We start from the raw sequence: 56,724 nt of genomic DNA, 5'->3' as shown, positions 1-56,724 counted from the left end.
CGCGGCATCGCGCAGGCGTGGTGAAGCGCTTGATCGGGGAGTCGAGTCAATGAAACTGGCCACATTGAGTATCCAGGGCGGGGCGCCCGAGATCGGTGTCGTCGTCGGTGAGGGGCGTCTCGTGCCGCTGCGCAGCGCGCGCCCCGAACTGCCTGCGACGATGATCGAGCTGATAGCCGCCTGGGATGTCATGCAGGATGCCGTGCGCCATGCGGCTTCGCAGTCCGCGCAGGCGATTCCCGTGGACGAAGGCGTGCGCTTTCTCGCGCCCATCGCGCGGCCGGGCAAGATCATGGCGATGGGCCTGAACTACGCGGACCACGTTGCCGAGGCCGGTATCGAGACGCCGAAACATCAGGTGTGGTTCTGCAAGCAGGCCAACACGGTCAATCCTCCGTACGCGCCGATCCAGATCCCGAAAGCTTCGGCGTCGATCGACTACGAAGTCGAGCTGGTATTCGTCATCGGCAAGCGGGGGCGCCATATCTCCGCGAGCGAAGCGCCGGGGCACGTGTTTGGCTACTGCGTCGGCAACGACGTGACGGCCCGCGACTGGCAGATGCGCACGCCGCAATGGGTGCTCGGCAAGTCTTTCGACACGCACGGACCGTTTGGCCCGTGGATCACCACGGCGGATGAAGTCGGCAATCCGCATCGTCTCGGGATCCGCTCGATCGTCAACGACGAGGTGCGCCAGGCATCGAACACGCGTGAGCTGATCTTCGACGTGTTCGACCAGATCGCCTACCTGTCCGAGGCGATGACGCTCGAACCCGGCGACGTCGTGTTCAGCGGCACGCCCGGCGGAATCGGCGCGGCGATGAAACCGCCGGTCTTCCTGAAGGCGGGCGATCGCGTGCGATGCGAAATCGACGAGCTCGGCGCGCTCGAGGCCGTTTTCGAGGCGGAAGCCTGAGCGCTGGAGCCGCTCTCGCTCTCATTTGTTTGATCAGGAGTCCATTGCTCATGAAGCCGTCAACGCGGCCACGCCGCAGCGCGATCTACGTTCCAGCAGACAACGCGCGAGTCGTGGACAAGGTGCGCACGCTCGCGTGCGACGCCGTGATACTCGATCTGGAGGACATGGTCGCGCCGGATGCGAAGGCCGACGCGCGGGCGGCGGCGGTCAACGCCGTGCGTGAAGGCAATTTCGGACACCGCGAAGTCGTGGTTCGCGTCAACGGTCTCGACTCTCGCTGGGGCATTGAGGACCTGGATGCCGTGGCGCTGGCGCGGCCCGATGCGGTGCTCGTCCCGAAGGTTTCCGTGCCCGCGGATCTGAAAAAGGCTCGCAAGCGTCTCGGCGACGGTGTTCCGCTCTGGGCGATGATCGAGACCGCTGCGGCGATCCTCCGGCTCGACGCCATCGGTGCCGCCAGCGCGGTGAACGGCGTTCAGGCGTGGGTCATCGGCTCGAACGATCTCGCGAACGATATGCGCTGCGGGCTCACCGTGGAGCGCCCCGGGCTGCTGACCGCACTTTCGTTCAGCGTGATAGCGGCAAAGGCCTACGGATTGTCGATTCTCGACGGCGTGTTCAACGATCTCGCGAATCCGGATGGCCTCGAAAGCCAGTGCGCTCAAGGGGCCGCGCTCGGATTCGACGGCAAGACGGTGATGCACCCGAACCAGCTGGAAATCACGAACCGCGCGTTCTCTCCGAACGAGGCGGCGCTCGCCCGCGCGCGGGCCATCGTCGCCGCCTTCGATGCGCCCGCGAACGCGGGGCAGAGCGTGCTGCGCGTGGACGGCCACTGGGTGGAGCGCCTGCATTGCGACGAAGCGGTGCGTCTGCTGCACGTCGCGGACACGATTCGGATCATCGAGCAGCGGACGCGTTGAATGCACGAGCCGATTTCCGAAACAGCGTCTATTTGAAGAGAGCCAATTCACATCATGGATACCTCCAGAAATCGCCTTCAATCAAAAGTCGCACTCGTGACCGGCGGCACGAAGGGCATCGGCAAAGCCATCGTCATGAGATTCCTGCAGGAAGGCGCCACGGTCGTCTTCACGGGCTCGACCGCCGAGGCCGGGCAGGAACTCGAACAGGCGCTGGCAAACCAGGGGCATGAAGCCGCGTTCATGCAATGCGATGGCCGCGACGAACAACAGATAGCCGGCGTGATCGAGTGCATCGTGGCAACGTACGGGCGCTTCGACATTGCGGTGAACAACGTCGGCAATACGGCTCCGTCGGACTCGGCGCTCGGCAAGGTGCACGAGACGCCGCTCGAGGCGTTCGAAGACACGCTGCATCGCAATCTTACGAGCACCTTTTTGAGCATGAAGCACGAGATCGCCGCGATGCTGCCGCTCGGCGGCGGCGCGATCTGCAATACGGCGTCGATGGCGGGCGTGCGCGTGTCGAGCGCCGGCTCGCCGGCCTATCACGCGGCCAAGGCGGCCGTCATCCATCTGACGCGCAAGGCCGCGATCCAGTATGCGCGGGACAACATCCGCGTCAACGTGGTCGCGCCCGGCGCGACGGCGACCGAGCGGGTCCTGAGTCGATGGACGCGCGAAGAGCTCGACCAGCTCGCCACGGTGCATCCGATGGGCCGGGCCGTGACGCCCGAGGAATGCGCGGACGCGTTCCTGTTTCTCTGCTCGGACGAGGCGGCGTCGATCACGGGCCACATGGTGCCAATCGATGGCGGCTGGACGGCGAACTGAGCATTTCATTGACGACGATGCGCCGCGCCGGATCGTGCGCGGCACCAGGCAAGGAGCACTCAAGATGAGCGAAACGACAGCGGTGAATGCGGGCGAAGCCGAGGTGCAAGGATACGTTGCACCGAATTACGAAGGATTGCTTGAGGCTTTTCGCAGGAATTTTCGCGAGCTCGGCGAGATCGGCGGCAGCTTCTCGGTGATGGTCGACGGCCAGCTCGTCGCCGACCTGTGGGGCGGATGGAAGGACCGGGAGAAAACCGTGCCGTGGGAACACGACACGATTGCATGCGTCTGGTCCACCTCGAAGGGCATCGGCGCCGTGTGCTTCGCGATGCTCGTCGATCGCGGCCTGGCGTCATACGAGGACAAGGTCAGCACGTACTGGCCGGAGTTCGCAGCCGAAGACAAGGGCGACGTGACGATCGGCATGCTCGTCTCGCATCAGGCCGGCATCACGGGCTTCGCTTCGCACGCCACGCTGGATGACCTCTTTGCCGGCGAGGCGGCCGCGCAGCGCCTCGCCGCCCAGGCGCCGCTTTGGCGGCTCGGCACGGCTTCGGGCTACAGCAATGTCGTCGGCATTCTGGAGACCGCGCTGTTCAAGCGCATCGAAGGCCGCTCTATCAAGCAGTTCGTGGCGGAGGAGCTCAAGGGCGCATTCGGCCTCGATCTCTCGGTGGGTCTGGATGCGCGCGACAAGCCGCGCGTGGCCGATCTGCTCGGCGGCGATGCAATGGACGCACTCAACACGATCCCGATGAGCAATGACGCACAGCGTGCGGTTCACAATCCGCCGATGCGCGGCGACATGGCGAACCAGGCCGATTTTCAGGCGGCGGATATCGTTGCGGCGAATGGCTATACGAACGCGCGCGCACTCGCAGCCATGTACGGGATGCTGCTGCATCGCGACAGCAACGGCCGAAGGCTGGTCGGCGATGCCGCGCTTAGAGAGGCGAGCAAGCTGCGCTTCGACGGCATCGACCTCGTGCGCGGCGTGCGGCGGCCGTGGGCGGCCGGCTTCCTGCTTAACGAGGAGCACGTGTGGGGGCCCAACAAGGAAGCATTCGGCCATGGCGGCTGGGGCGGTTCGTTCGCCTTCGCGGATCCGGTTGCAGGCGTCTCGGTGGGCTATACGATGAACCTGATGAGCGATCAGATGGACTTGAATCCGCGTCGCCGTGGACTGATCGACGCCGTCTACGCGGCGCTCGAAACACGATGACCGGGTGATGCCAAATGAGACGCGAGGCCGGCTATGAGTGAGCCGCTGCTGGTTGCCCGTCACGGGAGCGTCGTGCAGATCACGATGAATCTGCCGCTAAAGCGCAATGCGCTGTCCGCGCCGCTCTATACGGCGCTGGCCGGAACGCTGGCGAGCCTGCACGACGATACGAGCGTGCGTGCGCTCGTGCTGTATGGCGGCAGTCACTTCTGCGCGGGCGGCGATCTCGGCGGGCTCGATATGTCGACGCTGGAGATGCGGCGGGCGATGAGTCATGGCCATCGGATCGTGCGCGCGCTAACCGACGCGCCGTGGCCGGTAGTGGCTGCAGTGGAGGGCAACGCGTACGGCGCGGGCCTTTCATTGGCGCTCGCCTGCGATTTCATCGTTGCCGACGAGAACACGCGTTTCTGCGCTGCGTTTGGCCGTGTCGGGCTGACGCCGGACTTCGGGCTGATGTGGACGCTGCCGCAGCGCGTCGGCATCGGCGCGGCGCGGGAAATGCTCATGCTCTGCGAGCCGGTGGGGGGCACGGAGGCAAAGCAACTGGGGCTGGTCGACAGGCTCTGCCCGCCTTCCAGCGTGCTGCCGGGCGCGCTCGAACTGGCCGGACGCCTCGCCGCCGCCTCGCCGGGGACGATTGCGACGGCCAAGGCCGCGCTCGCCCGGTTGCCGATGCCGCTCGACGCCATGCTGGCCTGGGAGGCGGACACGCAGTCCGTTCTCGTGCGCAGCGAGGACTTTGCCGAAGGCGTTAAAGCCTTCACGGAGAAGCGTGCACCGAAGTTCTTGGGCCGTTGAACGCGCACGAGCAAAAACGTCGGTTTCGACGATGATGCAAGCGCCTCGCTTCAACACAATGAACATCGGATTTCCATAGACAGGATTGCAGAATGACCGATGCCTTCATTTACGACCATGTCAGAACGCCGCGAGGACGCGGACGCGAGAGCGGCGCACTGCATGGAGTCCCTCCGGTGGAACTGGCGAGCCAGGTGCTGGCCGCTCTGAAAGACCGAACCCGGCTCGACACGCGCCAGATCGATGACGTGGGCCTCGGCATCGTGATGCCCGTGGGCGAGCAGGGCGCGGACCTTACGCGCTTCGCCTTGCTCAACGCCGGCTATGACGAGAACGTTCCCGGCTATCAGATCAACCGGTTCTGCACGTCTGCGCTTGACGCCGTCAACCAGGCCGCGAGCCTGATCCACGCGGGGCAAGTGCAGGCGGCCATCGGCGGCGGCGTCGAATCCATGTCGCGCGTGCCGATTGGATCGGACGGCGGCGCCTGCTACACCGATCCGCGCCTGGCGGGCCGGTTCCCCTATGTGCCCAACGGCGTGGCGGCGGACCTCATGGCCGCGCTCCACGGATTCACGCGCGCCGACATCGATGCCTATGCGGTAGAGAGCCAGCGCCGCGCGGCTCATGCGCGCGACGCCGGGCATTTCGATGTCTCGCTCGTCGCCGTGCGCGACGTGCTCGGCGACGCGGTGCTCGAGCGCGACGAGGCAATTCGTCCCGGGACCACGCGCGACGATCTCGCGCAACTGCGGCCCTCGTTTGCCGAACCCGGCGATGCGGGCTACGACGCGATCGTCCAGCAGCGCTACCCGCACATCGAGAGAATCGATCACATCCATACGAGCGGCAATTCGAGCGCCATCGTCGACGGCGCGAGCGCCGTGCTCATTGGCAGCCGCGCGTTCGGCGAGCGCAATGGCGTTGTGCCGCGTGCGCGGATTCGCGGGTTTGCGTCGCTCGCCTCGGAGCCGCTGCTGAGCCTCGGCGGGCCGATGCCGGTCACCACGAAGCTGCTGGCGCGGCTCGGCATGCGCATTGCCGATATCGATCTCTTCGAAATCAACGAGGCATTCGCGGTCGTGCCGCTGGCCTACATGGAGGCGCTCGGCATTTCTCACGACCGCGTCAACGTGAATGGCGGTGCCATCGCGCTTGGCCATCCGCTCGGCGCGACGGGCGCGATGCTGCTCGGCACCCTGCTCGACGAGCTGGAGCGGCGCGACCTGCGCACGGGACTGGTCACGCTGTGCGCGGCGGCGGGGCAGGCAACGGCAACAATCATCGAACGGGTGTGAGCGATCACCATGAATACCATTGACTTGAAGGTGGACGCCGAGGGCGTCGCGACTGTGGCGATCGACGTGCCTGGGCGTCCGGTCAACGTCCTGGTGCCCGAACTGCTTGCGGATCTTGCGGAAGTTGCCGAAACGATTCGCGCGCGAAGCGACATCAAGGGGGCCGTCCTGACTTCGGCCAAGCCCGGCGCGTTTGTCGCCGGGGCGGACCTGAAGGACTTCGTCACCGCTTACGAGCGGCGGCTGAGTGCTCGGGCGGCGCGCGATCTGACGCTGGAGGCCTCGCTGACCTATCGCCGTCTCGAGACCTGCGGCAAGCCCGTTGCTGCCGCCATCAACGGTCTGGCACTCGGCGGCGGCTATGAGCTGTGCCTCGCGTGCCACTACCGAGTGCTCGCGGACGACCCGCGCGCCGTGGTCGGCCTGCCCGAGGTGACGATCGGCCTCTTGCCCGGCGCGGGCGGCACCCAGCGCTTGCCGCGCATGATCGGCATCGAGCGCGCGCTGCCGCTGCTGCTCGAGGGGCGCAAAGTCGGCCCCGCGGACGCGCTGGCGCTGGGGCTCGTCGACAGCGTCGTGCCCGCGGATCTCGTCTACGCGAGCGCGCGTGCCTGGGTGCTGCAACATCCGGATGCGCTCCAGCCGTGGGACGTCAAGGGCTTCCGCATGCGCGGCGGCGCGGGCGCACTGGCGCTGCATGCGCCGCGCACGTTCGGCCTCGGCGCGGCGGCGCTGCGCAAGACGACACAGGACAACTATCCCGCGCCTGCGGCGATCCTCTCGAGCGTGTACGAAGGGACGCAATTGCCGCTGGACGTCGCATTGCGCGTGGAGGCGAGCTACTTCGGGCCGCTGCTCGCGGGGCCGGTCGCGCGCAACATGATGCGCACGCTGTTCGTCAACAAGCTGGCCGCCGGCAAGGGATCAGGCGGAGCAAAAGTCGCGAAGCTCGGCGTGCTCGGCGCGGGCATGATGGGCAGCGGCATTGCGCTCGCTGCCGCCGTCGCGGGCATCGACGTCGTACTGCTCGACACGGACTTCGACGCGGCACAGAAGGGCAAGCAGCGCTGTTTCGCCACGCTCGGAAAGGAGCGCGCTGCAGGACGCCGCGACGAGCAGGCCGTGGCCGAAGCGCTCGCCCGCATCACGCCCGCCGACGATTTTGGCGCGCTCGCGGCCTGCGATCTCGTTGTCGAAGCGGTGTTCGAGCATCGCGAGATCAAGGCCGACGTGATCCGCAGGGCCGATGCGGTGCTGCCAGCGTCCGCCGTGTTCGCGAGCAACACGTCGACGCTGCCGATCACGGGGCTCGCTGCACACAGCGCGCGCCCGGCGCAGTTCGTCGGCCTGCACTTCTTTTCGCCGGTCGAGCGGATGCCGCTTGTGGAGGTGATCGTGGGACGCGAGACGTCGGCGTCGACGCTCGCGTACGCGCTCGGGTTCGTGCGGCAGTTGCGCAAGACGCCGATCGTCGTGAACGACAGCCCGGGGTTCTACACGAGCCGCATCTTCTGCGCCTATATCGACGAAGGGATGGCGATGCTCGCTGAAGGCATCGCGCCGGCCCTCATCGAAAACGCAGCGAAACAGGCGGGCATGGCGACCGGGCCGCTGTCGGTCGCCGACGAGGTCTCGCTCGATCTCCAGAAGAAAGTGCTGGACCAGGCGCGCGCAGACGATTTGCCGAGCCGCTTTCTGCGCCTGCACGCGGCGCGCGTCATCGAGAAGATGAACGCGCTTGGCCGCCTCGGCCGCAAGACGGTGATGGGCTTCTACAGCTATCCGGCCGGTGCGCGCAAGCATCTGTGGGAGGGTCTGCAGGATGTTTACCCCGCGCTGGAGCGCCAGCCCGATGTCGAGGAGGTCAAGCGCCGGCTGCTGTGCATCCAGGCGCTCGAGGCCGCCCGCTGCGTGGAGGAAGGCGTCATCACGGCGCCGGCCGACGCGGATCTGGGCGCGGTGTTCGGTCTGGGCTTTCCGGCGTGGACGGGTGGCACGCTGTCGTTGATCGATACGGCGGGCTTGAGCGCCTTCGTGGCCGAGTGCGATGGCTTCGCGTCGCAGTTCGGCGAGCGCTACCGGCCTTCGGCATGGCTGCGCGCGCGGGCGAGTACCGACGAATCGTTCTACCCCAATCAGGCATGACGGAACGCACGAGGGCACTGGAACATGCGACGCACTCATTTCGAAGCGGAACACGTTGCGTTCCGCGATACGGTCAGCCGCTTCTTTCAGGGGGAAATCGGCCCGCATGCCGAACGGTGGCGGCAGCAGGGCTTCGTGGATCGCGAGGCATTCCTCAAGGCCGGCGAGCAAGGCTATCTGCTCATGTGGGTGCCGGAGGCGTACGGTGGACTCGGGATTACCGATTTGCGCTTCGAGCAGATTCTCTACGAAGAAAACGTTCGCCACGGCGAGGTCGGCTTTTACATGAATCTGCATTCGCGTGTCGTCGCGCCTTATCTCGGCGCGTTCGGCACGGACGAACAGAAGGCCCGCTTCCTCCCGCCCGCGATGCGCGGCGAGACCATTCTCGCAATCGCGATGACGGAGCCCGGCGCGGGTAGCGATCTCGCGGGCATGAAGACATCGGCGCGGGACATGGGCGACCACTGGCTGCTCAACGGTGCGAAGACGTACATCTCGAACGGCAGTCAGGCCGACGTTGTCATCGTTGCGGCGAGGACGGTGCCGGGCAGCCGCCATGGCATCGGCCTCTTCGTGGTGCAGGCCGACATGCCCGGCTTCAAGCGGGGCAACAAGCTGCGCAAGATCGGGCTGCACGCGCAGGACACGACCGAGCTGTTTTTCGACGACGTGAAAGTGCCGAAGAGCCATGTCCTGGGCGACCCGGCGAAGGGCTTCGTCTACATGTCGGAACTGCTCGCGCACGAGCGGCTGCAAGTTGCCATCGGCTCGATTGCCCATGCTCAGGTGGCGTTCGACATCACGCTCGACTATGTGAAGGAGCGCGCGGCGTTCGGCAAGCCGGTCGGCACGTTCCAGCACGTGCGCTTCGAGATGGCGTCGATGCGCGCGCGCATCGACGCCGTGCAGGCCCTCGTCGATCACTGCGTGATGGAGGCGAACGAGCAGCAACTGACGTCCGTACTCGGGTCGGAAGCGAAATTGCTCGCGACGGAGCTCGAAAACGACGTGATCGACGCGTGCGTGCAACTGCATGGCGGCGCGGGCTACATGGAGGAATACCGCATTGCGCGCATGTTCGCCGATGCGCGTGTATCGAAGATATTTGCCGGCACCAGCGAGATCATGAAAGAGATCATCGGTCGCGATCTGGGGCTCGACGAGAGGAAGCTCAAAGCATGAAGACGCGCGTGACAGATATTCTCGGGATTCGCTACCCGATCATTCAGGGTGGCATGATGTGGGTGGGCACCGCCGAGCTGGCTGCCGCGGTGTCGAACGCCGGTGGCCTCGGGACCTTGACTGCGCTCACCCAGCCGACGCCGGAGGCGCTGGCCGCGGAAATCGAGCGCTGCCGCGCGCTGACGTCGCGGCCCTTTGCCGTCAACCTGACGATCCTTCCTTCGGCGAGTGCGCCACCGTATGAGGCCTACCTCGATGCCGCGTTGCAAGCTGGCGTCAGGATCATCGAAACGGCCGGCAATAGCCCGAAGCAGTTCATCGACAAAATCAAGGCTGCGGGCGGCGTCATCGTGCACAAGTGCACGACCGTGAGACATGCTTTGTCGGCACAGCGAAACGGTGTCGACATCGTGAGCATCGACGGCTTCGAATGCGCGGGCCATCCGGGCGAGGACGATGTTCCGGGACTGATCCTGATTCCCCGCGCGGTGCAGGCGCTGGATATTCCGGTTGTCGCGTCGGGCGGGATCGGCGACGGGCGGGGCATGGCCGCCGCGCTGGCGCTCGGCGCGGAGGGCATCAACATGGGTACGCGTTTTTGCGCGACCGTCGAAGCCCCGATACACCCGCGCATCAAGGACGCGCTCGTCAATGCGTCCGAGCGCGACACGCAGCTGATCTTTCGCACCTTGTCCAATACCGCGCGCGTGTTCAAGAATGCGATCGCCGACGAGGTGGTGGCGATCGAGCGGCGTCCTGGCGGATGCGAGTTCAAGGACATTCATCCGCTCGTTGCGGGTGCGCGCGGCAAGGCTGCGCTCGCGCAGGGCGAGATCGACGGCGGGATCATCACGGCTGGCCAGGTCGTGGGGCTCATCGACGATATTCCGACGTGCGAAGTGCTCATCGAGCGCATCGTCGGCGAATGCCGCGCAAGACTGCAGCGAGCGCTGGCGCAGTTCGACGAAGCCGCACCGAGCGTCGACACGCAAGCGGCAAATCGCGAGAACCGCGATGCGGAGCACGTCGCTAATCCGGTGCGCCGTGCCGCCGTGCTCGGCGCCGGCATCATGGGAGGCGGAATCGCGTATCAGAGCGCATTGCACGGTACGCCGACCATCATGAAGGACATTGCGCAGGCGTCACTCGATCTGGGCATGCGCGAGGCGGCGAAGCTGCTCGACAAGCAGGTCGGCGCCGGCAAGATGCCGCCCGAGCAGGCGCGCAAGGTGAAAGAGTCGATCGTTGCGGCGCTCGACTTCGATGGCTTCGAGCACGTGGACATCGTCATCGAAGCCGTGGTCGAGCATCTCGACATCAAACGCACGGTGCTGGCCGACGTCGAGCGGCGGCTGGCCGGCGACGCAGTGCTGGCCTCCAATACGTCCTCGCTGTCGATCGCCGACTTGTCCAGCGCGTTGGCGCGGCCCGGGAACTTCGTTGGCATGCACTTCTTCAATCCGGTCCCCGCGATGCCGCTCGTGGAGATCGTGCGCGGTCCGCGAACCTCGGCGACGGCCGTGGCCACGGCTGTCGAATACGCGAGGTCGATCGGCAAGACGCCGGTCGTGGTCGCCGATTGCCCGGGCTTCCTCGTCAACCGCATCTTGACCGCCTATGTCGTGGCGTTCTTGCTGCTGGTGCGCGATGGGGTGGACTTCGTCGCAATCGACTCGGCAATGGAGGCGTTCGGCTGGCCGATGGGTCCGGCGTGGCTGATGGACGTCGTCGGCATGGATACCGCCTCGCACGTCATCGACGTCATCAGCGCCGGCTATACGCCGCGCATGAACGTCGACGGCCCGCACGCGGTTGCCTTGATGGCGGCGCAGGGACGCCTGGGGCAAAAGAGCGGGCTCGGCTTCTATCGCTACGAACCGGACGCGAAAGGTCGCCCACAGAAGCAGCCGACCGGCGACACGCATGCACTGCTCGCCGGAGTGCAGCCGGGCGGCGCGCGCGACCTGCCCGCGGACGAGATCGTGCAGCGCATGATGCTGCCGATGCTCGTCGAGGCCGCGCGCTGCCTCGACGAGCAGGTCGCCCGGTCCGCTGCCGACATCGACATGAGTCTCGTCCTCGGAATCGGCTTTCCTCGCCATCTGGGCGGCGCGCTCCGCTATGCGGACACGCTCGGGGCGAGCGAGGTCGTCGCGGCGTGCGAGCGCATGGCGCCGCTCGGGCGCCTCTATGAAGCACCCATGGGCCTGCGCGCACTCGCGAGGCGCAATGGCCGCTATTTCGACGATACGTCGGCCACGGAATTCGCCGCGATTCTGGACGAGTGAAATCCGTTCTATCCGTCTAGTCGCGAAATGCGGTGCTGCCTACGATTTATCTCACGGGCACCGCGCATGAGCGATGCCCTACCGGTACCTTTTCCAATTCGCCTTCATTAGCCAACGCCATGAAATCAAACTCTGCCAACACTCACGACGCCTTCGCTCTGCTAGGCCGCATCCTCATCGCAACCGTCTTTATTTTCAGCGGAATCGGCAAGCTCGCCGCGCCCAGCGCCACCATGGGCTATATCGCCTACGCCGGATTTCCGGCGCCTGTCACCAGCTTCGTCGCCGCGACGGCGCTCGAGCTCGGCGGCGGCCTGTTGCTGGTGATCGGCTATCAAACGCGACTGGTGGCGACGTTGCTGGCCATCTACTCGATCGCCACGGCGCTGGTCTTCCACCATGCGTTCGGCGACCAGAACCAGATGTTTCACTTCCTGAAGAACCTCGCGATTGCCGGCGGCCTGATTCAGGTTCTGGCGTTCGGTGCCAACGCATACAGTTTCGACCGCCGTCGTCAGTCGGCGCAGGTGCGTACCGCGTGAGCCGTAGCCGGGGCGTCCCGGAGTAGACTAGTGCGCAAACCGGACTTCAAGCATCCAGACCAGGAGACTGTCGATGGTGGATCTGAACGACGTTGCGCTCTTCATCAGCGTGGCGAGCGCCGGCAGCTTCGCCGAGGCGGCGCGGCGCCTCGGCTTGCCGGCCAATACCGCTAGCCGGCGCGTGCAGGAGCTCGAGCGGGAGCTGGGCGTGCGCCTGATGCAGCGCTCGACCCGCCGGCTCGTGCTGACCGACGCCGGCCAGCGCCTCTTCGCCCAGTGTGCCGGGCAGATCGAAACATTGACGAGCGCGACGCAGGAGATCGCCGAGGGCAATTCGAGCCCCAGCGGCAGGGTGCGCGTCGCGCTGCCGGCGGACTTCTTCTATATCGTCCCGGTGGACGTCATGGGCGAGTTCCTCGCCGCGAATCCGCGCGTTCGGCTGGATTTCGTGCTCAGCGATGAACGCGCCGATCTGCTCGGCGAAAACATCGACGTCGCATTTCGCATCGGCAAGGCGATCGAGCCGAATCTGATTGCACGCCAGATCGGCTGGACCGGCGCGAGCCTCGTGGCCAGTCCCGGCTATCTCGACGTGCACGGCGAGCCGGATGCACCCGCCGATCTATCCGATCACGAATGCATTGCCGCGCCCACGAACCCGACCGGCTATACGATCTGGCGGCTCGACGGGCCGCAGGAGCAGGTCGAAGTCGCGGTGCGCGGGCGCTTCCACGCGAACAGCATTCAGGCGCAGCTCGGCGCTGCGCGCAGCGGCCTCGGCATTGCGCTGCTGCCCTGCGCGATGGTAGCCGAGGACGTCACGGCCGGCCGTCTGAAAGTCGTCTTGCCGGAGTATGGATTGCATCGCGTCGGGGTCTATCTCGTCTATCTGAACCGGCGGCAACTGCCGCGCGCGGTCGGCGCGTTCATCGAATTCACGAGCGCGAAACTGCTCGAAACGAAGCTCATCGAGCCGCTCGCTTCGCTCATCTAATGTCTGCGTGCCGGGGCGTTCCTCGCGAACGCATGCTGGCGAACAACGACATCATGCAGCGCCGCAAAATCGTCGCATCGGACGATGGGCCAGGCGATCCCCGCGCGTACATTGACCGTGACACGAGCGCCGCGCCGTTCAAGTGCGGTGCTCCGGAAACCCTGCTGTTTCACGCATTCACGAGGTCAATATGGCTGAAGCTTATATCGTTGCCGCTGCGCGCACCGCGGGCGGACGGCGCAATGGTCGTCTCTCGGGCTGGCATCCGTCGGACCTTGCCGCGCAGGTGCTCGACGCGCTGATCGATCGCGCCGGGGCCGACCCCGCGACGGTGGACGACGTCATCATGGGCTGTGTGAGCCAGCTCGGTGAGCAATCGATGAATATCGCGCGCAACGCGATTCTCGCCTCGAAGCTGCCAATTTCGGTGCCCGGTACGACGATCGACCGTCAATGCGGGTCTTCGCAGCAGGCGTTGCACTTCGCCGCTCAGGTGGTCATGTCGGGCACCATGGACGTTGTCATTGCGGCCGGCGTGGAGCTCATGTCGCGCGTGCCGCTCGCCTCCGCGAACACGGTGGCGCTCAAGCACGGCATGGGTGGCTATATCAGTGCGCGCGTCGCAGCGCGCTATGACCACGTCGAGTTCAGCCAGTTTGCGGGAGCCGAGGCGATTGCCGCGAAATATGGCTTGTCGCGCGAACAACTGGACCGCTTTGCGCTCGAGAGTCACCAGCGCGCGATCGACGCCACGCGCGAGCACCTTTTCGCCGACGAGATCGTTCCGGTGCCGGCGATCGGCCCCGAAGGCGCAATCGGCGACGAACTGCACGCAACCGACGAGGGCATCCGCTTCGACGTGTCGCTCGACGGGATTCGCAGCGTGAAGACGCTGCAGGAAGGCGGCGTGATCTCGGCGGCGGCGTCGAGCCAGGTGTGCGACGGCGCATCGGGCGTGATGGTGGTCAGCGAACGCGGGCTGAAGATGCTCGGCGCAAAGCCGCTCGCGCGTGTCCATCATATGTCCGTGCTCGGGCACGACCCCGTGATCATGCTGGAAGCACCCATTCCCGCCACGCAGCGCGCATTGCAGAGAGCAGGGCTGAGCATCCAGGACATCGACCTGTACGAAGTCAACGAGGCGTTCGCGCCGATTCCGCTCGCGTGGCTGGCGGCACTCGACGCGGACCCGGCTCGCCTGAACGTCAACGGCGGGGCGATTGCTCTCGGGCATCCGCTGGGCGCGTCCGGCACCAAGCTGATGACGACGCTGATTCACGCGCTCGCACAACGGGGAAAACGCTACGGTTTGCAGACAATGTGCGAGGGCGGAGGCATGGCCAACGTGACCATCGTGGAGCGGCTTCAGTAGGCGCCGCCCCGCTCGTGTCGAGCGGTTCGGCTCGCCCGCTTGCGCTCGGTGCGTGCTGGTGGGTCGGCGCTCAGGCCATCAGGCCGAGCTTGCGTGCGATCGCCACCGCTTGCGTGCGGCTGCGCGCGTTGAGCTTGCTGTTGATGTTGCGCAGGTGCGTGCGCACCGTGCTGTCCGATACGAAGAGATTTTCGGCCATTGCGGCATTCGAGTAGCCTTCGGCCAGCAGCTTCAGGACGCGCAGCTCCTTGCGCGTCAGCGGCTCGAGGAGCATGCCCTCGCACGCCGGCGTTTTGGGCGAAGCAGCGGCGCGGGACGGCCCAAGGACCTGCAGCAACCGGTGCAGATACTCGCCGAGAATGGGGTCGTCGCGGTGCGCGCCTCCGCCCTCGGCCAGCGTGCAGCATTGTTCGAGCAGCGGCGCGACTTGCGCACCTTCATCGAGAATCAGTCGGGCGAATCCTTCTTGACAGGCGTGGTACAGCAGCGGCGCGGCCATATCGATGGCGAAGCGGGTTTCGCCTTTGCCATGCAGCGCGAGCGCGGCCAGCAGGCGCAGCTTGAGCGCGCGGGTGTTGCGCGATGCCCGCTGGGCATCGGCGAGCTCGCGTTCGAGCAGCGTCAGGGCGGCGTCGACGTCGCCGAACGCGATTTCCCAGCGCGCGCGGCCTATCACGAGATCATCGACTTCGTTGGCGGGCAGGCTCAGACGCGCGATGCGCTGCCACAGATCCGGCTCGTCGGCGTGATTCAGTTCCGCGCGAGCGAGTGCCGCGTGTCCCTGCAGCAGCAAAAGCCGGGCGCGTTCGAGACGCGCCGTGGCGACGACACGCGGCAACTGACGTTCGGTGCCCAGGTATTCGAGCTCACTCAACAGGCGTTGCGCCTGATCGACTTCGCCGCGCTGGAAGGCGATCCGCGACCCGATCCGGTAGCCCACGATGATGTGATCGGGCAGGCCGACGTCGCGCGCGAGCGGCAGGTAGACATTGAGCAGATGCTCCGCCTGCTCGACATCGTCCGTCTCGTAGACCGAACTGGCGTACAGCACACCGGCCCACGCATTGCCTTTGGTGAGGTTGTACGAATGCGCGCGCGCCGAGTCCACCGCGAGCCGGAAGCGCGCGGCGGCCTTGCGCATGCGTCCCAGTTGCAGGTCGACGAGCCCTTCGGCCGCCTCCGTGTGCATGCGAATGAAGCCGCTCGCGTTCTCCACGTGGCGTGCCGTGTCGAACAGGCGGTGCGCCTCTTCGTGCTGACCGAGCACGGACACGATATGGCCCATCGAATTGCACAGCACGCCGTCGGCAAACGCGCTCGGCGTGGGGAGATGGCTCAGGCACTGCCGGCCGAGCGCATAGCCGTCTTCGAAGCGATCCATCATCGCGAGGAGCATCGGGCGCAGCCCGTTCACATGGGCGCGCACCAGCGGATCTGCGCTGTTCGCGTAGCCTGAGTGCTCGAGCAGCGCCATGGCCTGGCGTGGCCCATGCGTGAACGCCGTTGCCCAGACCGCGATGACCTGCAGGCGGGGATTGACGGCGAGTTCCTCAGGCTGCAACGCATCGAACCAGCGCGCGAGCAGGCGCATGCGGCCTTGCTCGAGAAAGCAGTCGGCGTGCTGGGCGAGCAGCGACATTGCATACGGTGCATCGCCGCCTTCGAGCGCGTGGTCGATAGCGGATTCGGGGCGCCGGCGCTCTTCGTACCAGCCGGCCGCCGCCAGATGCAGGCGCAGCGCTTCGTCGGGCCGCTCCGCGCGCAATTGTGCGCTTAGATAATCGGCGAACATGCTGTGGTAGCGCCACGCCGGCTCCTTGCCCTCGACCGGAGTGAGAAAGAGGTGCGTGGCGACGAGCCTCTCCAGGATGCCGTTCGCGTCGAGGCCCGGATTCAACGCCTGGCACAACGATGGATCGAGCTGGCGAAGAATGCTGGTGCGAAGCAGGAACTCGCGGATATCCGCCGGCTGTTGCGCGAGCACGTCGTCGGCCAGATAGGCTGCCACGTCGCCGTGCGCGCCCGAAAAGCGCTCGATGAAGTCGCCGTGCGCGTCGCGCCGCGCGAGCGACAGCGCGGCCAGCGAGAGCGCCGCGGCCCAGCCTTCGGTTTTCCGGTACAGGCGTCTCACATGATCGGGCGAGGGCGGGTTCGGCAAGCGCAGGTTGAAGAGCGCCTGGGCCTCGGACGGCGTGAAGCGAAGGCTTTCGGCGTCGATTTCGAGCAATTCGCCCTGTACGCGCAGGCGCGCGATGCCGAGATCGGGCTGCACGCGCGTGCCGATGAGAATCTGGCCATTGCGCGGCAGATGCTCGACCGCCTCGCGGATGAGCCCGATGACGGCGGGCTCGATCAGCTTCTCGAAGTCGTCGAGCACGAGCGTGAACGCCCTGACGTCGCGCGCCAGGGTTTTCAGCATGTCGAGCGGCGTCCCGGGCGGGATTTCGTCGACGCCGCTCTCCGAAATCGCCGCGCGCAGGCCGCGGAGGAAGCGGGGAACGTCGTTGTCCGCACGATCGAGCGAGACCCAGACGGTATGCACGTTGAGGTCGCCGAGGCAGTTGCGAGCCTGTGCTATGGCGGTCGTCTTGCCGAAGCCGGCCGGCGCGTGGACCAGCACGAGCCTCGCGCGCGAGCTCGCAATGCGCTGGCACACGCCGGTGCGCTGGACTTCGCGATCGAGTGGCTGGCTCATATCGATAACCGGGTCGGCGGCCCGAATCCGGGCAGCCTGGGCGAGTGAGGTGGGCGAGGCGAGCGCGTTCATCGATAGCACCATGGGTTCGGGTTCAAGCCGCGCGTTGGCCGGCGAGGGCATGCGATCAATGTAGGCAGCCACTCGGGGCATTGACTAGCCGGCGCGGCTGGAGTGCACCCGTCCAGAAATGGACGAGTGCGCTGCGCACGACCGATTGCTGCCGATCGTGGACGAATGAAATCCGCTTCCCCCCGCTAATCGAAGAGGACGGCATCTGCCAGGATGCCTCTACACGCTGTCCATGCCATCGGGCGTCGCGTCACTCAACTCTTCAGGGCAACCCACCATGACGACCATCCTTCACATCAACAGCAGCATCCGCAATACGGGTTCGGTTTCGCGCCAGCTCTCGACCGAATTCGTGAGCAAGTGGAAGGCGGCGAACCCCGGCGACGTCGTGATCGAACGCGATCTGGGGCGCGAGCCGGTGCCGCATCTGACCGAGCAGATGATGGGCGCCTTCTTCACGCCGGCGGACCAGCATTCGCCCGAGCAGGCGCGAACCATTGCGCTGGCCGATGCCCTGGTGAATGAGCTGCTTCAAGCCGACGTCATCGTGCTCGGCGCGCCGATGTACAACTTTTCGATCAGCTCGGCGCTCAAGGCATGGATCGATCACGTGACGCGTGCCGGCGTGACGTTCAACTATTCGGAGAATGGCCCGGTCGGTCTCGTGACGCGCAAGAAGGTCTACCTGTTCACGGCGAGCGGCGGGGTATACAGCGACGGCCCGGCACAGGCGATGAATTTCCAGGAGACGTATCTGCGTGCGGTCCTCGGCTTCATCGGTCTGAGCGACGTGAGCGTGGTGCGCGCCGAAGGGCTGGCGATGGGCGAGCCGTCGGTCGACGCCGCCCTGCACGAGGGCCGCAAGGCGATCGACGCGCTCGTCGCGGCATGACGCGGCACGCGGTGCTGCAGCGCGCGCAGGCGTAACGGCCACCGCGACGGGCGGGAAAGGATCGACAACAGGGAATAACCAGGGAGTAGCGATGGCTCATGTAATCGCGGCGCCATGCGTGGCCGACTATTCGTGCGTGGAGATTTGCCCGGTCGGCTGCATCGGCCCGCGTGCGGCCGATGAGGATTTCGGCGACGCAGAGCAGTTGTATATCGATCCCGACGCTTGCGTCGACTGCGGCGCCTGTGTCGAAGTCTGTCCTGTCTCGGCGATCTTTGAAGCAGGCTGCCTGCCGGAGAAGTGGCGCCATTACGCGCAGGTCAACAAGGACTACTTCCTCGCCAAGAGGGAATCGGCATGATGCCTCCGTTCAGGGTCGCGCTCGTCGGCGCTGGTCCGGCCGCGATGTATGCGCTCGGACATCTGCTCGAAACGAGCGAGCTCGCGTTCGAGGTCGACGTTTTCGAGCGTTTGCCCAATCCCTGGGGCCTCGTGCGCGCCGGTGTCGCCCCCGATCACCCGGAAAAGAAATGGGTGGTCGACCGGCTCTTCGACTTTCACTTGAACGACCCGCGCGTACGCTTTTTCGGCAACGTTGAGATCGGCGCGGACATCGCTCATGCGGAACTCGCCGCATGGTACGACGCGGTAGTCTACGCGGTCGGGGCGAGCGGCGACACGCGCATGCGCATTCCTGGCGAGACCTTGCCGGGCTGCTGGGCGGCGTGCGATTTCATCGGCTTCTACAACGGTCATCCCGACTACCGGCATCTCGGCTTCGATCTGTCCTCCGAGCGGGCAGTGGTGGTCGGCAACGGCAACGTCGCGCTGGACGTCGCTCGCATGTTGACGACGCCGGTGGCGGAGCTGGCGCGCACCGACATCGCCGATCATGCGCTCGACGCATTGCGCCGCAGCGCCGTTCGCGAGGTGGTCGTGCTCGGCCGGCGCAGCCCTATGCAGGGCGCGTTCCACAATCCCGAACTCGAGGAGCTCGAGCATCTGCAAGGCGTCGACGTCCTCGTGGAAGGCGGCTCGCCAGCCGACGACGAGCCCCTGAGCTGGGAGGCCCGGCGCAAGGCGGCGACGCTCGATCGGCTCGCCGCTCGTCCGCGCCATGCGCGCAACAAGCGCATCGTCCTGCGCTTTCTGAGCTCGCCCGTCGAATTGCGCGGCAGCGCGAAGGTCGATCAGGTCGTGGTCGCCCGCAATCGTCTGGAGCGCAACGCCCGAGGCGAACTGATCGCGCAGCCCACGGACGAACGATCGGTGTTGCGTGCGGGGCTCGTGCTGCGGGCCATCGGCTACCGCGGTGGACCATTCCCCGGCTTGCCGTTCGACGAGCGTCGCGGCGTCATCCGCAATGTCGGCGGGCGCGTGGTCGACGCGCAGGGCTGGCTCGCGGGCACTTACGTGACCGGCTGGATCAAGCGTGGCTGCCGCGGAATCATCGGCAGCAACAAGCCATGCGCGCGCGAGACGGTCGATTGCCTGATCGACGATGCGAAAAACCGTCGCTTGCCGCGCGCGCGCCTGGACAAGAACGAGGTATTCGCGCGCGTCATGCAAAAGCAGCCCGATCTCGTGCAGCGCCGCGACTGGTCGGCAATCGACCGCGCGGAAAAGGACGCGGGGCGCGAGGCCGGGCGGCCGCGCGTAAAGATGAGCGACGTCGCGCGCATGCTGGCTTGCGCGCAGGCCGCGCGCTGATACTCGCACTCGACTGGGAGCCATCGTCTTGGCGCATACGAAACACACCTTTTGCCGCATTTGCGACCCGCATTGCCCGTTGCAGGCCGAACTCGATGATAGCGGAAAAGTCATCCGCCTGAGCCCCGATCTGGGCCATCCGGGCGGCGGCGTGGCCTGCCACAAGGGGCTCTCGTTCCTTGATGTGCACGATCACAGCGATCGCGTGAACTGGCCGCAGAAACGCATGAATCCGCGTGCCGAGCCGCGTGGCGAATTCGTCGAGACGGACTGGGATTCCGCCATGGCGGACCTCGGCGGCCGGCTCAAAGCCGTTCGCGACCGGCATGGTCCGAATGCGATTGCCGTGTACATGGGCAATCCATGGTCCTTCGACACGGCGGCCTTCGTGTCGCTCGGCCAGTTTCAGGACACGATCGGCACGCGTATGCGCTTCAGTGCGAATACGCAGGATACGGCCAACAAATTCGTCGCGGCGGGCGAGATCTATGGTTCGCCCATGGCATTGATGGTGCCGGACCTCGCCCACACCGACTATCTGCTGTGTCTCGGCTCGAACCCGGGGGTCTCACGCTGGGTGCTGTTCTCAACGCCGAACGACGGCGGCGATACCCTCAAGCGGATCGTTCGGCGCGGGGGGAAGGTCCGCTTCGTCAATCCGCGCAAGACCGAGTCCTCCACCGTCGAAACCGGGCCGACGCTGCGCATCAAGCCCGGCACGGATGTCTATTTTCTTGCGGCCCTGCTGCATGAAATCGATCTGCGCCGCGGCATCGACGAAGCGGTGGTGCAGCGCTACGGCAAGCACGCCGATGCGCTCAGGGACTTTTGCCGGGCCTATCCGGCGCACAAGGTGGCGCCGGTCATCGGGCTCGATGCGAAGGCCGTGGCCGAAGTGGCCGACGAACTGCTCGCGGCGAAGTCCGCAGCCGTCTATATGGCGACCGGGCTCAATCAAAGTCAGCAGGGCATCCTGTGTTACTGGCTCGTCGAGATGCTCAACTTCGTGACAGGAAACCTCGGGCGCCGGGGCGGCACGTACAAGCCCACCGGGCTATTCAATGCGTTCGCGCCGGCTTCGCCGGTACGGCCGATGGAAACGTCCCTCGGGCGTTTCAGCGTGCCGGAGCCGATGGGGCATGCGGTCATGCCCGCGGCACTGCTGCCGTCGTTCATCGAGCGCGGCGACGTGCGCGCGCTGATCGTGCTGGGCGGCAACCCGCTGCTTACGGTAGGCGGGGGCGATCGCCTGCGCGCAGCGTGTGAAAAGCTCGAACTCATGCTGAGCGTCGATCTCTTTCGCAACGCAACAGGCGAGATGGCCGACTACGTGCTGCCCGCAACCGACTGGCTCGAGCGCAAGGACATCAACTTGCTGGCGAGCGGGATGCAGTCCGTTCCCTATGTTCAGTACACCGACGAAATGCAGGCGCCAGCAGCGGGACGACGCAGCGGATGGTGGATCCTCGCCCGTATCGCGCAGGCGATGGGCCTGCCGTCGCCGTTCGACAGCCGCCCCGATCGCAGCGATGGCGTGCAGGAGATCGAGCAGTTGCTGGCGGCGGGAGATCTGTCGATCGATGCGCTCCGGAAGATGCCCGCACACACGGCCATGCTTGCCGAAGAGGATCGCGCGGTGCTGTTGGAGCGCTGTCTTCAGCACGAAGACCGGAAGATCGATTGCTTCCCCAAGGCGTTCGTCGAAGCAGGACTCTTCGCGCGCTGCCATGCGATCTTCGCGCAACGCGCCGCGGAGCCGGGCAATACGCTGAGACTGATTTCGCTGCGCACGCGCTACATGCAGAACAGCTGGCTCGCCAATTCGGAAAGATTCCGGCGTGGCCGGCAGAGCATCAATCCGCTGAACATCTGCGCTGAAGATGCAGCGGCACGCGGCCTGCACGATGGCGATGCGGTACGCGTGTTCAACGAGCATGGAAGCCTCGAAACCCGGGTGCTGATCGACAACGGCTTGCGGCCGGGCGCAGTGGCGATGACGCATGGACACGGCAATACACACGCCTATGGGTTGTCCGTTGCTTCGCGCAAGGCGGGCGCCAATTGCAACGCGCTCATGCCGACGAGCGCGCACACCATCGAGCCGCTGAGCTACATGTCGTGGTTGTCCGGCGTGCCGGTGCAGATCGAGCGCATCGAAACGTCGTGAATGCATTCATTAACGTGAAGGAGTGGGAGTCATGCTGATAGGGGTGCCGGTCGAAACCACATCGGGCGAAACGCGCGTAGCCGCGACGCCGGAGACCGCGAGGAAGCTCAAGGAGCAGGGGCATACGGTGCGCGTGGCGTCCGGGGCCGGGCTCGCGGCCTTCATAACCGACGAAGCGTATCTCGCCGCCGGTGCACAGATCGTGGCGCAGGAGAACGCACTCGGCTGCGACCTCGTGCTGAAGGTCAGGTCTCCGCAGGAGAGCGAACTGGCGGGATTGCGCAGGGGCGCCGTGCTTGTCGGCATGCTCAATCCGTTCGACGCAGCGGGGCTCGCGCGGCTGGCCGAGGCCGGCCTGACCGCGTTCGCACTGGAAGCCGCGCCGCGCACCACGCGCGCACAGAGCCTCGACGTGCTCTCCAGTCAGGCGAATATCGCCGGCTACAAGGCCGTGATGATCGCCGCGGACCGCTATCGGCGCCTCTTTCCGATGCTGATGACCGCCGCCGGCACCGTGAAGGCGGCGCGCGTGGTGATACTCGGCGTGGGCGTGGCCGGTTTGCAGGCGATCGCGACGGCCAGGCGTCTGGGCGCCGTCATCGAGGCCAGCGACGTGCGCCCGAGCGTCAAGGAGCAGGTCGAGTCGCTGGGGGCGAAATTCATCGACGTACCCTACGAAACCGAGGAAGAGCGGGATGCGGCGCAAGGTGTGGGCGGCTATGCGCGGCCGATGCCGGCTTCATGGGTCGAACGCCAGCAGGTCGAGGTTGCGCGGCGTGTCGCGGCGGCCGATATCGTCATCACGACCGCGCTGATTCCCGGACGCACGGCGCCGGTGCTGGTGACCGAGGCGATGGTGCAGTCGATGAAACCCGGCTCCGTCATTGTCGACCTCGCCGCCGCGCAAGGCGGAAATTGCCCGTTGACCGAGCCGGATGCCACGGTGGTCAAGCATGGTGTGACCATCGTCGGCGACACCAATTTGCCCGCGCTCGTGGCGGCGGACGCCAGCAATCTGTACGCACGCAACGTGCTCGATTTCCTGAAGCTCGTGCTCCCGAAAGAGGGCGGCGTGAGCATCGATCTGGAAGACGATATCGTCGCCGCCTGCCTCGTGACGCGCAACGGGCAGGTCGTGCGCGCCCAATCCGCTGCGCCCAGCCGGCAGGCAGCGGAACCCTCCACTACCGACTGAGAGTTGCTATGGAACCCGTTAGCCACATCATCACGAATCTGATCATTTTCATGCTCGCCATTTACGTCGGCTATCACGTCGTCTGGAACGTGACGCCCGCGCTGCATACGCCATTGATGGCCGTGACCAACGCCATATCGGCGATTGTGATCGTGGGCGCGATGCTAGCGGCAGGGCTTACGACTGGTGCGCTCGGCCGGGTGGCCGGCGTGCTGGCCGTCGCGCTGGCCGCGGTCAATGTGTTCGGCGGCTTCCTCGTCACGCGCCGGATGCTCGAAATGTTCCGGAAGAAAGAACGCAAGACCAGCGCAACGGCGGGGGCGTGACCATTATGAGCATGAATGTCGCAACACTACTGTATTTGCTGGCGAGCGTGTGCTTCATCCAGGCCTTGAAAGGCCTGTCCCATCCGACCACGGCGGCGCGCGGAAATATCTTCGGCATGACGGGCATGGCCATCGCGATGCTGACGACCGCCGCGCTGATCGCGCAGCTCGCGTCGTCTCCAGCGGGGCTCGGCTTCGTGCTGATCGGGTTGCTGGCGGGTGGCTCGGCGGGCGCCCTGATGGCGCAGCGTGTGGAAATGACCCGGATGCCGGAGCTCGTCGCCTTCATGCATAGCATGATCGGCCTCGCCGCTGTCCTGATCGCCGTGGCCGCGGTCGCGGAGCCGTGGGCGCTCGGCATCACGCCGGCGCCGGACCCGGCGGTGCTGGCCAGCGCGGCGTCGGTGGACGGCGTCGCGCATTCGCCGATTCCCTATGGCAACCGGCTGGAGCTTTTCTTCGGCGCGGCCATCGGCGCGATTACTTTCAGCGGGTCGGTCATCGCATTCGGCAAGCTCAGCGGCAAATACAAGCTGCGCGTGTTCCAGGGCGCGCCGGTGCAGTTTACGGGGCAGCACGCGCTGAATCTCGCGCTGGCGCTCGCGACCCTTGCGCTGGGGATCGGCTTTGTCGCGACTGGGAGCTGGACCGCCTTTCTCTCGATGCTGGCGCTCGCGTTCGCACTGGGTGTGCTGATCATTATTCCGATCGGGGGTGCGGACATGCCCGTGGTGGTGTCGATGTTGAACAGCTATTCCGGCTGGGCGGCTTCGGGAATCGGCTTTTCGCTCGGCAATCCTATGTTGATCGTGGCCGGATCGCTGGTAGGAAGCTCGGGCGCCATCCTGTCTTACATCATGTGCAAGGCGATGAACCGATCGTTCTTCAACGTCATTCTGGGCGGGTTCGGCGGCGAGGCGAACGCGGCCGGCAGCGGCACGGTCGAGCAGCGGCCGGTCAAGAGCGGCAGCGCGGACGACGCCGCCTACATGCTGTCCAACGCGGAAACCGTGATTATCGTGCCGGGTTACGGCCTCGCCGTCGCCCGGGCGCAGCATGCGATCAACGAACTGGCGCAGAAGCTGAAGCACAAGGGCGTGACCGTGAAATATGCCATCCATCCGGTCGCCGGACGCATGCCAGGGCACATGAACGTGCTACTTGCCGAGGCGGAAGTGCCGTACGACCAGGTGTTCGAGATGGAGGACATCAACGGCGAATTTGCTCAGGCCGATGTCGCGATCGTCCTCGGTGCGAATGACGTGGTGAATCCGGTTGCATTGCAGAAAGGCAGTCCGATCTATGGCATGCCTATTCTCGATGCGTACAAGGCGCGCACGGTCATCGTCAACAAACGCTCGATGGCCGCGGGTTATGCGGGACTCGACAACGAATTGTTCTATCTCGACAAGACGATGATGGTATTCGGCGATGCGAAGAAGATTGTCGAGGACATGGTGAAGGCGGTCGAATGAGCGCGATGGGGCCGTACGCCCATGCAACGAATTGAGCTAATCATGAGAGATGGAAGGGAACCATGGGACAACTGGAAGGGAAAGTCGCGATCATCACGGGGTCCGCTCAAGGACAAGGCGCAATGGAAGCACGCCTTTTCGCCGAGCAAGGCGCTCGACTCGTGCTGACGGATATCGCGCCCGGTGGCGAGGCGTTGGCCGAGGAGATCGGCGCTCAGGCGATATTCCTCCGGCACGACGTTGCCGATGCAATGGCATGGCAGCATGTCATTGACGCAGCGATGGAGCGATACGGAAGGATCGACGTGCTGGTCAACAACGCCGGAGTGTACAAGCCCGCTTCATTGCAGGATACCGGCGCGGCGTTGCTGGACTATCACTATCGCGTCAATCAACTCGGTGTGTTCCTCGGGATGAAAGCGGTCATTGAACCTATGGCCGCCGTGGGCGGTGGCTCCATTGTCAACATTTCATCCCAAGCGGCACTCGGCGGAGTGCCAGGCGTCTTTGCCTACTCGGCGACGAAATGGGCGGTGCGGGGCATGACCAAGTCCGCAGCGCTTGATCTCGCGCGTTACGGAATTCGCGTCAACTCCGTTCATCCAGGCGGGATCGACACGCCCATGATTGCCGCGAATAGTGCCGAGGCAATGGAAGGGTTCAAGGCCATGATCCCGTTGGGGCGGCTTGGGACGCCGGAAGAAGTCGGACGAGTCGTGCTCTTCCTGGCGAGCAGCGCGTCGAGTTACGTGACCGGGGCGGAAATCGCCGTGGCCGGTGGCTTTGGAATTTAGCGGCGGTATGGAGGAAACGTAGACCCCCTTTATTGGCCCTACGAAGCTCCCGGATTTTCTGTCGCATTCAGGAGGCTGCTCCAGCATTCGATGGGGATTCTTATCCGGCAGCTAATCTCCTGACGGTCGCGGTGCAATGAGGGTTGCACATTCGCGACGTCCCCGCCGGGTTACCAAGGGAAAACGCCGGGGCATTGGATCATTGTTCTTTGCGCACCGAATCCGTTGTGTTCTGACGTTCCGTGAGGGTAGATCCCGCGGTAGCCATACATCGCACATTGATCCATCCCTTATGGGACGGGCCTGAGCGGCCGCAATGAGAACCCGGCATCGGTCAGAAGATGCCCCAATTAAGAGGTCACATGGCGTAAGTTTTGGCGTAGGCGAGACCAAGGCGAGCGTGATCGGCATGACCATTCCGGTCGCGCGCGATCTCGTGGAGTACGGCATTCGCGTGCTGTCGATCGCGCCGGGGTTGTTCGAGACGGGAATGTCGGCAGGCATGCCGGCCAAGGTGTCCGACGGCTTGATCGAGAAGATGTTGTTCCCGCGGCGCATTGGTCACGCGGGCGAGTTCGGCGCGCTCGTGCGGCATCTCGTCGAGAGCGCGTACATGAACGCGCTCACCGTCGACATCGACTGCGGCACGCGATGATCGGCCGCAAGCGGCCATATCAGTCAAGGAGAGGATTGTGAAGGTATTGGTGGGTGTGAAGAGAGTCGTCGATTCGAACGTGAAGGTCGGCGTGAAATCCGATGGGTCGGGCGTCGATATCGCCAACGTGAAAATGTCGATGAACCCGTTCGACGAAATCGCCGTGGAAGAGGCGGTGCGTCTGAAGGAAGCGGGCGTGGCGACGGAAGTGATCGCCGTGTCCGCGGGTGTCGCGCAAGCGCAGGAAACGCTGCGCACGGCGCTGGCGATCGGCGCGGATCGCGCGATCCTCATCGAGTCGAACGAAGACCTGCAGCCACTCGCAGTGGCCAAACTTTTGAAAGCCCTTGTCGACAAGGAGCAGCCACAGCTTGTGATCCTCGGTAAGCAGGCCATCGACGACGATTCGAATCAGTGCGGACAGATGCTTGCCGCGTTGGCGGGCCTGCCGCAGGCGACGTTCGCTTCAAAAGTGGTCGTGGCCGACGGCAAGGCCACGGTCGCGCGCGAAGTCGATGGCGGCGCGGAAACGCTTTCGCTGAAGTTGCCCGCCGTGGTTACGACCGACTTGCGCCTGAACGAGCCGCGCTACGTGACGCTGCCCAACATCATGAAGGCGAGGAAGAAGCCGCTGGACACGGTCAAGCCCGAGGACCTTGGCGTGGACGTCGCGCCGCGTCTGAAGACGCTGAAGGTTGCCGAGCCGCCGAAGCGCTCGGCAGGCGCGAAGGTGCCGGACGTGAAGACCCTGGTCGAGAAGCTGAAGACCGAAGCCAAGGTGCTGTAGAGGTCAGGGGAGCGATGGAAAATGACGATTCTGGTAATTGCTGAACACGACAACGCGTCCGTCAAGGCCGCAACGTTGAACACGGTGGCGGCGGCGATGAAAATCGGCGGCGACGTTCATGTGCTGATTGCGGGCCACAACGCTCGAGCGGCGGCGGATGCCGCGGCAAACATCGCCGGCGTTTCAAAGGTGCTGCTGGCCGATGCGCCGCAACTCGAAGCAGGTCTTGCCGAGAACATCGAGGCGACCGTTATTGGCATTGCGAATCATTATTCGCACATCTTTGCGGCCTCGACGGCAGCGGGCAAGAATGTTATGCCACGCATTGCCGCGAAGCTCGACGTCGCGCAAATCAGCGACATCACGGCGGTCGTGAGCCTCGATACGTTCGAACGCCCAATCTACGCGGGCAACGCGATTGCGACGGTTCAATCGTCGGATTGGATCAAGGTCATCACGGTTCGCACCACCGGTTTCGATGCCGTGGTGGCGCAAGGCGGCAGCGCGGCGCTCGAGACAATCGATGCGGCGGCGGACAGCGGTCTTTCGCAGTTCGTGAGCCGCGAGGTGACGAAGCTCGATCGTCCGGAACTCACGAGCGCGTCGATCATTGTCTCGGGTGGCCGCGGTCTGGGCAGCAGCGAGAACTACACGAAGGTGCTCGAGCCGCTGGCGAACAAGCTCAACGCGGCGCTGGGCGCCTCGCGTGCAGCCGTGGACGCAGGCTATGTCCCGAACGATTATCAGGTCGGCCAAACCGGCAAGATCGTCGCGCCGCAGCTCTACATCGCGGTGGGTATCTCGGGCGCGATTCAACATCTGGCGGGTATGAAGGATTCCAAAGTCATCGTCGCGATCAACAAGGACGAGGAAGCGCCAATTTTCGGCGTAGCCGATTATGGTCTCGTCGGCGATCTGTTTTCGCTGGTGCCCGAGCTCGTGAACGAGCCCGGCTTGCGGTCCTGATACGTGGCGGATTCTTGATGAACGGGAGCACACGATGAGCACCAGTGAAAGGTCGTTGCGGGTTCAGGTGGAAAAGTGGCTCGGCGTGGATGCGGCCAGCCGCACACAGGTGACGCGGTTCTGCCGTTCGAGCCTGAATCCATGGCGCTGTGTCCGGGTGGAGATCGCACGGGCTTCCGGCGCGTTGTCGATCGTCTTCTTTCGTCATGAAGATGGCTCATGGTGTGTATTCCCACCCACCTGCAGGCACCCTGTGATGAATGGGCATATGCCCGCCGTACAACCACTGCATGTTGCGTGAGTTATGCACGGGCCGCTCAAGGCGGCGAGGCATATCTAGTTTTTGAAAGAATGGAGAACCGGTTTCGTGAGCATCTCGACCGTCGCCGTAAATGAATATACGGCCCAGCGCGAATCGATGGAGTACGACATGATCCTGGGTGGCGGCCCGGCAGGCCTGTCCGCGGCGATCCATCTGAAGCAACTGGCAGCAGAAAGAGGCGCTGAGATCGGCGTATGCGTGTTGGAAAACGGCTCGGAGATCGGGGCGCATATCCTCTCGGGTGCGGTCATGGATCCGCGCGCCATCGGCGAGCTCATTCCCGACTGGAAGGAACAGGGCGCGCCGCTGAACGTGCACGTTACCGAAGATCAATTTCTTTTCCTTTCGGAAAATAGTGCGAAGACGGTGCCCACTTGGGCGCTGCCGGATAACTACAAGAATCACGGCAACTACGTGATCAGCCTCGCGAACGTCACGCGCTGGCTGGGCCAGCAAGCCGAGGCGCTGGGCGTGGAAATCTTCCCGGGCTTTCCGGCGCGGAAGTGCTCTACAAGGGGTGCCCTTGATTCTCGTACAGGCTTCCGGTTAGGTGCACCTATGCCTAGCGTGCGTCTGGCTTGTGGCCCTGTATAAATTTCGTTTAAAATCAAACGCCTACTGACTACTCCCTGCGTTTCCGAATTGCGTGGATGGCGGTAGCAGTCCAGCGATTTGATCCGCACGTCGTGATGAAAGACCGAAACTGCAGACGCTGTCTGCATTGTCGATCTAAGTTTTCGACTTCAGCTCAGGCTCGGCGACTGGCGGTCGAAGCTCACAGATCACTGTCGAGACTCGGAAGGATTCGGTGCGCGTACCGAGCCACTGGGAAATTGAACGTCCCGCGCTGGTTGATTCCCTCCAGGTGTGTCGGCGCGATTCGTCTCAACTGTTCAGGTGCCAGTGGCTTGCCTGTGGTAGCCTGAATTTGGGGTATTCGTACCTTTGGTGCAATTTCTGGCGCGAGCACCATGTCAGCGGCGACGAGCAGAGCAACTCCGATCAGGAGCAGGGTGCGCGGACGAATGTAGTCGGTGACAGCCCCCGCCGGGTAGGCCGCCCCCGAAAAGAAACCGATCATCACGACCATGACCATAGGCGCGTAGTCGAGCGGAAGCCCGACGCTCTGGGCGCGCAGCACCAAGAACGCGTCGCAACAAGGCATAGGTGCAACGCGAACTGTCCCACACTGGAGCGAACACGATGCAGCCCGAACCGATACCCCCCGACGAGCGCGCGGCGCTTGAGTGCCTGATCACTCATGCGCTGGGCGACACGCACCAGGCGCAACATGTCTCCGATTTCCTGCTTGCCTGGTGGATTGCCGCCTCATGTGGCGGATTCGACCTGACCGACCTTTGGTCCGTGGACGATGCCATCGCAGCCCATATGGTGACGGTATTCGGCTTTCTCGCGGGCGGCAAGCATGCCTACCCCAACGATCTGGGATACGAACAGCAATTCGTAGCCAATTCTGGACGCATGGCGCCCTGAGTGTGGCAATTGAGAAGACAGACGCGGAAAACGACGGAGGTAGCAATGGCGAGCCACCTGCTTTCTCAGTTCCCGCAGGACGAGCAAGACGATTTCGCGCTCGTATGCCAGAGGTACGGTCGCGCCGTCAGCGAATTCGAAGTGGTCGACGAGGATCAGTATCCGAGCGGCGGCCGAGCGGGGCCGATTGCCCGGCAAGTGACCGTGGCGCTGAGTGGAAAGTCGGCCGTGGCTTTGTACGATGGCGGACACGGAAGCGCCTGGATTGCGGATTTCGAGAACGATTTGAAGTCGGGATCATTCGGTTGAGCCAATAGGGGGAAAACGACCGGTGCATGGGCGCCCCCCACGGCGGCCGGTAGCCGCAGGAGGAAGGACCATGAGTGAGCGTGACAACGAGATCTCAGATCTCGCAAAGGACATTTTGGGAAACGTTATTCAGGGCATGTTGGCCAGCGGCAAGCCTCTGGTCCCGAGGGACGCTGCGAACGCAGCCGTGCTGTGCGCGACGGCGCTGGTGGACCAACTGGCTGACAGCCAAAACTGAAGCGTCGGAAAAGCCGGCGATCGGCATAGAGGCAATGGCGGACGCGGAGTCATTACTCGGCAACCGGCAATCCGTGCTAGAGGAGGCGAGCAGAATCCAGCGCCAATTCCACGATGGCAGCACCGAGTTTTGTCTATACGATCTCCTGTGTCGCAAAGATACTCAGAGCCGGAGGATTGGCTGGACGAACTGGCGAATATGAACCTGGAGGCAGAGAACGGGTGTCTCGGGATCATCGACGATCTGGACGTCCCCGCTGAGCAGTTGGTCTCCGTAACCGCGTTCACGGATGCTGGCTTATCCAATGTCCGAGGAGAGCGTCCTCGGGCGGAAGCGTCACGTCCTGCTGCGGCGAAACCTCCTTCGGTGCGGGAACAGGTGGTGACTCGCTGGGAGTTACTGATGGCGGCAGGCCCGATAATGGGCAGCGTGACCGAGAAGCGGAGTCAATCATGGCGAAAAGGACTTTCGTGCAAAGCGTCGGCGATGGACTGGCCGGTGTTGCCTCCACCTCGCGAACCGAGCGCAACTTCCGCCGCCAGACCGGTGTCGCCGCCGCGGTACCCGTGGTTCTGGCCTGGCTGCGGCCGCCGCTCGTGCTTTGCGCGCTATGCCTGGTGATGGTCACGCTGGTCATGGCGGCCGAACTGTTCAACACCGCCCTCGAGCGACTTGCCGAACACCTGCACCCCGAGCAACACCCTGCAATCGGCGCAGTCAAAGACTGCGCTGCGGCCGCTGTGATGCTCGTCTGCGCAGGCGCCGGTCTAGTCCTGGCGGGAAATCGTCCGCATTCGTTACCTGCGACCGCTCGGCTATGACATTCGCACCTACCACGTCAATCCCGACTGGCCGTCTACCGTACTGTTTTTCCTGACGCTCGCGGGCATTGGTGGCCTTGTCGGCGGTTTCTATCTGACACTGCTTTACCGGGCCGGACGCACCTAGGGCCGCTATGACGCGGACCGGTCCGTCGCGCGTCTCGCGACAAGTGCGGTATCGGTGCTGGGCGTCTGGATCGTGGTTTTTTTTGCGTACGGGCTAGTTATCTCTGTATGCGACAGTTTTAACTGAGGCGGGAAATGTGCATTAAAGCGAGCACTAAAGCGGACAAAAAGATGAAAACATTCGGCCGAGCCGGGCTTTTCGTAATCCTGAACTTGCATGGCGTGGCGCAAGCGCAGTCGACGGAACTGTTGCCAGATGCCGATGCTGGAAAGCGGCGCGCTGCCGTGTGTTTTGCTTGTCACAACGCGAATGGCGTGGCCGGAATTCCTGGTGTGCCGAACCTGGCGGGACAGCACAGCGAATATCTGGAGATCGCACTCAGGGCCTACCGCGATGGCCAGGGACGGCATAAGGTGATCATGAATGCGATGGCCAAGCCGTTGAGCGACGGCGATATCGCGAACATCGCCGCGTACTTCAGCGTCCAGCAGCGTTGACTGCCAACCGGCGGCCGCTAAGCGCCGCCATCGAGACGACGATCCGAGGGCATCTGGGGCGTAGTTGATGGACAATGCTCCACCAGGCTTGATGATTCTGGTTGCCGCAGTCTACATGCTTGCGGCTCCTTCATTGGCCTCGCATGCGGCACGTGGGAAACAGGTGAGCAATGGTGACCCTCAGTCCCCATACCGGGCTCGCAGTTAACATAAAAGAAATGATCGCATTTCACGGGATATAAATCGTAGTCCTATATAGTTTAAATGTCGAAGCAGTGCCGACTTCGGAGTTCCCGGAAGCATGAGACCCGTAGATAGTCAAAATGAAAGCCAGCACATATGCCAATGAGCCTGAGCCAGGCGTAGCAAGTCATGTAAGTCACACTAGTGTCCACTACAGGCACGGACGTCGTGGGGCCAGAAGTAACGTGGTTGTGAAGTCTCACACATGAGGTGATCCTGGGGCGTCAGGAGGAACCTACGTCATTTGGCAGTTGATGGTTTGTCCGGGAAAAACGAAAAAGGAGACATGGTCCGATTCCGAAACAGGTCGCCGCTGCGAGCCGTCATGCGCGAACTGCGGGGGGAGTCACCCGACGCCTGACGCGTCGCAGTATCGCGGGAAAACACGGGGCTGGATCGACACCCGCACGTACATTGGGGCAGGGAACATGATGAAAGAACTCGATCCATCGACGGTGGGCGGCCGCAAGGGCGCTCCCCTGGCGTCATCTCCCCTGGCGGCTCCAGACCCGCGATTGCAGCGTGCCGAAACCGAAGTCCGTCGGCTGACCCGATGTATGGAGATCAGGGACCGGCAGCTCGGCGAGCTGCGCAAGGCACTTGCGCATTCGGCGACCGTGCACTACCGGATTGAGGACCGCCTGCAGCGCGAACTGGATTGCCTGCGGATGATGATGCCGGCCGAAGCGTTCCGTATGCCGTCTGGCGAGTCAGGTAGCGGGCGGTCGGACCATGGCATCGCAGTGCGACTGCCCTATGTGACGTCAATACTGTCAGTGCTGTTCGATGCGATGTGCGTGTTCTGGGCAGACTGCGATCACGATCATCCTCCGAAGTCAGCGACCGTTGCGCACGCGATCGATGAGCGGCTGGGCCTGAGCTCACAACCGAATGGCGAGGCCTCACGCAGTTCCCAGGCCTATGCGTCGGCGATCCGGCCGGACTGGATGAAGGAGGCCGACAACCGGCATCACAGTCGGCCGGCAGTGATGCGCTGATGTGAGGATGCAGTCATCTGGATTAAACCTTGCGTGCGCCCTGCGCCATTGTCGCAAACTGGGACGGGCGCTTCGCTCGTGACGTGTGCAGGGCGCACACGCGCTGTTTCAGGCGCATCTGGAAAACCCGGGGCCCCAGCCGCGGGGAGTGGGAACTGTCCGAAACGGATGATTGAGTTCTGCAGTGTGTGAGGATCGCACTGGAGTTTCTGAAACGTAGCAGAATCCAGATCGATTGCACACGCAACGACGTCGGCACGGCCCCGGGACGCTTCTGTGCCGATATTGTGCAGCTCGAGGCCGAAGCGGCGGTACAGGCGCGCAACGGCGTGCGAGACGACGCCGATCACGCGTGTCGCGCCACATGAGAGGGCGAGCGAGATGACGAAGGGAAACAACGACATGCCTGAGGTCGAGCCGGTGCGGTGATCCGGCAGCCCGGATCCCGCAAAGCGCGACATCTCCCATATTGAGGATGATGATGGCAGGGTATCGCCCGGGCGTGCGAGTTCCGGGAAGACGTCACGGAGCAGGTAAGGTCCTGTGGTGGGCATCAATCGGGCGCATCCACAGACCTCGCCGTCTGGCGAGAATGCGACCAGATGCAGCGTAGGGGTTCCATCGAAATTATCCCACTCGCTCGTGGCGTCGTGGGCCACGCCAGGTATTTCCCAGTGCAGGCGCTGCACGAAGACTCGGTGGCGGAAGGTTCCGAGGCGACGACGAATATGGGGTGGCAGGTCGTCGAGTCTGCCCGCAACGATATCTGGCACGGTTTCCTCCTGGCATTGGGCATTGGGCGTTGCGCTTCGGGCTTTGGCCGTTGAGCGTTGACGCGAAGCTATCAGCGGGTCGGCGGTTCACAGCGGTGGCATCGATCGTCTTCGCGATGTCGTCGGCTCACGCCCAGGGCATCCCGGTCTACGACGCGCAGAACGTCGTGCAGGCCATCGCCACCGTAGGGCAACTGAAGCAGGAGGTACAGCAGGAGCTCCAGCTGTACCAGTCGCTCAGTGGGACACGTGGATTCGGCTCGCTCATGAGCAATCCGGTCCTGTCGAACTCGCTGCCAGCGAACTGGCAGTCCGTCTATACGGCAATCCAGAACGGCGGATATGCGGGTCTCTCGGGCAGTGCACAGACACTGCGCTCGGCGAGCGAAATCTACAACTGCGAGGACCAGAGTGGCATTGACCAGCAGGTCTGCCAGCGCGCCCTGAACAAGCCGTTCCAGGACAAGGCGTTTGGCACCCAGGCGTACCAGACTGAACTCCAGGAGCTCGACCAGATCCAGGGCTTGATGCAGCAGATCGATGTGACGCAGGACCAGAAGGGCATCTCGGAGCTGCAGGCGCGTATCCAGATCGAGAGCACGGCGGTCAGCAACGAGATGACGAAGCTGCAGCTCTTCAGAATGCTCGCCGATTCGGAGGACCGGCTGATCGTGGAACAGCAGCAGGAGCTCGTCCTTGAGCGCGCTGGCAATACCGCACGGCTGCAGGACCAGATGGTGCCTGCGAGCTTTGGCAACTGAGCTCGCCTGCCGGGTTCGGAAACTGAGGAGATAGACATGATCCGGGCTTTCGTGGTGATCGCAGTCATGCATTTAGTCATGCTGATTAATGGATGCTCGGACAGTCCACCCAAACCTGTCCTGCCGGATGGCTCGCACCGTGTTCCGGTGAACCGTGTTGCACCCGTGCCACCCTCGGTCGGAGGCGCTCATGAGCAGTGACGACGATTATCGGCGGGCACTCGATTTCGAGGTGTCGGTCACACATCTGCAGGAGCGCTCGGAGCGCCGCGCATGGTACGTGGCCGCAGCTTGCGTGGTGGTGGCCATCCTGTGCGCTGTGGCGCTGGCCGTGATGGTCCCGTTCTACCGGGTCGTGCCGTTGCCAATCGAGGTCGATCGTCTGACCGGTGAGGCACAGGTGATCGACGTGCTCGACGCGAAGCAGGTGCCGATGCGCGAGGTCGAGGACAAGCACTGGATCGAAGTGTATGTGCGCTCGCGCGAACGTTACGACTGGGGTCTGCTGCAGATGGACTATGACCGCGTGCTCGACATGAGCGACGAGCGGGTTGCGCGGGACTACCGGGCGATCTACGCCGGACCGGACGCGCTGGACCGGCGGCTCGGAGCCGGCACACAGCGTCGCGTGCGTATCGTTTCGACCACACTCGTGCCGGACGAGCCGGGGCACGCCGTCGTGCATATTGAGCAGAGGACGTGGAAAAACGGGATCGATGACGCGCAGCCGCAGCGCTTCGTCATCACGCTGGCGTTCAGGTATCGGCCCACCGTCTTCGCGCGGGAGCGCACGGCGATCGAGAATCCGTTTGGCTTCAAGGTGACGGCATACAGCCGCGATCCTGAATACACGCCTGCGGCTGCCTCTCCGGCGCAACAGCCAGCCAGGGGAGGTACGCCATGAAACCGGCCATCTGCCTGAGAACTGTCACACTGGCTGTCGGGCTCGCAGCGGTATGCAGCGCAGCGCGCGCCTACGACGTACCGGGCTGGTCGGGCGACTCGCGCGTGCGACAGGTCGTGTACCGGCAGGACGAGGTGGTGCGGATCATCGCGCAGCGCGGCTTTGCCACGCACATCGCGCTCGATCCCACCGAGCACATTCTCGTCGTGGCCCCGGGTGACCGGGATGGATGGCAGGTGCTCGCCAGCCGGGGCGACCACGATGTCTATCTCAAGCCGGAGCTTGCCGCGCACGACACGAACCTCGAAATCCGCACGGACCGGCACAGCTACAGCTTCGACCTCGTGGTGCTGCCGCTGAATGCCCGCTTCGGCAACGACGCCGAGATGTATCGCATCACGTTCGTCTATCCCGATGAAGAGGCAGCGAGGACGAAAGCCGCCGATGCTGCTGCTCTTGTGCGCGCGCGCCTCGCGCAGGCGCCGGTGGTGCGCAATACCGCCTACTCGATGCAGGTGATGCCACATTCGGAGGATATCGCGCCGAGCGCAGCGTGGGATGACGGGCGCTTTACCTATATCCGCATTCCCAACAACCGGCGTATCCCCGCGATCTTCCGTGTTGCCGATGGCGACCGCGAGAGCGTCGTTGACCGGCATATGGAAGATGACGTTATCGTCGTGCACGAGGTGGCCCGACGTTTCGTGCTGCGTCTTGGCGACGAAGTGGTTGGCCTGTGGAACGACGCGTTCGACGTGGACGGCGTACCACCCGTGAATGGCACGACGGCGACGGGTGTCAAGCGTGTCCTGCGGAGCGGTGGCCATGAATGAGCAATCGCCACGCAATGTGATTGCGCCCGGGTGTCCAGACGAGGGCGACCCCGCAAAGGTTGCGGAAATGACAAACGGTGACCCAGGGAGACAGCCCGCCGATCGCGGCATGCCGGAACTGGGGCAGCAGGGAGGGCGGCCGCGGGCATGGTGGTTCGCGCCGCTGCTGGTCGTCGCGGCCGTGGTCGGTGCGGCGGTCTGGACGATCCACGGGTTTCTTGAGCGGCACGAAGCGGCCGAGAAGGCGAGGCGTGATGCCGTGCAGGAACAGCCGTCCCAGGGGCGCGTGTTCGGCGATGGGCCCACTGCGGCGTCATCGGCGACGGGTGTGGCAAGCGCGGCCGTGGCAGCCGGTGCGGCTGCGTCCGTCGCCGTTGCCGCAGCGCCGCGCCAGGTGCCTGTGCATAGCGCACCGGTTCGCAGTTACTACGATGCGCCGCTGCTTGCGACAGGCGCTAACGGTGCTTCCGGCGGCGAGCCTGATACGGCTGCATCAGTCTCCGTAGCGACTCGCGGCCTGCAGCCGAACGTGACGGTGGTGTCCGGCAGCCAGTCACAGGGTAGCAGCCCGCTTGCCCAGGCGCTCACGCCGACCGCGGCGCCAATGGTGCGCGCGCGGTTTCTGGGCAACCGCAGCCTCATTCTCGCAGAAGGCGCCAAGATCGACTGCGCGGGCGACACCGCTTTCGATTCGACCCAGGCCGGGATCTCGAGCTGCACGGTGACGAAAAACGTGTATTCGGATGACGGCCATGTCGTGCTGGTCGAACGCGGTTCGCAGATCAACAGCGAATACCGCTCGAACCTCGCGCCCGGCCAGAAGCGTGTGTTCATCCTGTCGGCGCGAATCAGGACGCCCGACGGCGTGACGGTCGAGATCGATTCGCCAGCCGCGGATGCGCTCGGACGCATGGGCGTGGGCGGGTACGTGAACAACCACTGGGGCGAGCGCATCGGCGCCGCCATGCTGCTCGGCATGACGCAGGATGCGATCGGGTATCTCGCAACACGCGGCGGCAACAGCAACGGTTCGGTCGTCTTCGAAAACACGCAGCAGCAGGGCAATGACATGGCCTCGCGCGTGCTGGACAGCACGATCAACATCCCGCCCACGCTTTCGCAGAACCAGGGGGCGGAGTTCACGATTGTTGTTGCGCGGGACCTGGACTTCAGTCCGGTCTACGCGCTCGAGCCGGAGGGCACGCGATGAACTTCCCGGTCCACGCCCTGGGCGAAGCCACGATCCTCGCGGATGCCCCGCTGCCGAGGCTGGCAGAGGACGCGTCGGTGCGCGAGCTGATGCGGCCGTTCGCGGGCCTGCTCGATGACCCTGCCGTCACGGAGCTGGTGATCAACCGCCCGCATCGTGTGCTGACGGAGACGCATCTCGGATGGCACGCGCATGACTGCGCGGAGCTCGACTTCGAGCGTCTGATGTCGTTCGCGGTCGCGATCGCCACGCTCACGAACCAGGAAGTCTCAGCGCTGCATCCGGTGCTCTCCGCACTGTTGCCGGGCGATGCGCGCATCCAGATCGTGATCCCGCCGGTGGTGCCTGCACGTACCGTGTCGGTGACGATCCGCCGCCCGTCCTCGCGCGAGAAGACGCTCGCTGCGTACGAAAGCGAGGGCCTGTTCGCCCGGACAACGTGGCACCGTCCGGCCGGACTCGATGAGGCGATGCCTGCGTTGCGTGAGCTCGATCGCGAGCTCGTCAGGTGCCTCGAAGCCTGCGAATTTCCGGCGTTCTTCGAACTGGCAGTGCGCGGCCGGCTGAACCTCGCAATTGTGGGCAATACGGGTTCGGGCAAGACGAGTTTCATGAAGGTGCTGTGCCGGTACATCCCCGATACCGAGCGCATCGTGACGATCGAGGATGTGCGCGAACTCTTCATCCGTCACGTCGAGAACTGCGTTCACCTGATCTATAGCAAGGGCGGTCACGCTCAGGCACGCGTGACGCCTGCGGACCTGATCGCCAGCACGATGCGCATGCGGCCAGACCGCGTTCTGCTCGCCGAGCTTCGGGGCAGCGAGGCGTACGACTTCCTGAAGTTGCTGACGACGGGGCATTCGGGTTCCATCACGAGCTATCACGCGTCGAGCGCCGCGGTGGCTATCGACCGGTTCGCGCTGATGGCGAAGGAACATCCGGAAGCGGCGACGTGGGACGACGCGGCACTGCGCCGGCTGCTGTTCATGACCATCGACGGGGTGGCGCACATGGAATCCAGGGCGCTTTTCGATGGGGCAGGCGAGCAGACCGGCCGGCACTGGTCGATGACGGAAGTCCGGTTCGATCCGCTGCGCCGCCATCAGGCGGATTCTCAGTGAAAGGAGGGCAAGCCATGGACGCCGCAAAGGCAGCCGGAACGGCACAGTCAACCATCGCGTATCACGCCGTGCGTGCGCTCGTGATGCTCGCGATTGTGGCCGCTGCTGCTGGTGCTCTGGTACTCGCTCTATGGCTCGCCTCTTTTTTCTTCGTCGCGAGCCAGCATCTCAATCCGCTTCATGCCGGGTTACATGCCTGGGTCGATGCAGCGCTGGCGTGGTACGACGGTCGTTTGCCAAAGCAGGAGCGCGCGAAGCTCGCCGGTGCGGCGCTGTTTGGCCTTGGGCTCGCGTTTGGCGCGCCCGCGGCTGGCGTGTATGCGCTTCTGGAGCGCTCCGGTCGTCGGCGTCTGCATGGCAGCGCGCGATTTGCCAACGAGGCGGACATCCGCCGGGCAGGGCTGCTATGAGTGCGGCAGCGATTTCAGACGCGTATGGCGGGCCGCCGCTGGTCGTAGGCGTGTGGCGTGGCCGCTACCTGAGGTTCGCTGGACAGCAGTTCGTGCTGCTCGCGGCACCGGCGCGTTCGGGCAAGGGCGTGGGTATCGTCGTGCCCAACCTGTTGAGCTATCCGGATTCGGTCGTCGTGCTCGACATCAAGCAGGAGAACTTCAATCTCACGTCGGGCTTCCGGCGAGCGCATGGGCATGAGGTCTATCTGTTCAATCCGTTTGCAGAGGACGGACGTACGCACCGGTATAACCCGCTGTCGGCGATCCCGGACGGCGTATTGCGCGTCGGCGACATTCTCGCTATCGGATACGCGCTCTATCCGCCCGGTGGTCACGACGACTTCTGGAAGGACCAGGCTCGCAACCTCTTTCTCGGCATCGTATTGCTGCTGTGCGAATGGCACGATGCGCGCCGGGCCGGCAACACCGATGTGCCCCATTTTCCGGTGACGATGGGAGAAGTGTTGCGGCAGTCGTCGGGCAATGGCGTGCCGGTCAAGGCGTACCTGCAGCAGGCCCTGGTGCAGAACCGGCGCCTGCTCAGTGGTGCGTGTACGGACGCCTTGAACCGCTTTCTTGCGAACGATGACAAGGTCCTCGCGAGCATTCTCGCGACGTTCAATGCGCCGCTCACGATCTGGGCCAATCCGGTCGTTGACGCCGCAACAAGCGCGAACGACTTCGATTTGCGTGACGTACGCAGGCGGCGCATGTCGGTCTATGTCGGCATCACGCCGGACCACCTGAGCGAGGCTGCCTTGCTCGTCAACCTCGTGTTCTCGCAACTCGTCAATCTGAACACACGCCAGCTGCCCCAGGACAACCCTGAGCTGAAGGTGCAGTGCCTACTGCTGATGGACGAATTCACTTCAGTGGGGAAGATCCACATCATTGCCCGCGCAGTCGCCTACATGGCGGGATACAACCTGCGGCTGCTTTCGATCGTGCAGTCGGTGTCGCAGCTCGAGTCGGTCTATGGTCGAGCGGACGCGAGGACCTTCGTCACGAATCACGCGATGCAGATCATCTACGCGCCACGTGAGCAGAAGGATGCGAACGAATACTCGGAGATGCTCGGCACCTTCACGGACCGCTCGCGCAGTGTGAGCCGCTCGAACGGGATTTTCGGCGGCCGGAGTGGCTCGAGCGAGAGCTTCTCCGAACAGCGCCGTGCGTTGCTGCTGCCGCAGGAGCTGAAGGAACTCGGGCGCGAGAAGGAAATCATCCTGCTCGAAAACACGAAGCCGATCCTGGCTGAACGGATCTGTTACTGGCGCGACCCGGTGTTTACCAGCCGACTGCGCGCGGCTTTGCCGGTTCCGGGCATGGACCTCGTGCGTTTCGTGGCCCAGGTGGAGCGCCGCGTGAGGGACGTGCAACCGGACGACGTGGATGAGGCCGGCGTGATGCGTTTTCCCCCGGAGTATCTGGAAGTGCTCCAGGCCTGGGATCCGCGCGACCTGCCACGCCATCTGAACGATGTGAGCGACGAAGAGGCGGCGGCCTACGTCGAGCGACATTTCACGCTGCTCGGGGTGCCGGCCGCGCATGTTGCCGTGGCAGCGCGCCGGCTATCGCCGTCTGATCTCGACGTGGCCGAATTGCGCCCCGCTGATGGCTTTCCCGGGCGCAGGTCTGCGCGCACTGCGGGCGCGCCTCGCTCCCTGCGCGGGCGAACTGCATCGCGCGCGGGCGACGTTTCTGGCGTCGCAGCGCATCGCGGAGCACGCCGATGAATACCCGGTTCCTGAATGAAGAGGAGCGTGCGCGCGCGGCGCTGGCCATGATACCTGCCGGGGACTACGGGACGTGGGTCGATATGGCGTTCGCGCTCAAGCAGGGATTCGGTGAGGCGGGGTTCGATATCTGGGACGCGTGGAGTCGTACCGCCCACAACTACAGTGAGCGCGCGGCGCGGGTGACGTGGCGCTCGGCTGGACAGACGGGCGGCAAGACGCTCGCGTCGCTCTTCTGGCTCGCGCAGCAGCATGGCTTCGATGTCAGGGCGTCCCGTACCGCGACGGACCAGGCGGAGCGACCGCGCGTGTCTGCAGCCAGCCCGCCGGTTGACCCGTCACGACTCGATGCACGTATTCGTGCGCGACAGGCGATGGTTGCGCGCGAGGCGCTCGCCATCTGGAAATGGGCAAGACCGGTGGGTCCCGGCCATCCCTATCTCGAACGCAAGCAGGTCAGGGCGGTCCCCACGCTGCGCGAACTCGAAGCCGAGGAGTTGCACGCGTTGCTCGGTTACGCTCCGCGAAGTGTCGAAGAGCCGCTGACGGGACGTGTGCTGGTGGTGCCGGTGTGCATCGGCGAGACGCTGTCAACCCTGGAACTGATCGATGCGCAGGGACGCAAGTCTGCGCTCGCGGGCGGTGCGAAGTCAGGCGGCCACTGGGTGGTTGAACCGGGCCAGTTTCGCGAGGGCGCAGCCACACCCATCCTGATCGCTGAAGGGGTGGCAACGGCACTTTCGGTGTGGCAGGCGACCGGCTGGTTCAGCGTCGCCGCCCTGTCGAGTGGCAATCTTCGTCCGGCGGCAGCCATGTGGCGCGACCGTTACCCGCAAGCGCAGATCGCGGTGCTGGCCGACCTTGGTGCCGGGTATGAGCACGCGAGGCAGGCCGCGCTGGGTACGTCGTCGTTGCTGGCGCAGCCGCGCTTTGTGCCGGGAGCCCGCATCGATAACGGGACCCCGACCGACTTCAATGACATGGCCGTGCTCTCGGGATCGCGAGCCGTTGGTGAGCTTTTACGGGAGTCAATTTACGAGGCGGCGGCGCGGGATGTCGTGGATGCGCAAGGCGACATAAAGATGGTGGGTGTGGACGGATCGGTCGATGCACTGAAGGAGGGTGAAGTGGGTAATGTCAAAGAGAAACTCGTAGGCGACGCGCAGGCACCGGGCCAGCGTCCTATCTCGCGCCGGCGCTCCAGCATTGCGCACGCACCGGAACCGGTGTCGCAGGAAAACCCGGCGCCGGCGGTCCTTCAGGAGCAGCCACAGCTGCCGCAGCCGGATCGGCGTGAGGACGAAACGCAGAAGGCGCACGCACCACCCGCGCGTGAAGTCGAGGCACCGGCGCGCCGTCAGGCGGGCGAGCCGCTGTATGCACTCGACGAGGTGCCCGGCGAGATCAAGGCCCTGGCCCAGCATCGCTTCGGCGCGCAGATCCGTATGGCGACGCCTCGCGGCAACGGTGGTCCGTACCGTGGCGAGGTGTTCAACACCGAGCACTACCTGATCCAGGAGGTGTCGACGCGCAGCGTGGTATTCCACGCGAAGGCGAACGTCGAGTTCATCTCGGACCGGCTACGGTGGATGGACGAGAACCAGCGCCTCAATGGTGCGGAGCTCCAGATCGGGTACGACGGCAATCGCGCGAAGGTGTATCCGTGGGACCGTGCGCGCGATCTGCTCGAGCGCACGGTTGCCTCGCTCAAGAAGTCGGCGCGCGAGGTGGGTTTCGGCAATGAACTCGACGCGACACTCGACCAGTTGCAGGGCGTCTCATGGACGCGGATCAGGCAAGCGCGGGCGGCGGCTCTCGCGCAGTCGAAGGAGCGCGCCGGCCGCGAAGAGGGCGAAAGGTAGCAATGCTGATTGCTACGCACGCTGTATCAGACAGCCCGCAGAAGGAGGTTCAGGATGGATGAAACCGCAACCCCTGCTACTCCCGCCGGCATACCCGCCGATGATCCGGTTGCCAACGTGATCGAGCCGGAGCCGCCGCCTTTGCCGGATCCACGGGGCGGTGCTGCTGGCGCGGAGCGTTCTGACCAGGCGACGGCAGACGCATTGGCCGCACGCCGGCGCCGCGAGATCGATGCGGTGCGGGAGCGGCTGCGCGATCAGGCGATCCAGGTGGATACGCCGCAGCAGGCAGCGGCGCAGCAACCCGCATCGCAGCAGGGCGCCACCATGAGCAGCGAGGCGGCGGCCGCGCTGCGGTGGCTGCCGCTGGCCAATCCACCGGAGATTGTGCGAAAGCGGTACCTGCGGGCCGGCAACCAGTATTTCCTGAAGGATGCGCCGCATCAGCTTGCGTTCGAGGATATCGGCCCGTACCTGGTGACGGAACATAACCGCCCCGACGTCGTTGAGTCGATGGTGGATATGGTTCGCGCCAAGTCGTGGGCTCGTGTGCGGGTGTCGGGCCATGAGCAGTTCCGCCGGGAGGTGTGGGTCCAGGCAATGCTGCTGGGCATCGAGGTGACCGGGTACGAGCCGAAGGCTGTCGATCTTGCGTGCCTGGCCGAAGGCCGTCGCGCCCGGATGACGAACCGCGTCGATGTGATGGAAGCGACTGCATCCGCGGCGGCGCCTCACGCTGCGCAATCTCCGAGGGCGCAAACGGCGACGCCCGACGCTTCCCGACAGCCTGAGATGGCTTCGGCGCCGCCGCAGCCATCTGCTCCCGCCTCTGAACCGGCGCCACGCGTTGCAGCGACCGGGAGCGAGGAACGGCAGCGCTACGCTGGCGAGCTGGTTGAGCACGGCGCGGCGCCGTACCAGCACAACCCCGCGCGCGGTGACTCGTATTACGTTGTCTACCGCGAGGCGCGCTGTGCTGAACAGGTCGTGTGGGGGGCGGATCTCGGAAGGGCTGTTGCGCAATCCGGCGCGCTCGCTGGACAGCAGGTCACGCTTGAAAATCTTGGCCGGCGCCTGGTGAGCGTGGCGGTGCCCGTTTTCGATACGAGGGGAAACATGACCGGTGAAGAGAAAAAGGACGTCTATCGCAATATCTGGCGCGTCGATGTGGTGGGGCAGGAGCGCACGCACGCTCGCCCCGGGGCGGCGGGGAAAAAGGGTGAGCCCGAATGGGCGGCGGCGGCGCAGCCGCTCGAATCGGAACCCGTACACGCCGCGTCCAGGCGCAAGCCTCCCCGCGCTTGCCCCGAGGGACTTGCCGTGCAGATGGCGGTGCTGACTGCGGCGATGCGCGAGCATGGTCTGAGCGAGCGATCGATCACGCGGGTGCAGCAGCATGCGCGCCGGCTGCTGGAAGCCTTCATGGCCGAGGGCATCACCGTGCCGGCGCCGCGCGTGTTCGATCCGCAAGCGCCTTCCACACGAAACCGTCGCACCCGCGCGGTGGCGGAGCGCGTTGCGGGCCGTGAGGTTGAACGTGCCCGGGAAGAACCCGCGCCGCCTTCGCGGTAGGAGCGCGCACATGACCATGCGGGCGCGACTGTGTGTGGATCTCGGGCCGGCGAAGCCACGCTGGGAGGCGTGGTGCGCCCTTCATGGCGTGGCAGCCGCCGATGGTGTGCGGCTATTGGTCCACGATCTGCTGAACCAGGCTGAGCCGCAAGGCACAGCGTCCAGGCATGAACGACATCATCTTGTGGTCAGCGGGCATCGCGAACGCCTCGAAATCCGGCTCACGCAGGCCGAACTCGAAGCGGTCAGACAGCGTGCGTGGGTGGCTGGGCTGAACGTCAACCGCTGGGTGGTTGCCGTGGTCCGCTCGCAGCTCGTGCATGAACCGCAGCTGGGCGAGCGCGAGATGCGGCTGCTTGCGGATTCGAACCAGCAACTGGCGACCATTGTGACGCTGCTGGGCCGGTTGCAGGCGCACGACGATGTGTATCGCACGACGGGCATGCCCGACGAAGTCCGTGCCGTGATTGAAACGCACCTGCGCGCAGTCGCGCAGGTGCTGCGCGCCAACCTCGATCGCTGGAGCCGGTAGCATGCCGTTCCCAATGACCTGGGTCGACCAGATGCTGCTGGACTGGGGAGACCGGTTCTTTCACGAACCGTTACGGCATGTGCGCGCGCCGCGTATGTCGCGCGGTGAGCTTGGGCGGGAAGGGCGACGCATGCGCGAGAAACTTGCACGCACGCTCAGGCGGACCCCTGAGGTGATGGTCAAGATCACGAACAAGGCGTCGGGCGCGCAGGGTATGGGCGCGGTGCGTCGTCATCTGCGCTACATCTCGCGCAACGGGAAGGTGGAACTCGAGGACCAGGACGGGATGATCGTACTCGGGCGCGAAGCGCTGGGCGATCTCACGCACGCCTGGCACCTGGGTGGCTGGGGCATTCCGGAGGAAAGCCGCAGGCGCGAGGTATTCAATGTGCTGCTCTCGATGCCGCCAGGCACGGACAGACAGGCGGTGCGCGACGCCGCGCGTGCGTTTGCCGCTGGGGAATTCGGCGACGGCAGACGGTATGTCTTCGCCGCACACGACGACGAAGCGCACCCGCACGTGCACCTGAGTGTGCAGGTACGCGGGCCGGATGGCAGGCGGCTCAACCCGCGCAAGCAGGATCTGCAACGCTGGCGCGAGCGGTTTGCGGGGCAACTACGCGAGTTCGGGGTTGAGGCCAATGCCACGCCACGGCACGCCCGCGGTGAAACGCGACGCTATCCAAAGCAGGCCGTCGTACACATGACGATGCGCGGAGAAACGCCGCGTTTCTGGCGACAGGAGCTGGACGAATCAACCCGCCTTGCCTCGTGGCATGCCCATGCCGGGACGTTCGAAGCATGGCGAGGTATGGCTCACGCAGTGGCTGGCTCACCGAGCCCCGATGACCGGAGCCTGGCGGATGTGATCACCGACTTCGTGCAGACGATGCCGGTCCAGCAAGGTCGACCTGGGCCCGGGCCTGGGCTGGGTGACCGGGCGGAAGGTGGGCATCATCGTCACTCGAGGCGTGAGCGCGGATTTCCTCGCACTGAACGCGATGAGCCCCAGCGCGAGCTGTTTCCAGACGATCCGGATGCCCGCCTGGAGCGGTGAGCCGAGGAGCGATGCATGGCAATGCCGATCCTTCCGTGGCCAGGCGACACGTTCAGATCAACGTTGATTGACGTAGAGAGAGTGCAACCGGGCAGACACAGGCAGTGTCAGGCGGTTCTCCAGCGCTCGGGTTGTAGTTGCGTGCTCATGCTTTCATAAACCAGAAAACGCAAGGCGGCTGATGGCCGGCATGAATCCGATGGCCATCGATCCCATTGCTTGGGGAACGCCGGTCTGTGGGGGGCGGGCTTGCGTGCTCCTGGCACTTGTCACGTGTGGTGTTCCACAAGAAGGTCAAGGTGCTTGATGTCGATCTGGCCGCGCGTCAGGCATTGAGTTCAACCCCGGGGCTTGCGCAAGCCTGACACAGGCAATGAAGGGCGATACGCAATACGTGGCGATCGTCGCGTTTTATCGCAATCCTGGTAGTGGCAATGGGTGGAAGTTCGTGATCGAAAAAGAAGCAGTTCGATCCGGACAAACCGCCTGAAGCTCGAACTCGTGAGCCAGTTGCTGCTCGCGGCCGACGCACCTTCACAGAAGGCAACGCAGTAACGCAGCCAGCTTACTTCTCCCCGACTGCCGAAAGCGGCGCGGCCACATGTTCGAGCGACTTGCGCTCCGCGTCCACGCCCCAGATCGCGGCCACGAGTGCAGCCGCGATCATGAGCGCCGATCCCACCGCATAGCCCGTGAACACTTCGCTGCGCTGGTGTGTATCGATCAGTCGTCCGAAGAACGCCGGGCCGATGATGCCGCCCAGCGCGGTGCCGAACGCATAGAACACGGCGATGGCAAGCGCCCGGATCTCAAGCGGAAACGATTCGCTCACGGTCAGATACGCGGCACTCGCCGCGGCCGAGGCGAAAAAGAAAATCACCATCCACGCGCCGGTTTGCATCGTTGCCGTGAGCATGCCGTGCTCGAACAACCAGCCGCTCACGGTGAGCAGCACGCCCGAGAGCGCATAGGTCGCGGCGATCATCGTGCGTCGGCCAATCACGTCGAAGAGCCGCCCCAGCACGATCGGCCCGAGGAAGTTGCCGAGCGCGAACGGCAGCAGATAGAGGCCCACGTCGCCGCCCGGCACGTGATAGAACTCGGTGAGCACGAGCGCGTAGGTAAAGAAGATCGCGTTGTAGAAGAAGGCCTGCGCCGTCATGAGCGATAGACCCACGAGCGCGCGACGGCGATGGCGCACGAATATGGCATGAAACACCACGCTTAGCGGGGTATGGCTGCGCGCATGCAGACGCAGCGGGTCGCCTGGCGGGTCTTCCAGCGTGTGGCCCACATCGCGGAAGCGCGTTTCGATGCCCTCCACGATACGCTTCGCCTCGTCGTGCTCGCCGTGCGTGAGCAGCCACCGCGGGCTTTCGGGAATCCAGCGGCGCATGGGCAAGATGATGAGCGCGAGCATAGCGCCAATGAAGAAGCACACGCGCCAGCCCCAGTCCGCGGGCAGCAGGTGCGGGTCGAGCAGCACGAGCGAGCCCGCTGCGCCGATGGCCGCGCCCACCCAGAACGTGCCGTTGATGCTGAGGTCGGTCCAGCCGCGCACGCGCGCGGGCGTGAACTCCTGGATCGTCGAATTGATGGCGGCGTACTCGCCGCCGATGCCCGCGCCCGTGATCGCGCGAAACACCACGAAGCTCGCGAAGCTCCATGAAAACGCTGTCGCGGCGGTGGCCAGCAGATACACGGCGAGCGTGATGAAAAAGAGCTTGCGGCGGCCCAGCCGGTCCGTGAGCCAGCCGAAACCGAGCGCGCCGCACACCGCGCCGGCAATATACGCGCTGCCGGCCAGGCCCACCTGCGCATTGTCGAGATGCAGCACCGGGCTCGTTTTCAGCGCACTTGCGACCGCACCGGCCAGCGTGACTTCGAGACCGTCGAGTAGCCAGGTGACGCCCAGCGCCACGACGATGAGCACATGAAAGCGGCCCCACGGCAAGCGATCGAGGCGCGCGGGCAGCGTGGTCTCGATGATGGGAGGCTTGTCAGTCGTCTCGGTCGTATTGGGAGGATTCATCGGGTAGGGCGCGGTTTAGCACGCGATGCCTTGTAGCATGCGCCGTTCCTGGAATGCGGGCGCGCGCGAAAACAGAAAAATCAGCATGTGAGGAAACGGCTGACGTAACGTATCATCTGTTCATACAAAAGCGATTGACGTGCAGGGAGCCTATGCGCGGATCATGTCCGGAACGGGGCACGTCATCCATGGACGGGTGTGCCCATGACAAAACCAGCTACGTGGTCTGCGGTTCCGAAGTCCCGTTTGTCGGGCCTCACGCCCACGCTCACCGCCATCGTCACGTTCGTGTGTGCCGCAAGTCTGCTGTTACTTGCGGCGGTCGCCGGCGTGAGGGAAGGCGACAAGTCGATCCGCACGCACGAAGGGCTGATCGCGCAGGACATGGTGTCCGCGATCGAGCACATTCTCGACAGCGTACTCACCGCGCAAAGTGCTGCGTTGGCCGCGCTTCCGGGGCAACCCTGCGAGCGGGTGGCGCGGCAGTTCGCCGAACTGAGAACGCATGTCAACTACGTGCGCGGCATCAATCTCGTGGCGAACGGGCGACTCTACTATTCGTCCGCGCTCGGCCCCTACGACCTGCCGCTTGTCCCGTTCTTCGCGCAGGTACCGGCAAGCACCGCGATCACGCTGATCGGCGGCTCGCCCTGGCAGGCGCACGTGCCGGTCATGCCGCTCTACGTTCCCACCGGCGACAATGTCGGCCTGCTATACGTGATCGAGTCGGCCTATCTGACCGATGCGCTTGCGCACGGCGTGCGCTACGGCGCGGGCCGCGTCACGCTTTCCGTGCCCGGCGCGGCGGCGATAGACGACCGTGGCGCGCTGCTCGCGCCCGGCGACGCGGCGCGCCGTGCGGGCGCGCGCGCCACCTCTTCGCGCTGGGGCTTCGCTGTCGACGTCGCGTTCGCGGCAAGCGCGTATCGCGACGCGCGCTGGAAGTATGGTCTGCGCTTTGGCGCGGCGGCGCTGCTCGTCGATCTGCTGATCGGTGCGGCCTGGCTCATCGCGTTCGCGCCGCGCCGGCTGCTGCTCTCGGCGGTGCGCCGCGGCCTGCGGCACGGTCAGTTTCATGTGGTCTACCAGCCCGTGGTCGAGCTGGCGACCGGCCGCGTGGGCGGCGCGGAGGCGCTCATTCGCTGGACCCATCCGAAATTCGGCGCGGTGAGTCCCGCCGTGTTCATGGCCGACGTCGAGGGCAGCCGCCTGCTCGGGCCGGTCACGCGCTTCGTGCTCGAACGCGCGACCACGGAGATGGTGCGTGCGACGAGCGTGCGTCCGTTTCACCTCGCCGTCAACGTTGCGCCGCTGGACTTCATGCGCAAGGACTTCGTGGCGGACGTGCTCGGCGTGATCGACCGCTTGCCGCCGGGCGTCATCCTGATCCTCGAGGTGACCGAGCGTTTCCTGCTCGAACAGCGCGCCCGCACCGAGGCGGTGTTCAAGACGCTGAAGGCGCGCGGCGTGAAATTCGCCATCGACGACTTCGGTACGCACCACAGCAACCTCGACACGCTCGGGCGCTTTCCGTTCGACTACGTGAAGATCGACGGGCAGTTCGTACGACAACTCGAGCGGCTCGGCGATCAGCTCGTCAAGGGGATCGTGGCGCTGGCCAGCCACTTCGACATGGAGATCATTGCGGAGGGGGTGGAGAGCGAGGCGCAGCACGAGATGTTGCAACGCCTGGGCATTCGCTATGCGCAGGGCTATTTCTACCGGCGGCCGGGCTCGGCCGCGATTATTGCCGAAATGCAGCGCGACGCGAGCCTCGTGCGTTATGCGGTGTCGTCGCCGTTGCGCTAGCGCGAACAGGTGCGAGCTTGTCGTGAATAGCGAATCCCGTAAGCGGTTGCGAAATGCCGGCTTACGGGAAGTCTGCAATCCTTACCTAAAATTGCCCGCAAAAGCGCACTTGATTCCGGTTGCGCTAATTCTCGACTCGACGGCAAATTAAAATACGCGGATCTAGAAGCCGCGCCGCACCGTGACCGTTGCGCCAGTGCTATGCGAATGAAGAATGGCGACGCGCGCGGTGGCGGAAAACACCCACTCGTCTACGGTCAGCGAAAGCCTGCGCTGAGGCTGCGCGCCGATGTTCAGCGTGCTGTCCGGCACCTGCAGAATCGAGATTTGCGGCGCCGTGGAAGGGCCCATCTGCAAATAATCTGAAGTTGGCCGCGCAGCCCGCTGCGCACCGTAACTGCTGCCGGGCGCGGACTTCACGAAGTCGTAATGATATGTGTCCTGTGCCACCGGCGCGCTATAAAAACCTTCGACTTCCGCGTAAAACGGCTTTGACTGATTCGCCTGATATTGCATTTCGTACCGGTGGAGGTACGCCAGGGGTTCGGGTGGCAGCGCTGGAACCACTTCCATCGGCATGGACGGGATATTGGCGACCGTCATGGTTTCGGGAATGTTCACACCGGTGCTCTGAGCGAATGCATAACCGCTCAGCATCAAAAAGGCTGCACCGACAATCTTTTCGTTCAGGCACGTCATGAGCATGCCTCCAATGACGAACTCGAAACATCAAACTGTCGAACGTTCCTGCCGAACAGACTGCCTTTGCATCACTTGCACCAATGCATTCTAGTACCTCATTTGCTTCCTGCCAGCCGAATGTGTGCGCACGTGATGCAGATGGATGCGAAGTCCACCAGGGCGCGGACGGCATGCAACGTCGTTGCCTAACATCGCGGACGTTATGACCGATTCGCGCCGCGCGAGGCGCACTCGCAGCGGAAGAAATTGCGCATGGTCGTGCGCATGCTCGATGGGCTCACGCGGCAGGCGAGGCCATCGACGCCACATCGACGCCAACCCATTGGGGAAAATCCGGGGGCGGCCTAGATCGTGCCGAAGAGCGCGCGCGGGCGGTCCTGCAGCGTGCGAGCGAGAACCTTCAGTGCGCGCGCGAGTTGCTCCCGCGAGGTTGCACACGCGAGGTTGATACGCACGCCGTGCTCGAGCGTCGAGCGGTCCACCGCGAACGCCGAGGCAGGCATGGTGTTCACGCCGCGCGCGAGTGCGTTGGCGGCGAAATCGTCGGAACGCCACGGCGCCGGTACACGCAGCCAGACGAACATGCACGCCGGGTCGCTGTTGAGCAACTCGCGCGGCAGGATCTGGAGCGCGAGTTCCTGCCGCGCCTGCAACTCCGCACGCTGCGCTTCGAGGATGAGCTGCGCGGTACCGTCCTCGATCCAGCGCGTGGTGATGAGCGTGGTGAGCGGCGCGGGCATCCAGGCCGTCGTGCGCACCGCTTCGGCCGCGAGCGGCGCACCGTGCGGCGGCGTGAGCAGATAGCCGATGCGCAGCCCCGGCGCGAGCACCTTCGAGGTGGAGGCCACGTGGAAGGTCAGCTCGGGGCACAGGCTCGCGATGGTCGGCAGGCGCTTGCGCAGTAACGGCCCATATACGTCGTCCTCGATGATGGCAACGTGATGTCGCCGCGCGATCTCCACGAGCGCGAGGCGCCGCTCGAGGCTCATCGTGACCACACTCGGGTTCTGCAGGTTCGGCACGGTGAAGATGGCCTTCACCGGCATGCGGCGGCAGGCGTCCTCGAGCTGATCGGGCAGGAGGCCTTCGGCGTCGCTCGGGATCCCGACCAGCTCGAACTGGAACACGGGCGCGAGCGCCTTGAGGCCGTAGTAGGTCAGCTTGTCGGAGAGGATCACGCCTTCGTGTCCCATCAGGCTGCTCAGGACCGCATAGAGGCCGTGCTGCGCGCCGCTCGTCACCACGAGATTCTCGGGCGAGGGCGTGAAGCCGGGTGCGGCGATCCACTGCGCGCCCGCGGCGCGCGCCCATTCGGCGCCCTGGGGCGGCTGGTATTCCTGGGTTTCGGCAAAGCGCGGGTCGCGCGAGATCGATGCCATCGTGCGGGCGAGCTGCGCGAGAAATTCTCCGGTCGCCGGCCGGTTGACGGTGAGGTCCACCACGCCATTCGCTTCAGCGCCGCTCGCCTGGCTGCCGCGCTGCGCCGCCGCGCCGACGGCAGGCATGGCCCCGCCGGTGACGATCGAGCCGCGCCGCTTGCTCGCCACGATCAGCCCGCGCGCCTGCAACTCCTTGTACGCGCGCGATACGGTGGAGACGTTGATGCCCAGTTCGACGGCCAGATCGCGCTGCGGCGGCAGGCGGCTGCCCGGCGGGTACTGACCGCTGCGCACCTGCTCCTCGAGATTGCGGGAGACCTCCAGATACGTGGCTTGACGACCTTTTGTCTGGATATCGTCATCCGATTTTGTCTGGTAATCGTCGGCTTTCATGCAAGTAGTAACTCCATACAAAACTCGATCGTCTGCCACGTAGCCTTGCTGCTGTGAGATGGGCTGCCAGCGCCGCCGCCGCGTCGTTATGCCAATAATACGATATCTGGCGGGAGTTTAGCTGCCTTTGTCCCGGGTCGAAAGGTCACCCACCAGGGAATTTCCTGGTCTCCACACAAAGAATTTTTAATTGCACACAAAAAATTATTGTGTGAGTATGAATTCGAGGTTTTGTTCGGTTGGCAGTTCGGCGCAACACGCACTGTATTACAGGAGGACAGGCTCGTGGCAACCCGGCAACCCACCCCCGCTTCAGGCGCAACATCCACCCCGCTTGGCCACTCGCTGCGCAAGCGGCACGTCACGATGATTTCGCTCGGCGGGATCATCGGCGCGGGGCTCTTCGTCGGCAGCAGCGCCACCATCAGCGCGATGGGGCCGGCTGCCTGCCTGAGCTATCTGCTGGCCGGCATCGTCGTGCTGTTCGTCATGCGCATGCTTGGCGAGATGGCGCTCGCGCATCCGGGCGTCGGCTCGTTCACGGAGTTCACGCGCATCGGGCTTGGCGACTGGGCCGGTTTCACGAACGGCTCGCTCTACTGGTACTTCTGGGTCATCGTGGTCGCCGTGGAGGCGGTTGCGGGCGCGGGCATCCTGCAGCGCTGGATTCCCGCACCGGTCTGGGTGATCGGGCTCGTGCTCCTGTCGCTCATGACGGCCGTGAACCTGCTCCCGGTGAAATCGTATGGAGAATTCGAGTACTGGTTCGCGTCGATCAAGGTGGCGGCGATCATAGTATTCATCGTGGTGGGCACGCGCTACCTGTTCGGGTTCAGCTCGTGGCACCAGACCGTGAGCAACCTGAGCGGCGATCGCGGCTTCATGCCGTTCGGCGCGATGTCGATCTTCGCGGGCGTGCCCACGGTGATCTTCGCCGTGGGCGGCGCGGAGATCGCCACCATTGCCGCGGCCGAATCCGACGACCCGGGCCGCAACGTGGCTTCGATGACGCGCGCGGTCATCCTGCGCGTCATCACGTTCTATGTCGGCTCGCTCTTCGTGATCGCGTGCATCGTGCCGTGGGCGAGCATCAAGGTGGGCTACTCGCCGTTCGTGGCCGCGCTCGAAACCATGCATATTCCGGGCGCTGCGGACATCATGAATGCAATCGTTCTCGTGGCGGTGCTTTCGGCGCTGAACTCCGGGCTCTATGTGTCCTCGCGCATCGTGTTCCGGCTCGCCGAGCGCCGCGACGCCCCGCGCGCGCTGCTCACGCTCTCGAAGAGCCGCGTGCCGCGCCTCGCCGTGCTCGCGAGCAGCATCGTCGGCTACGTGGCCATCGTCGCGGCGATCGTGTCGCCACAGGGCGTGTTCCTCTATCTCGTCAGCGCATCGGGCGCGATCATGCTGTTCGTGTATCTCTCCATCGCCGTTTCGCAGATCGTGATTCGCCGCCGCCTCGAGGCAACGGCGCCCGAACGGCTCACGTTCAGGATGTGGCTCTTTCCCTGGCTTTCGTGGGCCGTGGTGGCCGCCATTGCCGGGGTGCTCTGCGCGATGGGCTTCGACCACGCGCTCTCGGGCCAGCTCATGGCGAGCCTCGCGAGCCTGGCGGTGGTGTCGTCGGCTTACCTGCTCACACGCAAGAGGACTCACGTGCAGGAGTTCCGTGAGCCCGCAACCAACTGGAAGAAGTAATGGCGCAAGTGGCTGTCATCGGCGCGGGCTTCGTGGGGTTGTCGTGCGCGTACTGGCTCATGCGCGACGGGCACAGCGTGACGCTGTACGACGCGCAGGGGCCGGGCGAGGGCGCCTCATACGGCAACGCGGGCACGTTCGCGAACTATGCGTGCATTCCCGTGAACAACCCGGACGTGTTCCGCAACATCCCGCGCTTTCTGTTCTCGTCGACGAGCCCGCTGCGTATCCGCTGGGGCGATGTGCCGGGGCTCGCGCCGTGGCTCACGCGCTTCCTGCTGAGCGCGACGCCCCGCCGCTATGAGGGCAGCGTGAATGCGCTCGCGCAACTGCTTGCGCGCGCCTTCGAAGGCTACCGCGAAATGCTGGCCGTCGATACGCTCGCGGCTTTCGTGCGCGAACGCGAATGCCTCTACCTGTATTCGAGCGCGGCGTCGTTCGAGGCCGCACAGCCGGCGCTCGAGCTGCGGCGCTCGCTCGGCGTGGCGTTCGAAACGCTCGCGCGCAGCGAGATCGCCCAACTGGAGCCCGGCCTCGCGCCGCTCTTCTCGCAAGGCACGCTCTTCAAGGGCAGCTGGTTTCTGAGCGATCCGCGCGGCTTTCTGCAGGCCTTGCACGCGATGTTGACGCAGCGCGGTCTGGTGCATCGGCGCGTGGCCGTCGAGACGCTGGAACCCGCACCGGGCGCGGTGAAGCTGATCGATACGGCGGGCGAGGCCCATGACGCGGAGCAGGCCATTGTCTGCGCGGGCGCGTTTTCGGGCCGCCTCGCGCGCCAATGCGGCGACGCGGTGCCGCTAGGCGTGGAACGCGGCTATCACGTGCGTTTTCCTGGCACCGCTGACCGGATTTCGCGCCCGTGCGGCTGGGCCGAGCGCGGCTTCTACATGACGCCGATGGACGGCGGTATCCGCGCGGCGGGCACCGTCGAGCTGGCGGCCAACGGCGCGGGCAAGAACGCGGACCTGCTGCGCCTGTTGACGCGCTCCGCGCAGGAGGCGCTGCCCGGCCTGCCGGAGCCGGACAGCGACTGGCTCGGCTTCAGGCCGAGCCTGCCCGACGCACTGCCCGTGGTAGGCGCGTCGAGCCGCTCGCCGCGTGTGATCTACGCGTTCGGGCACCAGCATCTGGGTGTGACGCTCGGCGGCGTGACGGGCAGCGTGGTCGCCGATCTCGTTGCCAGGCGTGCGCCTCCTCTCGATCTTGCGCCGTATAGTCCGCGACGCTTTTAACCCCTGATTCAAGCCACTTTCCAGCCAACCGACACGTAACACCCACCGCAACAGTCTCCCACCGAGGATGAGCATCATGAACCGCCGCACTCTCGTACTAACGATGGCCCTCGGGCTGATGGGTTTGCACGGCGCCGCGCAGGCGGCCGACCCCGAGGTTGTGAAGATCGGCTTCGCCGGTCCGCTCACCGGCCCGGTGGCGCGTGTCGGCAAGGACTTGCAGTACGGCGCGCAGCTCGCGATCGACGAGGAGAACGCCAAACATCCCGTGATCGCGGGCAAGCCGGTGAAGTACGTGCTCGACGTGCAGGACGACCAGGCCGATCCGCACGTGGCCGTGCAGGTGGCGCAAAAGCTCGTGGACGACGGCGTGGTCGGCGTGATCGGCCACTACAACTCGGGCTGCAGCATTCCCGCCTCGACGGTCTATCACAACGCGAATGTCGCGATGATCACGCCGGGCTCGACCAACCCGGCGCTGACCCGGCAGGGCTACGCGAACGTGTTTCGCACCATGGGCAACGACGGCATAGGCGGCGTGATCGCCGGCAAGTTCGCGGTGGAGCAGTTGAAGGCGAAGCGCATCGGCATCATCGACGACCGCACGGCCTTCGGCCAGGGACTTGCCGATGCGTTCGAGAAAGGCGCGAAGGAGGCCAACGGCAATATCGTCGACCGCGAATTCACCAACGACAAGGCCGTGGATTTTCGCGCCATTCTCACGTCGCTCAAGCAGAAGAACGTCGACGTGATTTTCTTTGGCGGCCTTGACGAACAGGGCGCGATGCTCGCCAGGCAGATGCGCACGCTCGGCATGCCGGCGCGCCTGTTCGGCGCTGGCGCATTGAAGAGCAATGCCTTCCTGCAGATCGCGGGCCCAGCGGGCGAAGGCACGCAGGACCTCGAACCGGGACCGGCGCTCGACAAGCTGCCTTCCGCGCAAGCATTCGCGAAGCGCTACAAGGCACGCTTCAATCAGGATGTCGAACTGTATGCGCCGTTCGCCTATGATGCCGCGCTCGCGATGATCAAGGCGATTCGCGACGCCGATTCGCTCGACCGCGCAAAGATCGTCGCGAGTTTCCCGAAGGTGACGGTGGTGGGTGTAACGGGCAATATCGCGTTCGATCCGCACGGCGACCTCATCAAGCCGCCTTATACGCTCTTCGAGGTGCAGCAGGGCCAGTGGAAGAGCCTCAAGACGCTCGGCGGCAATGGCGTGTGAAGCGCGCGTGAGGGCGTTTCAGCGCGCGACCAGCAGCTCGAACAGCGTGTGGAAGTCGACCGGCTTCGTGAGATGCGAGTCGATGCCGCTCATGCGCGAGCGCAGCCGGTCGGCGTGCTGGCCCCAACC

At 64.7% G+C, this 56,724-nt stretch carries 53 protein-coding genes and 2 pseudogenes (2 of these 55 only partly in view); 48 read left to right on the top strand and 7 right to left on the bottom strand.

Annotated elements, in window-relative coordinates; genetic code table 11:
• From AB4Y44_RS20320 to AB4Y44_RS20255, 14 genes and pseudogenes are all read left to right on the top strand, one after another.
• A protein-coding gene (locus tag AB4Y44_RS20320; protein WP_368700698.1) for a hypothetical protein crosses the window boundary here: on the top strand, nucleotides 1–24 show its 3' portion. Its footprint begins 414 nt before the window's first position; the window shows 24 of its 438 coding nt (coding positions 415–438); its start codon lies off the left edge, out of view; it ends in the stop codon at nucleotides 22–24.
• A gap of 25 nt (nucleotides 25–49) precedes the next feature.
• On the top strand, nucleotides 50–916 hold the full coding sequence (locus tag AB4Y44_RS20315) for a fumarylacetoacetate hydrolase family protein (RefSeq protein ID WP_368700697.1): 867 nt from the start codon (nucleotides 50–52) through the stop codon (nucleotides 914–916).
• A gap of 50 nt (nucleotides 917–966) precedes the next feature.
• Nucleotides 967–1,842: a CoA ester lyase gene (locus AB4Y44_RS20310; protein WP_368700696.1), complete on the top strand. Its 876-nt coding sequence runs from the start codon at nucleotides 967–969 to the stop codon at nucleotides 1,840–1,842.
• Nucleotides 1,843–1,896: 54 nt separating this feature from the next.
• The gene (locus AB4Y44_RS20305; protein ID WP_368700695.1) at nucleotides 1,897–2,676 is read left to right on the top strand and encodes an SDR family NAD(P)-dependent oxidoreductase; all 780 of its coding nucleotides are present in this window, start codon (nucleotides 1,897–1,899) and stop codon (nucleotides 2,674–2,676) included.
• A 64-nt stretch (nucleotides 2,677–2,740) separates the two neighbouring features.
• A complete protein-coding gene (locus AB4Y44_RS20300) occupies nucleotides 2,741–3,901 on the top strand; it encodes a serine hydrolase domain-containing protein (RefSeq protein WP_368700694.1) in 1,161 nt (386 codons plus the stop codon).
• 33 nt (nucleotides 3,902–3,934) lie between these two features.
• Nucleotides 3,935–4,702: an enoyl-CoA hydratase/isomerase family protein gene (locus tag AB4Y44_RS20295; RefSeq protein ID WP_368700693.1), complete on the top strand. Its 768-nt coding sequence runs from the start codon at nucleotides 3,935–3,937 to the stop codon at nucleotides 4,700–4,702.
• Between the two features lie 92 nt (nucleotides 4,703–4,794).
• Entirely contained in the window at nucleotides 4,795–6,000 is a 1,206-nt protein-coding gene (locus tag AB4Y44_RS20290; protein ID WP_368700692.1) for an acetyl-CoA C-acetyltransferase, read from the top strand.
• A gap of 9 nt (nucleotides 6,001–6,009) precedes the next feature.
• Entirely contained in the window at nucleotides 6,010–8,145 is a 2,136-nt protein-coding gene (locus AB4Y44_RS20285; protein ID WP_368700691.1) for a 3-hydroxyacyl-CoA dehydrogenase NAD-binding domain-containing protein, read from the top strand.
• 24 nt (nucleotides 8,146–8,169) lie between these two features.
• Nucleotides 8,170–9,330 carry an acyl-CoA dehydrogenase family protein gene (locus AB4Y44_RS20280; protein ID WP_368700690.1) on the top strand — a complete coding sequence of 387 codons (1,161 nt, stop codon included), beginning with the start codon at nucleotides 8,170–8,172 and terminating at the stop codon, nucleotides 9,328–9,330.
• Nucleotides 9,327–10,271 (top strand): annotated as a pseudogene (locus tag AB4Y44_RS20275) (NAD(P)H-dependent flavin oxidoreductase); the annotation flags it as partial. The gene AB4Y44_RS20280 and the pseudogene AB4Y44_RS20275, both read left to right, overlap by 4 nt.
• Before the next feature lie 96 nt (nucleotides 10,272–10,367).
• A complete protein-coding gene (locus AB4Y44_RS20270) occupies nucleotides 10,368–11,618 on the top strand; it encodes a 3-hydroxyacyl-CoA dehydrogenase NAD-binding domain-containing protein (RefSeq protein ID WP_368700715.1) in 1,251 nt (416 codons plus the stop codon).
• A gap of 119 nt (nucleotides 11,619–11,737) precedes the next feature.
• Nucleotides 11,738–12,160: a DoxX family protein gene (locus AB4Y44_RS20265; RefSeq protein WP_368700714.1), complete on the top strand. Its 423-nt coding sequence runs from the start codon at nucleotides 11,738–11,740 to the stop codon at nucleotides 12,158–12,160.
• Nucleotides 12,161–12,233: 73 nt separating this feature from the next.
• Nucleotides 12,234–13,154, top strand: a complete 921-nt coding sequence (locus AB4Y44_RS20260; RefSeq protein WP_368700689.1) for a LysR family transcriptional regulator — start codon at nucleotides 12,234–12,236, stop codon at nucleotides 13,152–13,154.
• A gap of 190 nt (nucleotides 13,155–13,344) precedes the next feature.
• Complete coding sequence (locus tag AB4Y44_RS20255; protein WP_368700688.1) at nucleotides 13,345–14,526, top strand: acetyl-CoA C-acetyltransferase; 1,182 nt, start codon at nucleotides 13,345–13,347, stop codon at nucleotides 14,524–14,526.
• A gap of 70 nt (nucleotides 14,527–14,596) precedes the next feature.
• Here the strand turns inward: AB4Y44_RS20255 and AB4Y44_RS20250 are convergent, their stop codons facing one another.
• Complete coding sequence (locus tag AB4Y44_RS20250) at nucleotides 14,597–17,293, bottom strand: LuxR C-terminal-related transcriptional regulator (RefSeq protein ID WP_368700687.1); 2,697 nt, start codon at nucleotides 17,291–17,293, stop codon at nucleotides 14,597–14,599.
• A gap of 277 nt (nucleotides 17,294–17,570) precedes the next feature.
• On the opposite strand from AB4Y44_RS20250, the gene AB4Y44_RS20245 reads away from it, so the two are divergent.
• The 13 genes and pseudogenes from AB4Y44_RS20245 to AB4Y44_RS20185 all read left to right on the top strand — a co-directional run.
• Nucleotides 17,571–18,185 carry an FMN-dependent NADH-azoreductase gene (locus tag AB4Y44_RS20245; protein ID WP_368700686.1) on the top strand — a complete coding sequence of 205 codons (615 nt, stop codon included), beginning with the start codon at nucleotides 17,571–17,573 and terminating at the stop codon, nucleotides 18,183–18,185.
• 118 nt (nucleotides 18,186–18,303) lie between these two features.
• Nucleotides 18,304–18,546, top strand: a complete 243-nt coding sequence (locus AB4Y44_RS20240; RefSeq protein WP_368700685.1) for a ferredoxin family protein — start codon at nucleotides 18,304–18,306, stop codon at nucleotides 18,544–18,546.
• Nucleotides 18,543–19,895: an FAD-dependent oxidoreductase gene (locus tag AB4Y44_RS20235; protein WP_368700684.1), complete on the top strand. Its 1,353-nt coding sequence runs from the start codon at nucleotides 18,543–18,545 to the stop codon at nucleotides 19,893–19,895. The genes AB4Y44_RS20240 and AB4Y44_RS20235 overlap by 4 nt, the downstream gene beginning before the upstream one ends.
• A gap of 28 nt (nucleotides 19,896–19,923) precedes the next feature.
• Nucleotides 19,924–22,062, top strand: coding sequence for a molybdopterin-dependent oxidoreductase (locus AB4Y44_RS20230; RefSeq protein ID WP_368700683.1), 2,139 nt, complete (start codon nucleotides 19,924–19,926; stop codon nucleotides 22,060–22,062).
• A 31-nt stretch (nucleotides 22,063–22,093) separates the two neighbouring features.
• Entirely contained in the window at nucleotides 22,094–23,257 is a 1,164-nt protein-coding gene (locus AB4Y44_RS20225; RefSeq protein WP_368700682.1) for a Re/Si-specific NAD(P)(+) transhydrogenase subunit alpha, read from the top strand.
• Nucleotides 23,258–23,265: 8 nt separating this feature from the next.
• Complete coding sequence (locus AB4Y44_RS20220) at nucleotides 23,266–23,583, top strand: proton-translocating transhydrogenase family protein (protein ID WP_368700681.1); 318 nt, start codon at nucleotides 23,266–23,268, stop codon at nucleotides 23,581–23,583.
• Between the two features lie 5 nt (nucleotides 23,584–23,588).
• On the top strand, nucleotides 23,589–25,058 hold the full coding sequence (locus AB4Y44_RS20215) for an NAD(P)(+) transhydrogenase (Re/Si-specific) subunit beta (protein WP_368700713.1): 1,470 nt from the start codon (nucleotides 23,589–23,591) through the stop codon (nucleotides 25,056–25,058).
• A 62-nt stretch (nucleotides 25,059–25,120) separates the two neighbouring features.
• Nucleotides 25,121–25,852 (top strand): SDR family NAD(P)-dependent oxidoreductase, encoded by a 732-nt coding sequence (locus AB4Y44_RS20210; RefSeq protein WP_368700680.1) that lies wholly within the window; start codon nucleotides 25,121–25,123, stop codon nucleotides 25,850–25,852.
• Nucleotides 25,853–26,168: 316 nt separating this feature from the next.
• Nucleotides 26,169–26,507, top strand: a complete 339-nt coding sequence (locus AB4Y44_RS20205) for an SDR family oxidoreductase (protein ID WP_368700679.1) — start codon at nucleotides 26,169–26,171, stop codon at nucleotides 26,505–26,507.
• A gap of 37 nt (nucleotides 26,508–26,544) precedes the next feature.
• Nucleotides 26,545–27,294, top strand: a complete 750-nt coding sequence (locus AB4Y44_RS20200; protein WP_368700678.1) for an electron transfer flavoprotein subunit beta/FixA family protein — start codon at nucleotides 26,545–26,547, stop codon at nucleotides 27,292–27,294.
• A gap of 21 nt (nucleotides 27,295–27,315) precedes the next feature.
• Nucleotides 27,316–28,260: an electron transfer flavoprotein subunit alpha/FixB family protein gene (locus AB4Y44_RS20195; protein ID WP_368700677.1), complete on the top strand. Its 945-nt coding sequence runs from the start codon at nucleotides 27,316–27,318 to the stop codon at nucleotides 28,258–28,260.
• 34 nt (nucleotides 28,261–28,294) lie between these two features.
• Entirely contained in the window at nucleotides 28,295–28,561 is a 267-nt protein-coding gene (locus tag AB4Y44_RS20190; protein WP_368700676.1) for a hypothetical protein, read from the top strand.
• A 117-nt stretch (nucleotides 28,562–28,678) separates the two neighbouring features.
• Nucleotides 28,679–29,086 (top strand): annotated as a pseudogene (locus AB4Y44_RS20185) (NAD(P)/FAD-dependent oxidoreductase); the annotation flags it as partial.
• A gap of 271 nt (nucleotides 29,087–29,357) precedes the next feature.
• On the opposite strand, the gene AB4Y44_RS20180 reads toward AB4Y44_RS20185, so the two are convergent.
• Nucleotides 29,358–29,726, bottom strand: a complete 369-nt coding sequence (locus tag AB4Y44_RS20180) for a hypothetical protein (protein ID WP_368700716.1) — start codon at nucleotides 29,724–29,726, stop codon at nucleotides 29,358–29,360.
• A 59-nt stretch (nucleotides 29,727–29,785) separates the two neighbouring features.
• On the opposite strand from AB4Y44_RS20180, the gene AB4Y44_RS20175 reads away from it, so the two are divergent.
• The 6 genes from AB4Y44_RS20175 (at nucleotide 29,786) to AB4Y44_RS20150 (ending at nucleotide 33,309) form a co-directional block, all read left to right on the top strand.
• Nucleotides 29,786–30,076, top strand: a complete 291-nt coding sequence (locus tag AB4Y44_RS20175; RefSeq protein WP_368700675.1) for a hypothetical protein — start codon at nucleotides 29,786–29,788, stop codon at nucleotides 30,074–30,076.
• A gap of 45 nt (nucleotides 30,077–30,121) precedes the next feature.
• The gene (locus AB4Y44_RS20170; RefSeq protein WP_368700674.1) at nucleotides 30,122–30,385 is read left to right on the top strand and encodes a hypothetical protein; all 264 of its coding nucleotides are present in this window, start codon (nucleotides 30,122–30,124) and stop codon (nucleotides 30,383–30,385) included.
• 70 nt (nucleotides 30,386–30,455) lie between these two features.
• Nucleotides 30,456–30,623: a hypothetical protein gene (locus AB4Y44_RS20165; protein WP_368700673.1), complete on the top strand. Its 168-nt coding sequence runs from the start codon at nucleotides 30,456–30,458 to the stop codon at nucleotides 30,621–30,623.
• 452 nt (nucleotides 30,624–31,075) lie between these two features.
• Nucleotides 31,076–31,444: a diacylglycerol kinase gene (locus AB4Y44_RS20160; protein WP_368700672.1), complete on the top strand. Its 369-nt coding sequence runs from the start codon at nucleotides 31,076–31,078 to the stop codon at nucleotides 31,442–31,444.
• A 297-nt stretch (nucleotides 31,445–31,741) separates the two neighbouring features.
• Nucleotides 31,742–32,068, top strand: coding sequence for a cytochrome c (locus AB4Y44_RS20155; RefSeq protein WP_368700671.1), 327 nt, complete (start codon nucleotides 31,742–31,744; stop codon nucleotides 32,066–32,068).
• Between the two features lie 671 nt (nucleotides 32,069–32,739).
• Nucleotides 32,740–33,309: a hypothetical protein gene (locus AB4Y44_RS20150; protein ID WP_368700670.1), complete on the top strand. Its 570-nt coding sequence runs from the start codon at nucleotides 32,740–32,742 to the stop codon at nucleotides 33,307–33,309.
• Here AB4Y44_RS20150 and AB4Y44_RS20145 read toward each other — a convergent pair.
• Nucleotides 33,282–34,082: an acyl-homoserine-lactone synthase gene (locus tag AB4Y44_RS20145; protein ID WP_368700669.1), complete on the bottom strand. Its 801-nt coding sequence runs from the start codon at nucleotides 34,080–34,082 to the stop codon at nucleotides 33,282–33,284. The genes AB4Y44_RS20150 and AB4Y44_RS20145 overlap by 28 nt on opposite strands.
• 95 nt (nucleotides 34,083–34,177) lie before the next feature.
• Between AB4Y44_RS20145 and virB5 the strand changes: the two genes are divergently transcribed.
• From virB5 to AB4Y44_RS20090, 11 genes are all read left to right on the top strand, one after another.
• Nucleotides 34,178–34,843 (top strand): P-type DNA transfer protein VirB5, encoded by a 666-nt coding sequence (gene virB5, locus AB4Y44_RS20140; RefSeq protein WP_368700668.1) that lies wholly within the window; start codon nucleotides 34,178–34,180, stop codon nucleotides 34,841–34,843.
• A 190-nt stretch (nucleotides 34,844–35,033) separates the two neighbouring features.
• Nucleotides 35,034–35,747 (top strand): virB8 family protein, encoded by a 714-nt coding sequence (locus tag AB4Y44_RS20135; protein WP_368700667.1) that lies wholly within the window; start codon nucleotides 35,034–35,036, stop codon nucleotides 35,745–35,747.
• Nucleotides 35,744–36,580 (top strand): TrbG/VirB9 family P-type conjugative transfer protein, encoded by an 837-nt coding sequence (locus AB4Y44_RS20130; protein WP_368700666.1) that lies wholly within the window; start codon nucleotides 35,744–35,746, stop codon nucleotides 36,578–36,580. Before AB4Y44_RS20135 ends, AB4Y44_RS20130 begins: the two co-directional genes overlap by 4 nt.
• Entirely contained in the window at nucleotides 36,573–37,790 is a 1,218-nt protein-coding gene (virB10, locus tag AB4Y44_RS20125; protein WP_368700665.1) for a type IV secretion system protein VirB10, read from the top strand. The genes AB4Y44_RS20130 and virB10 overlap by 8 nt, the downstream gene beginning before the upstream one ends.
• A complete protein-coding gene (virB11, locus tag AB4Y44_RS20120) occupies nucleotides 37,787–38,914 on the top strand; it encodes a P-type DNA transfer ATPase VirB11 (RefSeq protein ID WP_368700664.1) in 1,128 nt (375 codons plus the stop codon). The genes virB10 and virB11 overlap by 4 nt, the downstream gene beginning before the upstream one ends.
• A 14-nt stretch (nucleotides 38,915–38,928) precedes the next feature.
• Entirely contained in the window at nucleotides 38,929–39,324 is a 396-nt protein-coding gene (locus AB4Y44_RS20115; RefSeq protein WP_368700663.1) for a hypothetical protein, read from the top strand.
• Nucleotides 39,321–41,102: a type IV secretory system conjugative DNA transfer family protein gene (locus AB4Y44_RS20110; protein WP_368700662.1), complete on the top strand. Its 1,782-nt coding sequence runs from the start codon at nucleotides 39,321–39,323 to the stop codon at nucleotides 41,100–41,102. The genes AB4Y44_RS20115 and AB4Y44_RS20110 overlap by 4 nt, the downstream gene beginning before the upstream one ends.
• Complete coding sequence (locus AB4Y44_RS20105; RefSeq protein WP_368700661.1) at nucleotides 41,099–42,964, top strand: PriCT-2 domain-containing protein; 1,866 nt, start codon at nucleotides 41,099–41,101, stop codon at nucleotides 42,962–42,964. The genes AB4Y44_RS20110 and AB4Y44_RS20105 overlap by 4 nt, the downstream gene beginning before the upstream one ends.
• A 54-nt stretch (nucleotides 42,965–43,018) precedes the next feature.
• Nucleotides 43,019–44,536, top strand: a complete 1,518-nt coding sequence (locus AB4Y44_RS20100) for an LPD7 domain-containing protein (RefSeq protein WP_368700660.1) — start codon at nucleotides 43,019–43,021, stop codon at nucleotides 44,534–44,536.
• 10 nt (nucleotides 44,537–44,546) lie between these two features.
• Complete coding sequence (locus AB4Y44_RS20095) at nucleotides 44,547–45,068, top strand: plasmid stabilization protein (protein WP_368700659.1); 522 nt, start codon at nucleotides 44,547–44,549, stop codon at nucleotides 45,066–45,068.
• Nucleotide 45,069: 1 nt separating this feature from the next.
• On the top strand, nucleotides 45,070–46,125 hold the full coding sequence (locus tag AB4Y44_RS20090; protein ID WP_368700658.1) for a relaxase/mobilization nuclease domain-containing protein: 1,056 nt from the start codon (nucleotides 45,070–45,072) through the stop codon (nucleotides 46,123–46,125).
• Nucleotides 46,126–46,690: 565 nt separating this feature from the next.
• On the opposite strand, the gene AB4Y44_RS20085 is transcribed toward AB4Y44_RS20090, so the two are convergent.
• Complete coding sequence (locus tag AB4Y44_RS20085) at nucleotides 46,691–48,157, bottom strand: MFS transporter (protein WP_342919961.1); 1,467 nt, start codon at nucleotides 48,155–48,157, stop codon at nucleotides 46,691–46,693.
• Nucleotides 48,158–48,361: 204 nt separating this feature from the next.
• Between AB4Y44_RS20085 and AB4Y44_RS20080 the strand changes: the two genes are divergently transcribed.
• Nucleotides 48,362–49,966: an EAL domain-containing protein gene (locus AB4Y44_RS20080; RefSeq protein WP_368700657.1), complete on the top strand. Its 1,605-nt coding sequence runs from the start codon at nucleotides 48,362–48,364 to the stop codon at nucleotides 49,964–49,966.
• A 162-nt stretch (nucleotides 49,967–50,128) separates the two neighbouring features.
• On the opposite strand, the gene AB4Y44_RS20075 is transcribed toward AB4Y44_RS20080, so the two are convergent.
• Both AB4Y44_RS20075 and AB4Y44_RS20070 read right to left on the bottom strand, forming a co-directional pair.
• A complete protein-coding gene (locus tag AB4Y44_RS20075) occupies nucleotides 50,129–50,665 on the bottom strand; it encodes a hypothetical protein (RefSeq protein WP_368700656.1) in 537 nt (178 codons plus the stop codon).
• 347 nt (nucleotides 50,666–51,012) lie between these two features.
• Entirely contained in the window at nucleotides 51,013–52,440 is a 1,428-nt protein-coding gene (locus AB4Y44_RS20070) for a PLP-dependent aminotransferase family protein (RefSeq protein WP_342919964.1), read from the bottom strand.
• Between the two features lie 366 nt (nucleotides 52,441–52,806).
• On the opposite strand from AB4Y44_RS20070, the gene AB4Y44_RS20065 reads away from it, so the two are divergent.
• The 3 genes from AB4Y44_RS20065 (at nucleotide 52,807) to AB4Y44_RS20055 (ending at nucleotide 56,595) form a co-directional block, all read left to right on the top strand.
• Complete coding sequence (locus AB4Y44_RS20065; RefSeq protein WP_342920200.1) at nucleotides 52,807–54,138, top strand: amino acid permease; 1,332 nt, start codon at nucleotides 52,807–52,809, stop codon at nucleotides 54,136–54,138.
• Nucleotides 54,138–55,370 carry an NAD(P)/FAD-dependent oxidoreductase gene (locus AB4Y44_RS20060; RefSeq protein ID WP_368700655.1) on the top strand — a complete coding sequence of 411 codons (1,233 nt, stop codon included), beginning with the start codon at nucleotides 54,138–54,140 and terminating at the stop codon, nucleotides 55,368–55,370. The genes AB4Y44_RS20065 and AB4Y44_RS20060 overlap by 1 nt, the downstream gene beginning before the upstream one ends.
• A 76-nt stretch (nucleotides 55,371–55,446) precedes the next feature.
• Complete coding sequence (locus tag AB4Y44_RS20055; RefSeq protein WP_368700654.1) at nucleotides 55,447–56,595, top strand: branched-chain amino acid ABC transporter substrate-binding protein; 1,149 nt, start codon at nucleotides 55,447–55,449, stop codon at nucleotides 56,593–56,595.
• A gap of 18 nt (nucleotides 56,596–56,613) precedes the next feature.
• Here the strand turns inward: AB4Y44_RS20055 and AB4Y44_RS20050 are convergent, their stop codons facing one another.
• Nucleotides 56,614–56,724 carry the 3' end of a PAS domain S-box protein gene (locus AB4Y44_RS20050; protein WP_368700653.1) on the bottom strand. It continues 2,826 nt past the right edge of the window, so the window shows 111 of its 2,937 coding nt (coding positions 2,827–2,937); its start codon lies off the right edge, out of view; it ends in the stop codon at nucleotides 56,614–56,616.

Source organism: Paraburkholderia sp. BR10937 (assembly GCF_040965695.1).
In the GTDB taxonomy this organism is placed as follows: Bacteria; Pseudomonadota; Gammaproteobacteria; order Burkholderiales; family Burkholderiaceae; genus Paraburkholderia.
The sequence above is the reverse complement of the archived record's forward strand: the minus strand, read 5'-3'. Positions and strand labels throughout refer to the sequence as shown.

Coding starts and splice junctions, on each gene's coding strand:
- AB4Y44_RS20315 (WP_368700697.1), top strand. CDS start 50: ATGAAACTGGCCACATTGAGTATCCAGGGCGGGGCGCCCGAGATCGGT.
- AB4Y44_RS20310 (WP_368700696.1), top strand. CDS start 967: ATGAAGCCGTCAACGCGGCCACGCCGCAGCGCGATCTACGTTCCAGCA.
- AB4Y44_RS20305 (WP_368700695.1), top strand. CDS start 1,897: ATGGATACCTCCAGAAATCGCCTTCAATCAAAAGTCGCACTCGTGACC.
- AB4Y44_RS20300 (WP_368700694.1), top strand. CDS start 2,741: ATGAGCGAAACGACAGCGGTGAATGCGGGCGAAGCCGAGGTGCAAGGA.
- AB4Y44_RS20295 (WP_368700693.1), top strand. CDS start 3,935: ATGAGTGAGCCGCTGCTGGTTGCCCGTCACGGGAGCGTCGTGCAGATC.
- AB4Y44_RS20290 (WP_368700692.1), top strand. CDS start 4,795: ATGACCGATGCCTTCATTTACGACCATGTCAGAACGCCGCGAGGACGC.
- AB4Y44_RS20285 (WP_368700691.1), top strand. CDS start 6,010: ATGAATACCATTGACTTGAAGGTGGACGCCGAGGGCGTCGCGACTGTG.
- AB4Y44_RS20280 (WP_368700690.1), top strand. CDS start 8,170: ATGCGACGCACTCATTTCGAAGCGGAACACGTTGCGTTCCGCGATACG.
- AB4Y44_RS20265 (WP_368700714.1), top strand. CDS start 11,738: ATGAAATCAAACTCTGCCAACACTCACGACGCCTTCGCTCTGCTAGGC.
- AB4Y44_RS20260 (WP_368700689.1), top strand. CDS start 12,234: ATGGTGGATCTGAACGACGTTGCGCTCTTCATCAGCGTGGCGAGCGCC.
- AB4Y44_RS20255 (WP_368700688.1), top strand. CDS start 13,345: ATGGCTGAAGCTTATATCGTTGCCGCTGCGCGCACCGCGGGCGGACGG.
- AB4Y44_RS20250 (WP_368700687.1), bottom strand. CDS start 17,293: ATGAACGCGCTCGCCTCGCCCACCTCACTCGCCCAGGCTGCCCGGATT.
- AB4Y44_RS20245 (WP_368700686.1), top strand. CDS start 17,571: ATGACGACCATCCTTCACATCAACAGCAGCATCCGCAATACGGGTTCG.
- AB4Y44_RS20235 (WP_368700684.1), top strand. CDS start 18,543: ATGATGCCTCCGTTCAGGGTCGCGCTCGTCGGCGCTGGTCCGGCCGCG.
- AB4Y44_RS20225 (WP_368700682.1), top strand. CDS start 22,094: ATGCTGATAGGGGTGCCGGTCGAAACCACATCGGGCGAAACGCGCGTA.
- AB4Y44_RS20220 (WP_368700681.1), top strand. CDS start 23,266: ATGGAACCCGTTAGCCACATCATCACGAATCTGATCATTTTCATGCTC.
- AB4Y44_RS20215 (WP_368700713.1), top strand. CDS start 23,589: ATGAGCATGAATGTCGCAACACTACTGTATTTGCTGGCGAGCGTGTGC.
- AB4Y44_RS20210 (WP_368700680.1), top strand. CDS start 25,121: ATGGGACAACTGGAAGGGAAAGTCGCGATCATCACGGGGTCCGCTCAA.
- AB4Y44_RS20205 (WP_368700679.1), top strand. CDS start 26,169: ATGAGAACCCGGCATCGGTCAGAAGATGCCCCAATTAAGAGGTCACAT.
- AB4Y44_RS20195 (WP_368700677.1), top strand. CDS start 27,316: ATGACGATTCTGGTAATTGCTGAACACGACAACGCGTCCGTCAAGGCC.
- AB4Y44_RS20190 (WP_368700676.1), top strand. CDS start 28,295: ATGAGCACCAGTGAAAGGTCGTTGCGGGTTCAGGTGGAAAAGTGGCTC.
- AB4Y44_RS20175 (WP_368700675.1), top strand. CDS start 29,786: ATGCAGCCCGAACCGATACCCCCCGACGAGCGCGCGGCGCTTGAGTGC.
- AB4Y44_RS20170 (WP_368700674.1), top strand. CDS start 30,122: ATGGCGAGCCACCTGCTTTCTCAGTTCCCGCAGGACGAGCAAGACGAT.
- AB4Y44_RS20165 (WP_368700673.1), top strand. CDS start 30,456: ATGAGTGAGCGTGACAACGAGATCTCAGATCTCGCAAAGGACATTTTG.
- AB4Y44_RS20160 (WP_368700672.1), top strand. CDS start 31,076: ATGGCGAAAAGGACTTTCGTGCAAAGCGTCGGCGATGGACTGGCCGGT.
- AB4Y44_RS20155 (WP_368700671.1), top strand. CDS start 31,742: ATGAAAACATTCGGCCGAGCCGGGCTTTTCGTAATCCTGAACTTGCAT.
- AB4Y44_RS20150 (WP_368700670.1), top strand. CDS start 32,740: ATGATGAAAGAACTCGATCCATCGACGGTGGGCGGCCGCAAGGGCGCT.
- AB4Y44_RS20135 (WP_368700667.1), top strand. CDS start 35,034: ATGAGCAGTGACGACGATTATCGGCGGGCACTCGATTTCGAGGTGTCG.
- AB4Y44_RS20130 (WP_368700666.1), top strand. CDS start 35,744: ATGAAACCGGCCATCTGCCTGAGAACTGTCACACTGGCTGTCGGGCTC.
- virB10 (WP_368700665.1), top strand. CDS start 36,573: ATGAATGAGCAATCGCCACGCAATGTGATTGCGCCCGGGTGTCCAGAC.
- virB11 (WP_368700664.1), top strand. CDS start 37,787: ATGAACTTCCCGGTCCACGCCCTGGGCGAAGCCACGATCCTCGCGGAT.
- AB4Y44_RS20115 (WP_368700663.1), top strand. CDS start 38,929: ATGGACGCCGCAAAGGCAGCCGGAACGGCACAGTCAACCATCGCGTAT.
- AB4Y44_RS20110 (WP_368700662.1), top strand. CDS start 39,321: ATGAGTGCGGCAGCGATTTCAGACGCGTATGGCGGGCCGCCGCTGGTC.
- AB4Y44_RS20105 (WP_368700661.1), top strand. CDS start 41,099: ATGAATACCCGGTTCCTGAATGAAGAGGAGCGTGCGCGCGCGGCGCTG.
- AB4Y44_RS20100 (WP_368700660.1), top strand. CDS start 43,019: ATGGATGAAACCGCAACCCCTGCTACTCCCGCCGGCATACCCGCCGAT.
- AB4Y44_RS20095 (WP_368700659.1), top strand. CDS start 44,547: ATGACCATGCGGGCGCGACTGTGTGTGGATCTCGGGCCGGCGAAGCCA.
- AB4Y44_RS20090 (WP_368700658.1), top strand. CDS start 45,070: ATGCCGTTCCCAATGACCTGGGTCGACCAGATGCTGCTGGACTGGGGA.
- AB4Y44_RS20085 (WP_342919961.1), bottom strand. CDS start 48,157: ATGAATCCTCCCAATACGACCGAGACGACTGACAAGCCTCCCATCATC.
- AB4Y44_RS20080 (WP_368700657.1), top strand. CDS start 48,362: ATGACAAAACCAGCTACGTGGTCTGCGGTTCCGAAGTCCCGTTTGTCG.
- AB4Y44_RS20075 (WP_368700656.1), bottom strand. CDS start 50,665: ATGACGTGCCTGAACGAAAAGATTGTCGGTGCAGCCTTTTTGATGCTG.
- AB4Y44_RS20070 (WP_342919964.1), bottom strand. CDS start 52,440: ATGAAAGCCGACGATTACCAGACAAAATCGGATGACGATATCCAGACA.
- AB4Y44_RS20065 (WP_342920200.1), top strand. CDS start 52,807: ATGATTTCGCTCGGCGGGATCATCGGCGCGGGGCTCTTCGTCGGCAGC.
- AB4Y44_RS20060 (WP_368700655.1), top strand. CDS start 54,138: ATGGCGCAAGTGGCTGTCATCGGCGCGGGCTTCGTGGGGTTGTCGTGC.
- AB4Y44_RS20055 (WP_368700654.1), top strand. CDS start 55,447: ATGAACCGCCGCACTCTCGTACTAACGATGGCCCTCGGGCTGATGGGT.